At 36.4% G+C, this 57,671-nt stretch carries 54 protein-coding genes (2 of these 54 only partly in view); 36 read left to right on the top strand and 18 right to left on the bottom strand.

Features of this window, described 5'->3' with window-relative positions; translation table 11 throughout:
• On the top strand, positions 1-1,948 hold the 3' portion of the coding sequence (locus BUE84_RS07240) for a fibronectin type III domain-containing protein (RefSeq protein ID WP_079241050.1). 791 nt of this gene lie to the left of the window's left edge; the window shows 1,948 of its 2,739 coding nt (coding positions 792-2,739); the start codon falls outside the window, past its left edge; its stop codon occupies positions 1,946-1,948.
• Between the two features lie 171 nt (positions 1,949-2,119).
• Here BUE84_RS07240 and BUE84_RS07245 read toward each other — a convergent pair whose 3' ends face one another.
• Positions 2,120-3,658 carry a hypothetical protein gene (locus BUE84_RS07245; protein ID WP_079241051.1) on the bottom strand — a complete coding sequence of 513 codons (1,539 nt, stop codon included), beginning with the start codon at positions 3,656-3,658 and terminating at the stop codon, positions 2,120-2,122.
• 378 nt (positions 3,659-4,036) lie between these two features.
• Here BUE84_RS07245 and BUE84_RS07250 point away from each other — a divergent pair, with 378 nt between their 5' ends.
• Positions 4,037-4,738, top strand: coding sequence for a CoA transferase subunit A (locus tag BUE84_RS07250; RefSeq protein WP_034695351.1), 702 nt, complete (start codon positions 4,037-4,039; stop codon positions 4,736-4,738).
• A 49-nt stretch (positions 4,739-4,787) separates the two neighbouring features.
• Here BUE84_RS07250 and BUE84_RS07255 read toward each other — a convergent pair whose 3' ends face one another.
• Positions 4,788-6,590, bottom strand: coding sequence for an ABC transporter ATP-binding protein (locus tag BUE84_RS07255; protein ID WP_079241052.1), 1,803 nt, complete (start codon positions 6,588-6,590; stop codon positions 4,788-4,790).
• A 124-nt stretch (positions 6,591-6,714) separates the two neighbouring features.
• Between BUE84_RS07255 and BUE84_RS07260 the strand changes: the two genes are divergently transcribed.
• The gene (locus BUE84_RS07260; RefSeq protein ID WP_002980639.1) at positions 6,715-7,368 is read left to right on the top strand and encodes a CoA transferase subunit B; all 654 of its coding nucleotides are present in this window, start codon (positions 6,715-6,717) and stop codon (positions 7,366-7,368) included.
• Between the two features lie 411 nt (positions 7,369-7,779).
• Here BUE84_RS07260 and BUE84_RS07265 read toward each other — a convergent pair whose 3' ends face one another.
• On the bottom strand, positions 7,780-8,595 hold the full coding sequence (locus BUE84_RS07265) for a DUF4197 domain-containing protein (protein WP_079241053.1): 816 nt from the start codon (positions 8,593-8,595) through the stop codon (positions 7,780-7,782).
• A 237-nt stretch (positions 8,596-8,832) separates the two neighbouring features.
• On the opposite strand from BUE84_RS07265, the gene BUE84_RS07270 reads away from it, so the two are divergent.
• The 6 genes from BUE84_RS07270 (at position 8,833) to BUE84_RS07295 (ending at position 15,401) form a co-directional block, all read left to right on the top strand.
• Positions 8,833-11,097 carry a family 20 glycosylhydrolase gene (locus BUE84_RS07270; RefSeq protein WP_079241054.1) on the top strand — a complete coding sequence of 755 codons (2,265 nt, stop codon included), beginning with the start codon at positions 8,833-8,835 and terminating at the stop codon, positions 11,095-11,097.
• 8 nt (positions 11,098-11,105) lie between these two features.
• Complete coding sequence (locus tag BUE84_RS07275; protein WP_079241055.1) at positions 11,106-11,747, top strand: Crp/Fnr family transcriptional regulator; 642 nt, start codon at positions 11,106-11,108, stop codon at positions 11,745-11,747.
• Between the two features lie 264 nt (positions 11,748-12,011).
• Positions 12,012-12,806 carry a sulfite exporter TauE/SafE family protein gene (locus tag BUE84_RS07280; protein WP_079241056.1) on the top strand — a complete coding sequence of 265 codons (795 nt, stop codon included), beginning with the start codon at positions 12,012-12,014 and terminating at the stop codon, positions 12,804-12,806.
• An 82-nt stretch (positions 12,807-12,888) separates the two neighbouring features.
• Positions 12,889-14,295, top strand: a complete 1,407-nt coding sequence (locus BUE84_RS07285; protein WP_079241057.1) for an MBL fold metallo-hydrolase — start codon at positions 12,889-12,891, stop codon at positions 14,293-14,295.
• A 26-nt stretch (positions 14,296-14,321) separates the two neighbouring features.
• Positions 14,322-14,885 (top strand): YeeE/YedE family protein, encoded by a 564-nt coding sequence (locus tag BUE84_RS07290; RefSeq protein WP_079241058.1) that lies wholly within the window; start codon positions 14,322-14,324, stop codon positions 14,883-14,885.
• Positions 14,886-14,912: 27 nt separating this feature from the next.
• The gene (locus BUE84_RS07295) at positions 14,913-15,401 is read left to right on the top strand and encodes a DUF6691 family protein (protein ID WP_079241059.1); all 489 of its coding nucleotides are present in this window, start codon (positions 14,913-14,915) and stop codon (positions 15,399-15,401) included.
• Positions 15,402-15,454: 53 nt separating this feature from the next.
• Here BUE84_RS07295 and BUE84_RS07300 read toward each other — a convergent pair whose 3' ends face one another.
• From BUE84_RS07300 to BUE84_RS07315, 4 genes are all read right to left on the bottom strand, one after another.
• Positions 15,455-16,855 (bottom strand): TolC family protein, encoded by a 1,401-nt coding sequence (locus BUE84_RS07300; RefSeq protein WP_079241060.1) that lies wholly within the window; start codon positions 16,853-16,855, stop codon positions 15,455-15,457.
• Position 16,856: 1 nt separating this feature from the next.
• Complete coding sequence (locus tag BUE84_RS07305) at positions 16,857-18,014, bottom strand: HlyD family secretion protein (protein ID WP_079241061.1); 1,158 nt, start codon at positions 18,012-18,014, stop codon at positions 16,857-16,859.
• A 6-nt stretch (positions 18,015-18,020) separates the two neighbouring features.
• On the bottom strand, positions 18,021-18,386 hold the full coding sequence (locus tag BUE84_RS07310) for a DUF3302 domain-containing protein (RefSeq protein ID WP_079241062.1): 366 nt from the start codon (positions 18,384-18,386) through the stop codon (positions 18,021-18,023).
• 231 nt (positions 18,387-18,617) lie between these two features.
• A complete protein-coding gene (locus BUE84_RS07315; RefSeq protein ID WP_079241063.1) occupies positions 18,618-19,217 on the bottom strand; it encodes a Crp/Fnr family transcriptional regulator in 600 nt (199 codons plus the stop codon).
• 128 nt (positions 19,218-19,345) lie between these two features.
• Here BUE84_RS07315 and BUE84_RS07320 point away from each other — a divergent pair, with 128 nt between their 5' ends.
• The 8 genes from BUE84_RS07320 (at position 19,346) to BUE84_RS07355 (ending at position 31,801) form a co-directional block, all read left to right on the top strand.
• Positions 19,346-20,341, top strand: a complete 996-nt coding sequence (locus BUE84_RS07320; protein ID WP_079241064.1) for an isoaspartyl peptidase/L-asparaginase family protein — start codon at positions 19,346-19,348, stop codon at positions 20,339-20,341.
• A 111-nt stretch (positions 20,342-20,452) separates the two neighbouring features.
• Positions 20,453-20,995 (top strand): hypothetical protein, encoded by a 543-nt coding sequence (locus BUE84_RS07325; protein ID WP_079241065.1) that lies wholly within the window; start codon positions 20,453-20,455, stop codon positions 20,993-20,995.
• Between the two features lie 18 nt (positions 20,996-21,013).
• Positions 21,014-21,676 carry a copper homeostasis protein CutC gene (locus BUE84_RS07330; RefSeq protein WP_079241066.1) on the top strand — a complete coding sequence of 221 codons (663 nt, stop codon included), beginning with the start codon at positions 21,014-21,016 and terminating at the stop codon, positions 21,674-21,676.
• A 125-nt stretch (positions 21,677-21,801) separates the two neighbouring features.
• Positions 21,802-24,270, top strand: a complete 2,469-nt coding sequence (locus BUE84_RS07335; protein WP_079241067.1) for a beta-mannosidase — start codon at positions 21,802-21,804, stop codon at positions 24,268-24,270.
• A gap of 226 nt (positions 24,271-24,496) precedes the next feature.
• Positions 24,497-25,405, top strand: a complete 909-nt coding sequence (locus BUE84_RS07340) for an AEC family transporter (RefSeq protein WP_079241068.1) — start codon at positions 24,497-24,499, stop codon at positions 25,403-25,405.
• Positions 25,406-25,707: 302 nt separating this feature from the next.
• Positions 25,708-28,155 (top strand): primosomal protein N', encoded by a 2,448-nt coding sequence (gene priA / locus BUE84_RS07345; RefSeq protein WP_079241069.1) that lies wholly within the window; start codon positions 25,708-25,710, stop codon positions 28,153-28,155.
• 161 nt (positions 28,156-28,316) lie between these two features.
• Positions 28,317-29,786 (top strand): D-alanyl-D-alanine carboxypeptidase/D-alanyl-D-alanine-endopeptidase, encoded by a 1,470-nt coding sequence (gene dacB / locus BUE84_RS07350; protein ID WP_079241070.1) that lies wholly within the window; start codon positions 28,317-28,319, stop codon positions 29,784-29,786.
• 83 nt (positions 29,787-29,869) lie between these two features.
• Positions 29,870-31,801, top strand: coding sequence for a M1 family metallopeptidase (locus BUE84_RS07355; protein WP_079241071.1), 1,932 nt, complete (start codon positions 29,870-29,872; stop codon positions 31,799-31,801).
• Between the two features lie 68 nt (positions 31,802-31,869).
• Here BUE84_RS07355 and BUE84_RS07360 read toward each other — a convergent pair whose 3' ends face one another.
• Positions 31,870-32,748, bottom strand: a complete 879-nt coding sequence (locus BUE84_RS07360) for a cupin-like domain-containing protein (protein ID WP_079241072.1) — start codon at positions 32,746-32,748, stop codon at positions 31,870-31,872.
• 158 nt (positions 32,749-32,906) lie between these two features.
• On the opposite strand from BUE84_RS07360, the gene kbl reads away from it, so the two are divergent.
• The 5 genes from kbl to gldG all read left to right on the top strand — a co-directional run bounded on the left by kbl (position 32,907) and on the right by gldG (position 38,106).
• Positions 32,907-34,103 carry a glycine C-acetyltransferase gene (gene kbl, locus BUE84_RS07365; RefSeq protein ID WP_079241073.1) on the top strand — a complete coding sequence of 399 codons (1,197 nt, stop codon included), beginning with the start codon at positions 32,907-32,909 and terminating at the stop codon, positions 34,101-34,103.
• Between the two features lie 244 nt (positions 34,104-34,347).
• On the top strand, positions 34,348-34,998 hold the full coding sequence (locus tag BUE84_RS07370) for a hypothetical protein (protein ID WP_079241074.1): 651 nt from the start codon (positions 34,348-34,350) through the stop codon (positions 34,996-34,998).
• A 93-nt stretch (positions 34,999-35,091) separates the two neighbouring features.
• On the top strand, positions 35,092-35,643 hold the full coding sequence (locus BUE84_RS07375; RefSeq protein WP_079241075.1) for a CopD family protein: 552 nt from the start codon (positions 35,092-35,094) through the stop codon (positions 35,641-35,643).
• Positions 35,644-35,702: 59 nt separating this feature from the next.
• Positions 35,703-36,431, top strand: a complete 729-nt coding sequence (locus tag BUE84_RS07380; protein WP_034695387.1) for an ABC transporter permease — start codon at positions 35,703-35,705, stop codon at positions 36,429-36,431.
• Between the two features lie 4 nt (positions 36,432-36,435).
• Complete coding sequence (gldG, locus tag BUE84_RS07385) at positions 36,436-38,106, top strand: gliding motility-associated ABC transporter substrate-binding protein GldG (RefSeq protein ID WP_079241076.1); 1,671 nt, start codon at positions 36,436-36,438, stop codon at positions 38,104-38,106.
• Positions 38,107-38,331: 225 nt separating this feature from the next.
• Here the strand turns inward: gldG and BUE84_RS07390 are convergent, their stop codons facing one another.
• Both BUE84_RS07390 and BUE84_RS07395 read right to left on the bottom strand, forming a co-directional pair.
• Positions 38,332-38,970: a hypothetical protein gene (locus BUE84_RS07390; RefSeq protein ID WP_079241077.1), complete on the bottom strand. Its 639-nt coding sequence runs from the start codon at positions 38,968-38,970 to the stop codon at positions 38,332-38,334.
• A gap of 111 nt (positions 38,971-39,081) precedes the next feature.
• Positions 39,082-39,510, bottom strand: a complete 429-nt coding sequence (locus BUE84_RS07395; RefSeq protein WP_079241078.1) for a DUF4268 domain-containing protein — start codon at positions 39,508-39,510, stop codon at positions 39,082-39,084.
• Positions 39,511-39,661: 151 nt separating this feature from the next.
• On the opposite strand from BUE84_RS07395, the gene BUE84_RS07400 reads away from it, so the two are divergent.
• The 4 genes from BUE84_RS07400 to BUE84_RS07415 all read left to right on the top strand — a co-directional run bounded on the left by BUE84_RS07400 (position 39,662) and on the right by BUE84_RS07415 (position 41,615).
• Entirely contained in the window at positions 39,662-40,069 is a 408-nt protein-coding gene (locus BUE84_RS07400) for an RrF2 family transcriptional regulator (protein WP_047432274.1), read from the top strand.
• An 88-nt stretch (positions 40,070-40,157) separates the two neighbouring features.
• Positions 40,158-40,355: a hypothetical protein gene (locus BUE84_RS07405; RefSeq protein ID WP_079241079.1), complete on the top strand. Its 198-nt coding sequence runs from the start codon at positions 40,158-40,160 to the stop codon at positions 40,353-40,355.
• The gene (locus BUE84_RS07410) at positions 40,349-41,236 is read left to right on the top strand and encodes a sulfite exporter TauE/SafE family protein (protein ID WP_099049837.1); all 888 of its coding nucleotides are present in this window, start codon (positions 40,349-40,351) and stop codon (positions 41,234-41,236) included. The genes BUE84_RS07405 and BUE84_RS07410 overlap by 7 nt, the downstream gene beginning before the upstream one ends.
• Before the next feature lie 88 nt (positions 41,237-41,324).
• A complete protein-coding gene (locus BUE84_RS07415) occupies positions 41,325-41,615 on the top strand; it encodes a putative quinol monooxygenase (RefSeq protein WP_047376912.1) in 291 nt (96 codons plus the stop codon).
• A 126-nt stretch (positions 41,616-41,741) separates the two neighbouring features.
• Here the strand turns inward: BUE84_RS07415 and BUE84_RS07420 are convergent, their stop codons facing one another.
• Together BUE84_RS07420 and BUE84_RS07425 are read right to left on the bottom strand one after the other, a co-directional pair.
• Positions 41,742-43,034: a T9SS type A sorting domain-containing protein gene (locus BUE84_RS07420; RefSeq protein ID WP_079241080.1), complete on the bottom strand. Its 1,293-nt coding sequence runs from the start codon at positions 43,032-43,034 to the stop codon at positions 41,742-41,744.
• A 195-nt stretch (positions 43,035-43,229) separates the two neighbouring features.
• Complete coding sequence (locus BUE84_RS07425; RefSeq protein ID WP_079241081.1) at positions 43,230-44,036, bottom strand: T9SS-dependent choice-of-anchor J family protein; 807 nt, start codon at positions 44,034-44,036, stop codon at positions 43,230-43,232.
• 95 nt (positions 44,037-44,131) lie between these two features.
• On the opposite strand from BUE84_RS07425, the gene BUE84_RS07430 reads away from it, so the two are divergent.
• The 9 genes from BUE84_RS07430 (at position 44,132) to BUE84_RS07470 (ending at position 53,530) form a co-directional block, all read left to right on the top strand.
• Positions 44,132-46,237, top strand: coding sequence for a TonB-dependent receptor plug domain-containing protein (locus tag BUE84_RS07430; RefSeq protein ID WP_079241082.1), 2,106 nt, complete (start codon positions 44,132-44,134; stop codon positions 46,235-46,237).
• Between the two features lie 17 nt (positions 46,238-46,254).
• On the top strand, positions 46,255-47,370 hold the full coding sequence (locus BUE84_RS07435; protein WP_238594385.1) for an HmuY family protein: 1,116 nt from the start codon (positions 46,255-46,257) through the stop codon (positions 47,368-47,370).
• Positions 47,371-47,391: 21 nt separating this feature from the next.
• Complete coding sequence (locus BUE84_RS07440; protein WP_079241084.1) at positions 47,392-48,270, top strand: hemin ABC transporter substrate-binding protein; 879 nt, start codon at positions 47,392-47,394, stop codon at positions 48,268-48,270.
• Entirely contained in the window at positions 48,254-49,294 is a 1,041-nt protein-coding gene (locus BUE84_RS07445; RefSeq protein WP_079241085.1) for a FecCD family ABC transporter permease, read from the top strand. The genes BUE84_RS07440 and BUE84_RS07445 overlap by 17 nt, the downstream gene beginning before the upstream one ends.
• The gene (locus BUE84_RS07450) at positions 49,294-50,067 is read left to right on the top strand and encodes a heme ABC transporter ATP-binding protein (RefSeq protein WP_079241086.1); all 774 of its coding nucleotides are present in this window, start codon (positions 49,294-49,296) and stop codon (positions 50,065-50,067) included. The genes BUE84_RS07445 and BUE84_RS07450 overlap by 1 nt, the downstream gene beginning before the upstream one ends.
• A 2-nt stretch (positions 50,068-50,069) precedes the next feature.
• Positions 50,070-50,720, top strand: coding sequence for a class I SAM-dependent methyltransferase (locus BUE84_RS07455; RefSeq protein ID WP_079241087.1), 651 nt, complete (start codon positions 50,070-50,072; stop codon positions 50,718-50,720).
• A gap of 4 nt (positions 50,721-50,724) precedes the next feature.
• Positions 50,725-51,753, top strand: coding sequence for a hemin-degrading factor (locus tag BUE84_RS07460; protein ID WP_079241088.1), 1,029 nt, complete (start codon positions 50,725-50,727; stop codon positions 51,751-51,753).
• A 118-nt stretch (positions 51,754-51,871) separates the two neighbouring features.
• A complete protein-coding gene (locus tag BUE84_RS07465; RefSeq protein ID WP_079241089.1) occupies positions 51,872-52,744 on the top strand; it encodes a ChaN family lipoprotein in 873 nt (290 codons plus the stop codon).
• 150 nt (positions 52,745-52,894) lie between these two features.
• The gene (locus BUE84_RS07470; RefSeq protein ID WP_079241090.1) at positions 52,895-53,530 is read left to right on the top strand and encodes a peptide deformylase; all 636 of its coding nucleotides are present in this window, start codon (positions 52,895-52,897) and stop codon (positions 53,528-53,530) included.
• Positions 53,531-53,591: 61 nt separating this feature from the next.
• On the opposite strand, the gene BUE84_RS07475 is transcribed toward BUE84_RS07470, so the two are convergent.
• The 4 genes from BUE84_RS07475 to BUE84_RS07490 form a co-directional block, all read right to left on the bottom strand.
• The gene (locus tag BUE84_RS07475; RefSeq protein ID WP_079241091.1) at positions 53,592-54,026 is read right to left on the bottom strand and encodes a hypothetical protein; all 435 of its coding nucleotides are present in this window, start codon (positions 54,024-54,026) and stop codon (positions 53,592-53,594) included.
• A gap of 153 nt (positions 54,027-54,179) precedes the next feature.
• Positions 54,180-54,605, bottom strand: a complete 426-nt coding sequence (locus BUE84_RS07480) for an organic hydroperoxide resistance protein (RefSeq protein ID WP_079241092.1) — start codon at positions 54,603-54,605, stop codon at positions 54,180-54,182.
• On the bottom strand, positions 54,606-55,040 hold the full coding sequence (locus BUE84_RS07485) for a MarR family winged helix-turn-helix transcriptional regulator (protein ID WP_079241093.1): 435 nt from the start codon (positions 55,038-55,040) through the stop codon (positions 54,606-54,608).
• Positions 55,041-55,072: 32 nt separating this feature from the next.
• The gene (locus BUE84_RS07490) at positions 55,073-55,705 is read right to left on the bottom strand and encodes an NAD(P)H-dependent oxidoreductase (protein WP_079241094.1); all 633 of its coding nucleotides are present in this window, start codon (positions 55,703-55,705) and stop codon (positions 55,073-55,075) included.
• Between the two features lie 276 nt (positions 55,706-55,981).
• Between BUE84_RS07490 and BUE84_RS07495 the strand changes: the two genes are divergently transcribed.
• Positions 55,982-56,734 (top strand): SDR family oxidoreductase, encoded by a 753-nt coding sequence (locus tag BUE84_RS07495; RefSeq protein ID WP_079241095.1) that lies wholly within the window; start codon positions 55,982-55,984, stop codon positions 56,732-56,734.
• Positions 56,735-56,740: 6 nt separating this feature from the next.
• Here BUE84_RS07495 and BUE84_RS07500 read toward each other — a convergent pair whose 3' ends face one another.
• Entirely contained in the window at positions 56,741-57,052 is a 312-nt protein-coding gene (locus BUE84_RS07500; protein WP_145953223.1) for a hypothetical protein, read from the bottom strand.
• 69 nt (positions 57,053-57,121) lie between these two features.
• Positions 57,122-57,671, bottom strand: the 3' portion of a protein-coding gene (locus tag BUE84_RS07505) for a protein-glutamine glutaminase (protein ID WP_079241097.1). Its footprint extends 410 nt past the window's final position; 550 of the gene's 960 nt are visible here — the last part of the coding sequence; its start codon lies beyond the right edge, outside the window; it ends in the stop codon at positions 57,122-57,124.

The raw sequence follows: 57,671 nt of genomic DNA on the forward strand, positions 1-57,671 counted from the left end.
TCAGCAGATCTTAACGGCGGCCAACAATGATTCTACGGTAGACTGGATTATTTCTTTGAGTCACAGACCGTATCAGGCAGAGCAGTATGTAGGAGATATTTCTACATGGGTAAGAGAAAATGCCGTACCGCTTCTGGTGACTTCTGATAAATATTTAATGCACGTTGGAGCTCACCACCATTTATACCACAGAGGTCAGCTTAAAAATACGCCGAATTATCAGATTATTTCCGGAGGAACAGCCTGGGATCAATATTGGGGAATGTCCAATGAACAGGATTTTGATGATGTTCAGAAAACTTTAACAGATTGGACTTATCAGATTGTGGAAGTAGATATTCCAACCGGAAAAGTAGATATTGAATGCTATTCAATCGGTGGAGTTTACAACAAGAAAAACAATGTATTGGTAGATTCTTTCCACAGATATAAAAATCAGCCTAAACCGGCAAAACCATCCATTACAAATACTTTCTCAGGGCCAATTACTTTACCTTTGACATTGAATGGAAGTGCATTTTCTTCTTCCAATGGAGAGCTTTTAAATACAACACAGTTCCAGATCAGTAAAGCCTCGAATTTTTCTGTGGTTGAAAAGGAATTCTACCGCGATTTTGAAAACTGGTTCGGAAAAGACGGAAACGGAACTCCTGATAAAACGAAAAATCTGAATGATGGAGTAGACATCACAAAAGCAATATTGGCAGCGAATTCTATCCCCAACGGAATCTATTATGTGAAAACACGTTACAGAGACAGAAATCTTGAATGGAGTGAGTGGAGTGAGGTGAAGCAGTTCGAAATTACAGGAAGTGTGGTTTCAAACCCTACCTTCACTTTAAACAAAACAGAATATGCTCAGAATGAAGCTATCACAGCTACTTTCACAGGAGGTCCCGGAAATCAGCAGGATTGGGTAGGAATCTATAAAAAAGGACAAACTCCGGCTTCTACCACTTCACAAGGCTATATTTATACGAATGGGCAGACTGCTGGAACAGTAACTTTCAATAATGGTCTGGCTACTAAAGGTCAGTATTTTGCAGGATTCTTTGCCAATGGAGGGTATACAGAAATCACTCCAAGAAAAAATTTCTATGTAGGACCGAAAGTACAGCTGCAGACTACCGCTGATACATATCCGGTAGGAGGAACGGTTATTATCAATTTTACAGATGGACCGAACTTACAGAAAGACTGGATCGGAATTTATAAAATGGGACAGACTCCGGGAACTACAGCTTCTATCAAATGGAGCTATGTGACGGCTGCATCCGGAACATTGAATTTTACAGGGCTTCCAAAAGGATATTATTATGCTCAGTATTTGTTGGAAGATGGATATAACGGAATCGGGGAGAAGGTATTCTTTAAAGTAGGAGATATTGTTACTGATCTATGGATCAACAAACCTGTATACACTTTAGGAGAAAACATTACAGCTTCATGGACAGATTCTCCGGGAATCATTAAAGACTGGTTAGGAATTTATCCTCAAAGTGTTCAGACGCCGGATGATAATTTTGTTTCTTATACCTATTTTGATGGAGTAACTCAGGGAACAAAAACTATTCAGGGGACAGCTGTACCTGCAACACCAGGAAACTATTATATGGTAATGTTTACCAATGATTCCTATACAGAGGTTTCCAATAGAGTACAGTTCCAGGTAGCTTCACCTACTTTAGGAACAGAAGAAACCAGAAGTACAGAGAAAAATGTAGTGCTGTATCCAAACCCAACCAAACCGGGACAGCCTACTTTCATAAAGAGTGATTACCCGATTGAAAAAATTGAGTTGGTCTCAGCTTCGGGAGAATTACTGTATGTATCGAAAAATATCAATAACCAACGTTTCTCTTTGGTAAATGAAAACCTTCCGCCAGGCGTTTACTTTGTAAAAGTACACGGAAGAAAACTATTTACTTTAAAGCTGATTATTCAGTAAGGTAAACTAAACACAATTATAAGGGAGAGGCTGTCAGCAATGATAGCCTCTTTTATTGATGTAAATAATCGCCAAATCATCCCTAATCATCGGTGAAAATTGTATTATCTGTGGTTTAAAAAAAGCGACTCCAAAAAAATTGAAACCGCCTTTGATATAGAGACATGGTAATTAGTCAAATGGATAATACAGATCATCCTCATTAAGTAACGTCTGGTTTTCAGCAGAAGCATTTTCATCCTGAGTATCAGCAAGAGTCTTTGTTTCCTGAATAAGCTTTCCATCCATATTATAAAGCTTTAACAGAATCCATTTCCCGCTGCGTTCAAGTTCTTTGGCTCCATCAAATGTTTTCAGCCTGATTTTTCCGGATTGAATCACACCGGCTTTTACAGAAGATTTATTGGCAGGTTTGCCTTTTGCATACTGTGTGATTTGTGCTGTGAAATAATAATCTTCACCATCTTCACTGAAAGGTTGTGTAAAAGTATACAAAACAGTTCCTTTAGTGTCATAAACAATTGCTTCATAACCTGTTTGCTTAGCATTCAGCTTTTTTTCATAATTCAGTTTATTAAGCCCTTCATAATAGTTTTTTATATTTACAATAATACCATCTTTATAGAGGGTTTCATTAAAACCTTCATAAGTAGTCCCATTATATGGAATACCATCCTGGTACGTTAATGTAGATTTCAGCTTTCCATCCGGAGAATAATATTTGATTTCCTGTATGACATCATCTTTTAAAAACTTCTCAGACGATAATTTTTTGTCTTCATCAAAGTATTTGCTATTTACAATTGAGCCTTTTTCATAGCTATCGATGGATGAAACCTGTGTGTATTCATAGGACAGCTGATAGTCATCTCCATCCATTGGATTGTAAATATCGTTTTCTTTATCATATTGATATACCAGATGCCCTAATTTTTTACCCGACTCGTCATAAGTTGTTTTATAGCCATCTTTTTTGTTCATTTTCTGTTCCTGTAAGATCTTTCCGGTTTTGCTGTAGATAAAGCCTTCCTTTACACTGCCGTCCTTTCTGTATTTTTCTATCTTAGAAATCCTCATTGGACTGGAATAATAATCGACCATCATATTTTCACCCGAACCGGAAGTAGTACTGCTGCCAAGATATTTTCCTTTTTCACCGTAATATTTTGTTTCAGTGTTGCTATCCTTGTCAATGATGGTTTCATGTCTGATCCCTTTGATGTCATCATCATAAACGGTTGTTTTTACAGGCGTTGAGTTTTCGTAATCAACCAGAATGTTAAAATCCATTCCATCTTCAGCATCTTTGTAGGTGAACATCTTTCCTGAGAAGTTTCCATCTGCTTTATATACCAAATCTTCTGTCAGTCTACCTTTTGTATCATTAGTCTGAGCTGGTCCAACCTGCTGGCCGTTAGAATAAGTGGCAAAACTCAACACCTTTCCTTCAGGAGTATACCAGGTTACTTTTCCGTCATACACTTCGCTATTAGGAGTTGGATCTGAAGCGAGTCCTTCCATTTGAAGTTTTCCGTCCTTATAGAAATCTTTGATAAGGGTAAGTTTTCCTTTTGGAGTCGTTTCACGGTAATATTCCATGTTGTCCTGAGTAGTTTTTTCCCAGTTTTCATCGAAATAAGTTTTTTCCTGTGCGTATACATTGATGCTGAGTACCAGTGCAAGTAATGCTGAGGTAAATAATTTTTTCATGTTTTTTTGTAAGCTTTGATATTTATATATGATTAATGTGATGAAGGTTGTTGAAACAGATCTCAGTAGTGATCAAATGAAACGAAAAGGGCAGTATTTGTCCGGCATTGAAATAATTTCTACATAAAGTTGTGTTTAGATGACAACCGGAACTAATACAGTATTTCCGGCTTTGAGAGCGCAAATATAGATGAAATTGACGAGAAAAAAGATGAAAATGAACAGATCTGTTCGGTTTTTAATGTAATGGTTTGATTATGATATTTTTAAATGTTTTAGGGTGTTTTTTTTTAAAGGCATTGAATTCAGTACTGCTTCCACTCATAGGATATACAAGAAAATTTATTAAATTTAGCCAACAGAAAAATCTAATATTTCATGATAGATAAAAGAGTAAAAAATGCAAAGGAGGCCATTGAAGGAATTAATGATGGAATGACATTGATGCTTGGCGGATTCGGACTTTGCGGAATCCCTGAAAACTCAATCAATGCTTTGGTAGAAAGCGATGTGAAAGATCTTACTTGCATTTCAAACAATGCAGGAGTAGATGATTTCGGATTAGGATTACTGCTTCACAAAAGACAGATTAAGAAAATGATCTCTTCTTATGTAGGAGAAAATGCTGAATTTGAAAGACAGATGCTTTCAGGTGAATTGGATGTAGAACTAACTCCTCAGGGAACTTTAGCAGAAAAATGCAGAGCTGCTCAGGCGGGAATTCCGGCATTTTATACCCCTGCAGGGTATGGAACTGAAGTAGCAGAAGGGAAAGAAGTAAAAGATTTCAAAGGAAAACCTCATATTCTGGAGCACGCTTACGATGCAGACTTTTCTATCGTAAAAGCATGGAAAGGGGATCATGCAGGAAACCTTATCTTTAAAGGATCAGCAAGAAATTTCAACCATCCGATGGCGGGTGCGGCAAAAATTACCATTGCTGAAGTGGAAGAATTGGTAGAACCAGGACAATTAGATCCCAATGAAATTCATATTCCGGGAATCATGATTCAGAGAATTTTCCAGGGAGAAAAATTTGAAAAAAGAATTGAGCAGAGAACCGTAAGAACTAAAGAATAAGTTCAAAAAATAAAAATAAAAAGCGCTGAACATCCATTCAGCGCTTTTTTTATGCTTGAGGAGTAAGTGTTTTTCTTTCTCCGATCTGTTGTCTCCACATGGCGTAGTAAAGTCCTTTTTCGTCAATGAGATTCGCGTGGGAACCTGTTTCTACTACCTGACCACGTTCAAGAACATAAATTTTGTCTGCATGCATAATCGTACTTAAACGGTGTGCAATAAGAACGGTAATCTGTTCTCTTTCTTTTGAAATGTCCTTGATGGTAGTGGTAATTTCTTCTTCAGTAATGCTGTCCAGTGCAGAAGTAGCTTCATCAAAAATCAGCAAATGAGGTTTTCTTAAAAGGGCTCTGGCAATAGCAATCCTTTGTTTTTCACCGCCACTCAGTTTCAGGCCGCCTTCACCAATCACGGTTTCAATTCCTTTTTCAGCTCTTTCCAGTAATGCTGTGCAGCTTGATTTCTGTAAAGCAACGGCAAGTTCTTCCTCAGTAGCAGAAGGATTAACGAAAAGAAGGTTTTCCTTAATGGTTCCGGCAAATAACTGGGTATCTTGTGTTACAAAGCCAATCTGATTTCTTAGTTCATCAAAATCAAATTCTTTTCCATTAATGCCATTGTAAAAAATATTCCCTTCCTGAGGTCTGTACAATCCAACCAATAGTTTTACCAACGTACTTTTTCCGGAACCACTCGGCCCTACAAAGGCAATAGTCTCACCGTTTTTAAGATCAAAAGAAATGTTATTTAAAGCTTTGTACTGTGCAGACTGATGCTTGAAAGAAACATGTTTAAATTCCAGTTCCTCAATAGCTCCGATTTGTTTCGGATGAAGAGGTTTTTCTTCTACGTCTTTTTTCATCAAACGGTCAAAATTCTGAAGAGACGCTTCTGCCTCACGATAAGAAATAATAATGTTTCCAATTTCCTGCATAGGCCCGAAAATAAAGAAACCATAAAACATTAGAGACAGATATTGACCCGGAGTCACAATGTTTTTAAAAATTAAAAATAAAAGAGTCAGGGTAATTAACTGCTGAAGAAAATTGACCATTGTTCCCTGAATAAAGCTCAAAGAACGGATGCTTTTCACCTTTCTCAGCTCAAGCCCAAGAATCTTATACGTATTGTTATTTAAACGGATCACTTCCTGATTGGTTAATCCTAAACTTTTAACAATCTCAATGTTTCTAAGACTTTCAGTAGTACTTCCGGCTAAAGCGGTGGTTTCAGTGACGATATTTTTCTGGATCACTTTGATTCTCTTACTCAACAAATTGGTGACAATCGCAATAAAGAAAATTCCACAGATGTAAACCGGCATAATAGACCAGTGCAAACGGATAGCATACACAGAAACGAAAATAATACTCACCAGAATTCCGAAGAAAATATTGATGAAGTTCGTGATGAATTTGACTGTATCTTCTCTTACCTTCGTTAAAATCGACAGGGTTTCACCACTTCTCTGATCTTCAAACTCCTGATAGGGAAGTGCCATGGAGTGTTTTAAACCGTCTGTAAATATTTTCGCTCCAAACTTTTGAGTAATCACACTGACTACATAATCCTGAAAAGCTTTGGCAATTCTGCTCACCATTGCTGTTCCGATAAGCAGTCCCAAGAAGTAAAAAGCACCGTGATATATAGAGCTTCCGTATAAATATTCATTCAGGTTTCTGGGTAATAGCTTTTCTTTATCAAAAAAGTTAGGATGAGTAACCAATTGATCAAGGATATTTCCTGTGATGGCCGGGGCAAATAAAGAGAAAACCTGGTTGATCGTAGCCAAAAATAAAGAGATGATTATCAGCCACTGATAAGGTTTAAGATATCTAAAAAGTATTTTCATTCTATTAAAAAATAATGGAACAAAATTACAGATATTATTTTAACTAACAGTGTTAATTATTGAATACAACAAAGCTCTTTTGTATTCAAGTGAAAATAATTAAATTGCAGTCTAAGTTTTTATTATGCTTACAAAAGAACAAATTGCCAAAAGAATTTCAAAAGAACTGAAAGATCGTTATTATGTAAACCTGGGAATTGGGATTCCTACTTTGGTTGCCAACTATGTTCCGGAAGGTATTTCCGTAGAATTCCAGAGTGAAAATGGAGTTTTGGGGATGGGACCTTTCCCTTTCGAAGGAGAAGAAGATGCGGATATCATCAATGCCGGAAAACAGACCATTACTATTCTGGAAGGAGGTTCATTCTTTGATTCAGCCTTTAGTTTCGGGATGATTCGTGGTCAGAAAGTAGACCTTACCATCCTTGGAGCAATGGAAGTTTCAGAAAACGGAGATATTGCCAACTGGAAAATTCCTGGAAAAATGGTGAAAGGAATGGGAGGAGCAATGGATCTTGTAGCTTCTGCAGAAAATATTATCGTTGCAATGATGCATGTAAACAAAGCAGGAGAAAGTAAAATCCTTAAAAAATGTACACTTCCTTTAACAGGAGTAAACTGTGTTAAAAAAGTGGTTACTGAATTAGCTGTTCTGGATGTAACTCCGGCAGGGTTTAAACTGGTGGAAAGAGCACCGGGAGTTTCAGTAGAAGATATTATCAAAGCTACAGAAGCAGATCTGATCATTGAAGGAGAAATTCCTGAAATGCAATTCTAATCTGATGATAAATAAAAAGTTTCGGCCTCACTTTGTGAGGCCGAAACTTTTTACAATATAGGAAACTATCATTTAAAATTTGATCAATATTTCTATTGCTAGCCTAAAAGCGACATAGGAGATCGTAGCGTTAAAAAAATAATTCCTGTGAACGTTAAGAAAATTCTTCTGTCCGAAGCGCGAGACCAATTCAGAACTGATTAATAAATAATGATTTCGCGCAAGTTTAGAATTTTTAGAGAACAGGATTTATTTTTAGCGAAGAGCTCCCAGTCTTGAATTTTTGTTTCTTTTGTTTCAAGACAAAAGAAATTAAAAACAAAAAAAAGCTGTTTCATCATGAAACAGCTTAAATATCTTAACGGTTAGCATGTCAAACTAACTTCTAACCTCTAATATCTAACTTCTTATTTATTTCCCATCCTGAGCCCCAAAAACCTTTTGCAAAATACTCGTTGTTCTCATTGCAGGCGTATTTCTGATCCCGCTTTCTTTATCTGCTACCATTTTGAAAACACCATTAATGGTTTCTGTAGTAACATATTCGTTAAGATCTGTAGTGACAGCCTGTCCGGTAAATGTATTATATTTTGAAATGAGATTTTTCCAAAGCGTATCAGCGCCAACTTTTCCTAAAGAAGCTTTTACTTTAGGCTGAAAAGCATTGAAAAGCTGAGTCTGAGTCTTTCCCTGAAGGTAGCTTGTTGCAGCATTATTACTGCCTAATAAAATATTTTTGGCATCCGTAATCGTCATGGAAGTAATGGCATTTGTAAAAATAGGTGCAGCTTCAGTTACGGCATCTTCAGCAGCTCTGTTCAGTAATTTTACTCCTTCATCAGCAAGACTTCCCATTCCAATAGAACGTAAAGTAGTGTCGATTTTTCTTAATTTTTCAGGCATTAAAATCTTTACAGCTTCATTTTTGAAAAAACCATCCGTTACGGCCAGTTTTTTTACTCCATCTGTTACTCCCATACTTAAAGCCTCTTTTAATCCTGAGGAAATCTGGGTAGAAGTAAGGTTTCCAAGGCCGGCAGATGAATTGTTAGAACCGGATCCCGTAGTGGTAGTCTTAGGAGAAGTTGCAGTACCCGTATTTTTTACCGGAACATTAAGGTCTACTCCTGTTTTATCTTTAACGGCAGATTTTATGATATCAAAAATTTGTGCCTGTGTTGACATTGAGAATAATAATGCTGCTGCCAGAAAAATGTTTTTTTTCATCCTATTTTTTTACAAATTTAAACCTTTTAATTTTTTTTAAGTCGATTAAGTGGATCAAAAAACAAACCATAATGTACAGGATATAATAGAATAATTTCTATAGATATGGTTTAATAATTGTAAATTATTTATTTCACAAGAATATAAACGATTTAAAATGTTTACATTTTGTTTTTTAAAAAAGGTTCAAAGAGTTTTGAAAAATAATTATCTTAGCTCAAACCTTAACCACATCCAATGATACGGACTTTTTTAGTACTTTTTGTATTGATTTCAAACGTGATTTTTGCCCAAAATAAATTAAACCTAATCCCTTATCCTCAAAAAGTTCAACTTTTACAGGGAGAATTTGTAATCCCCAAAACGTTCGTTCTAAACGGTAACCTGCCAAAAGAGGAAACAGAATATTTCAAAAAAAGGATTGGTTCTCAGTTAGACTTTCAATATGCTCAGAAAGGTGGTGAGATTCATTTAACAAACTCTGTAATTCCTTCACCTTCGGAACCAGAGACTCAGCAGAAAAAAGAATATTATTCAATAGAAATTTCTCCAAAGCAAATTCATATTAAGTCCTATACGAAACAAGGGTATTTTCTGGCTCTTCAAACTTTGGTTCAGATTATTGAACAGTATAAAGAGGGAAAGAAAATTCCTGCTATGAAAATCGAAGATCAGCCGAAATTTGCATGGAGAGGAATGCATTTAGATGTATGCCGTCATTTTTTCACTGTTGATGAGGTGAAACAGTATATCGATTATCTGGCGATGTATAAACTGAACACTTTTCACTGGCATTTAACCGATGATCAGGGATGGAGAATTGAAATTAAAAAATATCCTAAGCTTACTCAGATCGGCTCAAAACGTAAAGAATCCATGATCGGGGCTTATGTTGATAATACATTTGACGGAAAACCTTACGGACCTTATTTTTATACCCAGGAACAAATAAAAGAAGTGGTAAAATACGCTCAGGACAGACACATTACTGTGGTCCCTGAAATTGAAATGCCTGGGCATGCATTGGCAGCTTTATCAGCATATCCTGAACTGGCATGTACCAAAGGTCCTTTTGAATCTGCTACGAAATGGGGTGTTTTTGATGATGTTTTCTGTCCGAAAGATGAAACATTTACTTTTCTGGAAAACGTTTTGGATGAGGTAATCAAATTATTCCCTTCCCAATACATTCACATTGGGGGTGATGAGTGCCCGAAAACACGATGGAAAGAATGTGCACACTGCCAGGAATTGATTAAGAAAAATAATTTAAAAGATGAACATGGTTTGCAAAGCTACTTTATTCATCGAATTGAAAAATATGTCAACAGCAAAGGACGAAAAATTATTGGCTGGGATGAAATTTTAGAAGGCGGGTTAGCTCCGAATGCAGCAGTAATGAGCTGGACAGGGGTGAACGGAGGCATTGAAGCTGCAAAATCAAAACACTTTGCCGTAATGACACCAGGAGCCTATTGCTATTTCGATCACTATCAGGGAGATCCGCAATCTGAACCTAATGCTTTTGGTGGTTTTACTCCTTTAGAAAAAGTATATTCTTATAATCCTATTCCGTCCGAACTGAATGCTGAACAGGCTAAATACATTATGGGAGTTCAGGCTAACTTGTGGACAGAGTATATTTTAGATTTCAAACAGGTACAGTACATGATTTTTCCAAGATTAATGGCGCTTTCTGAAGTAGGATGGGGAACTTCAGATCCTAAGAACTATAAAGAATTTGAAAACAGAGTGATCAATCAGTTTAAAGTTCTGGATGGTATGAAGGTTAACTATGCCAAAAGCATTTATAATATCACCGGAAAGGTAATTCCTTCCAATACGGGAATTGCCTACGAATTGTCAACCTCGCAAAACACAAACGGAATAAGATATACACTGGACGGAACAAATCCTTCCATCAATTCTAAAACGTATCAGAATGCAGTTCAGATTCCTAATTCTTTAACTATTAAATCAGCTTATTTTGAAGAGGGTCAGCTGAAAAGTGCCGTGTCTGTACAACCATTTACCATTTCAAAGACTACTGGGAAAAAGATAACTTTAGAACAGCAACCTAGCGAAAACTATTCTTTTGGAGGAGCTTTCACCTTAGTAGACGGTATTATCGGAAATGTAAAACAGCTGGGTAAAACATGGCTGGGCTTTCAGGGAAAAGATGTAGTGGCAACAATAGATTTGGGACAGAAAACAACTTTTTCAGAAGTGTATTTCAATACTCTTGAGAATAAAGGAAGCTGGATACATCTGGCTAAATCTGCAAAGATCTATGTTTCTGATGATAACAGTAATTTTAAACTGATCAAAGAAATCGGAACTGCAGAAATTAAAAATACTACTGGAAAAATCAAACTGAATGTAGGGGCGCAGAATGCGAAATACCTGAAAGTAACTATTGAAAATGCTGGCATTATTCCGGCAGGAAATCCCGGAGCAGATTCTAAAGCATGGTTGTTTGTCGATGAAATTGGCGTAAATTAGAATAAAAAATGCAGGACGACACCATACTTTCTTCAGAATTCTCATCATCACCAGAATTGGTAGAAAAGTTGTATCAATATGGTGTAACGAAAAGTTACCATCAAGGAGATATTATTCTAGATGAAAATGCTTCCATCCGTTCTATTCCTATCGTGATGAAAGGAATGCTGAAAGTAATCAGAACAGAAGAAGACGGGCGTGAAATTTTACTATACTATATCAAGGCTGGAGAAAGCTGTATCATGTCTTTTCTGGGCGGAATGCACAATGAAAAAAGCATTGTAAAAGCTGAAATTGAAGAAGATGCTGAAATTCTTTTTCTTCCGGTAGATAAGGTGTCTTTATTCATTAAAGAACATCCGGAATGGCTGGATTATATTTTCAGATTGTATCATAAAAGATTTGAAGAACTATTAGATATTATCAATGCCATTGCTTTCAAAAAAGTAGACGAAAGACTTCTCAACCTATTGCAGAAAAAATCTGAACTCACCGGCTCTGAAACCATTCACACGACCCATGAACAACTTGCTAATGAATTGGGAACTGCAAGGGTAGTGGTATCAAGACTCCTGAAACAGCTTGAAGAAGACGGAAAACTCCAGCTGGGAAGAAATAAAATCGTTCTCCTGAAAACCCTGAACTCATAACATTCACTTCACTTCAATCAAAGATACTCATATTCCTTTCCTACGGAGGGGTGGCAAAAATTTTTTAAATTTTTGACGGGGTGGTAAAAATCATTGCGAACCAAAGGTGAAGCAATCTCAAAGAAGAGGAATTACTCTAACTTCTTTGTATCCTTTGTGAAACTATTTGTTTTCATTTGTGTTAAAAAATCTCCTTATGTAACAAAAGTAACTGTAGACTTCTTTTTACATTCCCATTTTTGCATCAGAATTAGTTGAATAATAATGGAAATCATAGGATATGCAGCTGCAGTTTTAATAGGAGTTTCTCTTGGTTTAATAGGAGGTGGAGGAAGTATTCTCACTGTTCCCGTACTTGTTTATCTCTTTGGGATTGATACTTTTCTTGCAACAGAATATTCTCTCTTTGTAGTGGGAATCAGTAGTCTTGTAGGCTCTGTATCGTATTTTAAAAAAGGATTGATCAATTTTAAAATGGCTTTGGTATTCGGACTTCCTTCGGTAGTTTCCATCTTTCTGACCAGAATATATCTTCTTCCTTTAATTCCTGAAAAAGTCATAATAATACAGAACTTTACGGTTACCAAAAATATTTTTTTATTATTGATTTTTGCAGGCTTAATGATTCTGGCATCCTATAAAATGATCAAAAGTAATTCCTCAAAAGAATCTTTAGAAAGCATTACGAATAAGAATAGTGCTTTTCTGTCAGCAGGGCAAGGTTCAATAGTAGGTGTTTTAACGGGATTGGTAGGAGCAGGAGGTGGTTTTATGATTATCCCGGCATTAGTGAATCTTTTAAAAGTTCCAATGAAAACTGCAATAGGAACTTCATTAGTTATCATTTCTATCAATTCTCTGATCGGTTTTATCTCCTCTGTAAACCATGTAGCAATAGATTGGAAACTGCTGGTTTCTATCACGGCCATTGCTGTTGTCGGGATTATTATTGGCTCTCAATTATCAAAAAAGATAGACGGTAAGAGACTGAAACCTGCATTCGGATGGTTTATTCTGGTAATGGGTATTTATATCATCACGAAAGAAATCTTCCTTTAATTTTCTTATGTAACAAAAGTAGCTGTACAGGAAAAAGGAAAGATGGAAATTTGTATCAGATAATAAATCAAAATAAAATACAATGAAAATAGAACAGATTTATACAGGATGTCTTGCACAGGGCGCTTACTATATTACCTCAGCGGGAGAAGCCGCAATTATTGATCCTTTAAGAGAAACACAGCCTTATATCAATAGACTGAAAGAAGATAGAGTAGAATTGAAGTACATCTTTGAAACTCATTTTCATGCAGATTTTGTCAGCGGACATCTGGATTTAAGCCATAAAACCGGAGCTCCAATTGTTTATGGACCGACAGCCAATCCCCAGTTTGATGCTGTTATTGCAGAAGATGAACATATATTTGAACTAGGAGATATTAAAATTAAAGTTCTTCATACACCAGGACATACCCTTGAAAGTTCATGTTATGTGTTGATTGATGAAAATGGCATTGAAAAAGCTCTTTTTAGCGGTGACACCTTATTCCTTGGAGATGTAGGGCGTCCTGATCTGGCACAGAAAGGAGCAAATATGACTCAGGAAGAACTGGCAGGCCTTTTATATGATAGTTTGTATCATAAAATTCTGCCTTTACAAGATGATATTACGGTTTATCCAGCTCATGGAGCCGGTTCAGCCTGCGGTAAAAATATGCAGAAAGAAACAATAGATACATTGGGAAATCAAAAAAGAACCAATTATGCCTTGAATCAAAAGGATAAACAGAGTTTTATACAAGAAGTAACAGATGGGCTTTTACCTCCGCCAGCTTATTTCGGAATGAATGTGATGATGAATAAAAAAGGATATAGCAGTTTCGATGAGGTTCTTTCAAAAGGGTTGAATGCTCTTGCCTCTGAGCAGTTTGAAGAAATTGCTGAAGTTTCAGGAGCTTTGATTTTAGATGTAAGAAACAACCATGATTTTGCCATAGGTTTTATCCCACAGTCTGTCAATATAGGATTGAATGGTGATTTTGCTCCTTGGGTAGGGGCTTTAATTGCAGATGTCAACCAACCTATTCTTCTGGTAACCGAAAAAGGAACAGAAGAAGAGGCTGTAACCCGATTGAGTAGAGTAGGATTTGATCACATCTTAGGATTTTTGGATGGAGGTTTCGAAACCTGGAAAAAGAGCGGAAAAGAAATCGATGTTGTCAACCGTATTTCTGCTGAGCAGTTTGAATCCGAAATCAAAGAAAAAGAAGCAAAAATCATTGATATAAGAAAAGAAATCGAATACAATGCAGAACATATTCATGAAGCTTACAGTAAACCTCTGGCATACATCAATGAATGGATTCATAAGATAGAACCAATAGAACATTTCTACATGCATTGTGGTAGCGGTTACAGAAGTACAATGGCAGCAAGCATCCTTCAGGCAAGAGGATACAGAAACTTTTCAGAAATTGAAGGTGGCTTTAAAGCCATTATTTCCACAAGTGTTCCTAAAAGTGATTTTGTGTGTCAGACTAAAATTTAAATAAATTAGATTAAAAAATAAAAAAGATGTTGGAGATTATAAAAGAGCCCTGGCCGTGGTATGTTGCAGGCCCATTGATCGGACTTACCGTTCCTGCTTTATTGATTATGGGAAATAAATCCTTTGGAATAAGTTCTTCGCTGAGACATATCTGTGCAGCCTGTATTCCTGCCAATGTAAATTTTTTCAAATACAACTGGAAAAAAGAAGCCTGGAATCTATTTTTTGTACTGGGAATCTTCTTCGGAGGAATGATTACAGCCCATCTTCTGGTGAACTCCAATGAAATAACAGTGAATCCCTATCTGAAAACAGAACTGGCAGGCTATGGAATTACAGACTACAGCAATCTGGTTCCTTTACAGCTGATGAATTTTGAAAGCCTATTGACTCTCAAAGGATTTATCATTATGGTAATAGGTGGATTTTTGGTAGGGTTTGGAACAAGATACGCCGGAGGATGCACCAGCGGACATGCAATCATGGGGCTTTCCAATCTGCAGTGGCCTTCTTTGGTGGCAACAGTATGTTTTATGGTGGGTGGATTTTTAATGGTTAATCTTATTTTACCTATTATTCTTTCTCTATAAGTATAATTTAAAAAAGAGAATTACATCATGATCAAAGAAAAAGAACAGGATATATGTCATCAGGATACTACTTGTGTATACGAAAGTACCGCTACCCATCCATGGTATCTTAATCTGAAATACCTTGCCGCTGGAATTATTTTCGGGATTATTTTTGTGAAAGCAGAAGTGATCAGTTGGTTCAGAATACAGGAAATGTTCCGTCTGCAGTCTTTCCATATGTACGGAATCATTGGAAGTGCTGTTTTGGTAGGAATGATTTCAGTGTGGCTGATTAAAAAATTTAAAATAAAAACAATTGATGGGGAATCTATCACCCTGACACCTAAAAAGTTTAACAAAGGTCAGATCTATGGCGGATTGATATTTGGTTTTGGCTGGGCCATTACCGGAGCCTGCCCCGGACCTCTTTTTGCTCAGATTGGAACAGGAGCTTTAGCAGTATCCGTTACCTTGTTAAGTGCAATTGCTGGAACATGGGTATATGGATATTTCAGAGATAAGCTACCTCATTAATACCTTATAAAAAAAGACTGCAGAAAAAATCTGCAGTCTCTCCAAGTATAAAATTATGAATAAATGAAGTTCTCCGCACCTAAAGCCATATAAAGGTTTATGCGCTCTATTCTGTACTGAAGTTCCAGATTGATGAGGTTCATTTCATTTTTCAAAAGGTCTCTTTGTTTACGGATCAGTACAAAACTGTTGTTAGTACCTACCTTTATTTGTTTCTCAGTGAGTGTAATATTATTTTTCAGCTCATTGACCGCGTTAGTTGTATAAGTCATCTGCTTTTCAATAGAACGGAGATTGGCTAAAGAAGATTCCACTTCGTTCAATGCATTCAGAACAGCTTTAGAATATTCCTCAACAACCTGTTTCTGCTGGGAATTTTTTACTTCCACATTCTTTTTAAGCTTTCCACCATTGAATAGAGGAGAAACTAATCCTCCACCCACTTTTACCAAAGGATTAGAAAATAAAGAATTAATAGATTCCACATTACTTCCTGCACTCCCAAGTGATGAGCTTATATTTAGTGAAGGAAGTCTTGCTGCTTTAGCCTCCTGTACTTCATAAAAAGCCTTTTCAATCTGAAAATGACTGGCCTGTATGTCTGATCTGTTCTCCAGAAGTTCAAGAGGGAAAGACTCTGGAATATTACTTTTTACAGGGTTAAAAGAGTTTTGGGTCGTCAGTTTTCCCGCCGGATATTTTCCAGTGAGAAGTTCCAGAGATCTTCTGGACTGTGTATTGGCATTTTTAATCTTCTCAAGATAGCCTTGCAGGGAAATAATTTCTGCAGAGATATTGGAAATATCCAGAGCATTGGCCGTTCCTACTTTCTTTTGAATGATATAGAGCTTTTCAAGATCTTTAGACTTCTGAATATAGCCTTCAACCTTATCTTCCTGAATGTTTCCTGCAATATTCAGAAAATAAGCTTTGGCAATCATCCCTGCAATGGATTGATGCAGTAGTGTATTCTGATGTTTTGCAGAAAAATAGCTGCTGGTACTTGCCATCTGTGAAGATTTATTTTTACCCCAAAGATCAATTTCCCAATTGGCTTTTAGTGCAAGACGCTGAACCTGACTGCCGCTGACCAAATTATTGGAAGTATTGGCAACAGCACTTACAGTTGGATAAAGGTCGCTTCCTGCTATCTCCATCGCCAGCTCAATCTGGTTAAGCTTTTCTCTGGCAATAATCAGATCCGCATTATATGACATTCCTTCATTAATCAAGGCTTCCAGCTGTGAGGTTTTAAGATCATTGATCCAGTCATAGGAAATTGATTTTGAATTTGCTTTTCTGTCAAAAATCCAGTCATCAGGAATTTGTATATGAGAAGCAATTTCACTTTTTTCTTTCAGCTCATTTATATTTTCCTTTGTAGCTTCTTTATAACCGATGCATGAGCTTAAACTTACAGTGAGTACGCTCAATAAAACTAACTTTTTATACATGTTAATGAAGTTTAGGAATCAGGAAGTTGATTTTACTGTTGATACGCACCATTACTTTTCTGATAAGATGAAGAGGTTTAATATGATCAGAATAGATCACAGCTGTTCCTCTTGCTCCCACTGTAAGTTGTTTCTGGTTATCTTCCAGGACAAACTTGGCAATAAGTTTTCCATCAGTCTCTGGTAATTGTCTGGCTGTATCAGGTAGTCCCGCAGTAGAACCATTTCCACCCAGCATTCCTCCTGCATTATTCATGATTCCCTGGCTTGTAGCATCAATTACATATTCAAGTTTAGCCTTTACTACTTTTCCCGGTTCTGTTTTAAGAGCAAGCTCTACTTCATTTCCATTTTTTACTGATTCAAGCTCGTTCTGAGCAAAAAATCCAATGACCGACTGCTGTTTCTGAATCAGAACAAATGCAGATTTGAATGGGGCCATAATAGCTCCTTCATTCAGCTGAACATTAGGAATCACACCGTCTGTAGGTGCCAAAACAATAGTCTGGGAAAGATTCCATTTTGCCTGCTCCAGTTTAGCCTGAATCTCAGATACTGATGAATTTTCGCCACCATAAGAAGCATTGGACTTTGTTTCCAAAGACTGTTGTTGTGATTGTGCAGCACTGATTCTGGATTGTAGATCACGTACGTTGGTTATTGCCTGTTCAAGATCGAATTTGTTGGCTGCTCCTGCCTGTACAAGCTCCTGATATTGCGCTACTCTTTTGTTGGCAAGATCAAGCTGCGACTGTAATGCAGAAATATTTTTTCGGGAAGCCGAAATATCTGCATCATAGGAATGCACAGTGGCTTTCATGCTGCTAAGCTTAGCTTCCAGGGATTTAATTTCCTGTAAATAAGGCTCTCTGTCAAGCATAAATAAAGTATCTCCCTTTTTTACTTCCTGGTTGGTACTCACATATACTTTTTTCACCTTTCCCAAAACCTGTGTAGTAATATCCACACTTCTGTTTCCCACCTTTACATCAGAGGTAATAGGGCAATAATAATTTAAACTTAGTATCAAAGCGATAGATCCGAAGATAGGCAATGAATATACGATTACCTGTGTAGTGAATGTCCACGGGATCAGTTTTAATTTTTTAATAAGCAGCCAGCATATTCCGGCATATATTGCAACTAGTAATTCCAGCATTTTTTTTTAATTTTCGATGGGTTTGAATTCTTCTTCAGGTAAATCTTTGTTATCTGCTTCTTTTTCAGAAGGAGTCTGGTTTCCATAATCATAGTTGGCCCAGATTAAGGCAACTGGCCATAAAAGACCACCAAACACCAGAGAAAGAAGGCACATACTTTTGATAGCGTTCAGCTGGGGATGATTTTTCTTCTCAGCTACTTTTTCCGGGTAAATATGAACTTTCCAGAAGAGATAAATCCCTGCAATAGGCAATACAAGTAAGATTAGCCAGGATGCTCCATCGGCTATTTTGTCTTCAACATTGCCTGTAGAGGCCTGCACAAAATTGCATGCTAATAACAGGCAGAGAATGGTGGTTATTCTTTGCATAAATTGGTATAAAATGGTAATAAAATGTTGACTTAAGAAAATACAGATGAAGACCAGGATGAAAACCCGGACAATCACATACTACTCTGTTAAGATGTAAAGACTATTCTATAAGATGTAATGCTTTGAAGATGATTATATTTTTTTTCATTTGGTTTTTTTTATTGATGAGGAACTATTTTTTGACCGGACAAAATTATACTGAACGAAACAATTAAAAATATTCTTAAGTTATTTTTTTCTTTGATTCTTTTTTTTAACGTCACGGGCAGTAATACGGGAAAGAGAATTTGGGGTAATACCCAGAAAATTAGCAATATACTTTCTGTTTGCATTTTGACAGACAAACGGATGACTGTTCAGGAAATCTTCATAGCGGGAAAGCGGCGAACTCCTGCAAAACTGCTCTGTGCGTGCAGATAGAATACTGATAATCTGTTTTAAAGATTTTAAATATAAGTTGTAAATTCCTTTATGCTGAAATGCAATCTGTTCAAATTTCTCTTTATTAAAAAGAAAAATTTGTGAATCAATGACAGCCTGTATGGTATACTTTTTTGCGCCTTCTGGGGAATAAGATTCAGGGCTTTCCATAAAGGCAACCTCTTTTTCTGATGGCAGAAAAGTATTGATTTCAACTCCGTTTTCATCGTCAAAGTAAAATCTCAGAAGACCGCTGGTCAGTATAAATAAATGGTTAAATGGCTGACCAGGCTCTAACAGTTTTTCTTTTTTTCGAAGAAGTTTGGGAGTACTGATGCTTGCAAGGACCTGGATTTCTTCATCTGATAATTCCTTAAAGCAATCCATTCTTCTAAACGTTTTAAACATAAATACTAATTAAAATAACCATTATAAAAATAATAAAAAATAGCAAAGAAAAAATAGTGAAAAAGCCATAAGACTTTCAACGAATTTTTTTAAGATATTTGCTTTGTATTAAATAATTCTTACTTACAATGAACAATAACCGAAGAAGTTTTATTAAAAAATTGGGAATTGCCACAGCAGCACTTACCATTAATCCTTTAGATGTGATGGCCCAAAATCTGCCTGAAAATAAAAAAATCATCAATAAACCTATCGTACTCTCCACCTGGAATTTCGGATTCAAAGCCAATGAAGAAGCATGGACAATCCTTGGAAAAGGTGGAAAAGCTTTGGATGCAGTAGAAAAAGGAGTACGTCTTGTAGAATTAGATCCAAAGGAAAGGAGTGTAGGATACGGAGGCCGTCCGGATAGAGATGGAAGAGTAACGCTGGATGCCTGCATTATGGATGAAAATTATAATATTGGTTCTGTAGCCTGTCTGGAACATATTAAAAATCCTATTTCTGTTGCCAGAGCGGTAATGGAAAAAACACCTCACGTTATGTTGGTAGGAGATGGAGCATTACAGTTTGCCCTTTCACAAGGTTTTAAAAAAGAGAACCTTCTCACTCCTGAATCAGAAAAAGAATGGAAAGAATGGTTAAAAACCAGTCAATATAAACCTATTGCCAACATTGAAAACCATGATACAATAGGAATGATCGCTTTAGACGCTCAAGGGAATCTTTCCGGTGCCTGTACAACCAGTGGAATGGCTTTTAAAATGCATGGAAGAGTAGGAGATTCACCAATTATCGGAGCAGGTTTATTTGTAGATAATGAAGTAGGAGCTGCTACCGCAACAGGTCATGGTGAAGAGGTGATCAGAACGGTAGGAACACATCTTGTGGTTGAGTTGATGAGACAGGGCAGAAATCCACAGGAAGCCTGTAAGGAAGCGGTAGAAAGAATCGTGAAAATTGCTCAGCGAAGAAACAAAAATCTGAAAGATATTCAGGTGGGCTTTATTGCCATCAATAAGCAGGGAGAGTATGGTTCTTACTGTATTCAGGATGGATTCAACTTTGCTGTTTATGATCAGAAAGGAAACCGCCTTGAAACACCGGAATTTGCTTTAAAATAATAGTATAATAGAAGCAATAAATAGCCCAGAGTTATAGATGAATTTTATCAGAGATAAAATCCTTTTTAAACAAATCAATGATACCTATTGGCCTTAGCCAAAACATAAAATATGACAAGAACAATTATCGCTTCCTTATTTCTGATTATCGCCTGCAAGGAAGAAAAGAAGGAGATTAAAACACAGCAGATACAAGAAAAAGTAGTTTTGCATAATGAGCCCAATGAAGCTGATGAAGCCCAAAAATGGCTGAAAACAAGCATTGTTAACTACTTTAAAGCTGATATCGGAAATGAAGAAAAGAATATGCAGAAGATGACAACAAAAGATTATTTTGATTATAAAACTGATGCAACAAATGTTGATCTGGATGTTGATGGAAGCCTTACTGATAAGGAATTTCAGGATAAATGGAAGTCTAAGTTTGATACCAATAAAGCTGGGGTCGGCATAGGATTTCTTATCTCCGCCCAGGATTGGAACAATATTGAAGTGGAAAGTTGCGATTTAAAGTCGTCTTCAAAGAATGAATATATTTTCAATGTAGTATTGAGAGATGATGGCTTTAAAGCTCAATATCCTTCTGTGATAAAAGTAATAAAAGAAAACGGTTCTTTTTTGATTGCAGATGTACTGCAGGATGAACCAAAATAAAATTTAATAGATAATATAATGTCAAAAATAGAAATAGCTTGTTTTAATCCTGAATCAGCAATCATTGCTTTTGAAAATGGGGCAGACAGAATAGAATTATGTGATGGACTCAGTGAAGGCGGAACCACTCCGGATTTCGAAACCATGAAGAAGCTTCGTGAAAAAATTACGATCCCGATTTTTGTGATGATCCGTCCAAGAGGTGGAGAATTCACTTATTCAGATTCGGAATTTGAGCAGATGAAAAATGATTTGGTGCAATTAAAATCTTTACATGCAGATGGTTTTGTATTCGGTATTCTGGATGAAAATGATGAGATTAATATGGAACAGAATAAAGCTTTAGTCGAATTGGCAAAACCGCTTCCATGCACTTTTCACCGTGCTTTTGATCGTGCTGCAAGTCTGGAATATTCTCTGGAAAAAGTAATCGAATGTGGTTTTACAACCATCCTTACTTCCGGCCAGAAACCGAATGTATCTGAAGGAAAAGAAAATCTTAAGAAACTGGTTGAACTTTCCGATGGAAGAATAGAAATCCTTGTTGGAGGTGGACTTCGCTCATCCAATATCGAAGGGATAAGAGCTGTTACCCATGCTGGATACTTCCATTCTTCAGCCATTACTGATGGTGGGGCTTTTGCCAATGCGGATGAAGTGGTTGCGTTGAAGAGTAAATAAAACGAATAATATGCGCTCAGTTTGTTATTCAAAGCACAGCGGGAATCTAACCCAATAAGATGAAGATTCCTTCGTGCTTCGGAATGACAGAACTACTGATATTACGATACAAAACAAAATTATTGATGAATAGAACGATCCTTTTTGCTTTCCTTTTTACACAGAATATCATTTCAGCACAGTTTTCCCAAAGAAATTTATCTTCTGAAAACTGGCAGTTCAAAAACTCAAAAGATCACAACTGGCTTGCTGCGAAAGTGCCGGGAACCGTTCATCTTGATTTAATGAATAGCAAGGTGATTTCCGATCCTTATCAGGATGAAAATGAAAATAAAGTACAATGGATTGAAAATGAAGACTGGGATTATCAGACCGCATTTACTGTTTCCACCCTGGAATTAAAGAATGATAATATCAATCTTGTTTTTCACGGGTTGGATACATTCTCAGAAATTTATCTTAACGGAAAACTGTTAAAGAAAACCGACAATATGTTCCGTATATGGACTATTCCTGTGAAACAATATCTGAAAGCAGGCAGGAATACAGTTCAGATTAAGTTTAAATCTGCAGTAAATACCGGAAAGGAATTAGCGAAGAAAGTTCCATTTACCATGCCGGAATCACCAAGAAGTTTTGTGAGAAAAGCACAATATCAGTTTGGCTGGGATTGGGGACCAAGGCTTGTCACTGCAGGAATATGGAAAGATGTTCAATTGGAATTCTGGAATAATGCCAAAATTATTACGGTTAAAGACATTCAGAACAAAACTTCTAAAGCTATTAATGATTTACGTTTTGATGTAGAAATTTATGCTGAAAATGCTGGTGATTACATATTGGATCTTAATAAAATCCACCAAAAAATATCTTTAAAAAAAGGAATCAATACGATTTCGGTTCCTTATGAAACGAAAGGAATGAAGCTTTGGCAGCCTAACGGCCGTGGGGAAGCTAACCTCTATGATTTCGAAGTAAAACTTTCTAAGGATCAGAAAAATATTGATGGTAAAAATATCAGGATAGGCCTAAGAACGGTAGAATTGGTACAGGAAAAAGATGAAAAAGGAAAGTCATTCTACTTTAAAGTGAATGGACAGCCATTGTATATTAAAGGAACCAACTGGATTCCCGGAGATAGTTTTTCACCAAGAATGACCAGAGAAAAATATCAGAAACTGATCAAAGATACCAAAGCTGCCAATATGAATATGATCCGTATCTGGGGCGGAGGAATTTATGAAGATGATGAGTTTTACAAAGCTTGCGATGAAAACGGAATCCTGGTCTGGCAGGACTTTATGTTTGCGGGTAGCTTTTATCCGGCAGATGAAGCATTTCTGAACAATGTAAAAGAAGAAGTAAAAGATCAGGTGAACAGACTTCAGAATCATCCTTCTATTGCATTGTGGTGCGGAAATAATGAAATTGACGAAGCGATTGTTAACTGGGGCTATCAGAAACAGTTCAAATATTCAAAAAATGATTCACTTCAGGTATGGAAAGATTATAAAAAGCTATTTCATGAGGTAATTCCCAATGCATTGGCAGAAAACCTGAAGTCTGATAAAAATATATACTGGCCAAGCTCTCCGTCTATCGGTTGGGGACACAAAGAAAGTCTTACCGAAGGAGATTCCCATTACTGGGGTGTTTGGTGGGGTGAGCAGCCTTTTGAAATTTACAATGAAAAAGTGGGACGTTTCATGTCTGAATATGGCTTTCAGGGTACACCTAGCCTTGAAACGACAAAATCAATGTTTTCCGGAACTCCGGATTTAAGCCTTCAGAATTCAACCATCAAAGCTCATGAAAAACATGCCCGCGGCTGGGATATCATTAATGAATACCTGAAGCGTGATTATAATATTCCAACAGATTTTATACAATACAATTACGTTTCACAACTGTTACAGGCAAGAGGAATGCAGATTGCTATTGAAGCCCACCGTCGTGCAAAACCTTATAATATGGGAACCTTGTATTGGCAGCTCAATGATTGTTGGCCGGTAGTTTCATGGTCTTCTATTGATTATCTCGGAAACTGGAAAGCCTTCCATTATCAGGCGAAAAGAAGTTTTGAACCCGTGTTGATATCAATTGCTGAAACTGATAAAAGTTATAATATTTATCTGATAAGTGATCTTGTGAAAGAATTTAATTCAGATATTAAGTTTGAACTCATTGATTTTAAAGGAAAAACACTTTGGAAAAGCAATCAGTCAGAGGTTATCAATGCTGATGTGAGTAAGAAAATACGCAGTATCAGTAAATCAGAAATGGGTCAGTTTGATTTGTCTAAAGCTGTTTTAAAAATCAGTTCTGAAAAAGACACAAAATTTGAAAAACTGTTCTTTTTTAATAAGCCTAAAGATTTAAAACTTTCAACCCCTGAGATTACAATCAGAAAAGTTTCATCTACTGAAATTGAAATATCAACTGATATTTTAGCCAAAGATGTCTATCTGATTGGAGATACTCATTTCAGTGATAATTTCTTTGATCTCTTGCCGGGAGCTTCAAAAAGAATTACGCTTTCAAAACCTTTGGAAAAAATTGAAGTCATGAGTCTTTGGGATGTGATGAAGGATTAATATTTATTTTGAAAAATTATTTCAAGCAGTTAAACCCGTGTCAAGGTTCAAAGCCTTGACACGGGTTATAAATTTCCGGCAGGTAGATCTCTAAATCTTATAGGTTTCAAAAACCTATAAGGTTAAAGCAGAAAAGATTCATTAGAAATTCTACCGAAAAAAATATAAATTTTACCCTTCCAACTCAAAAATCAGCCGTAAATTTGCATTATATTTCTTTATAGTTATGGTAAATTTTGTTCTGATTGCAGTGTGTATCATTGCAGGAATGATATTCAAAGCAACAAAATCTATCCACCCCGATGCCCATAAAGGTATCAATACCTGGATTCTTTATCTTGCTCTTCCGGCAGTTTCGTTTAAATATCTGCCTAAAGTAAAATGGACAACAGAGATGCTGTTCCCTATTGCAGCCACATTTTTAGTTTCTGTGTTCTGCTTTTTCTTTATGATGTTTTACAGTAAGAGCAGGGGATATTCAAGGCGGTCCAGAAGTACTTTGGAATTAGCAAGCGGATACAGTAATACTTCATTCATCGGATTTCCCTTAATCAGTGCTTTTTATGGCGAAGGGCTTTTGAGTATTGCCATTATCTGTGACCAGACCATGTTTTTTGCGCTTTCTACCCTCGGAATTATTGCGGCAGTAAAAGGAGGAAGTAAATCAGGAAAAGTAAGTGCCATATTCATTTTAAAAAGATTGGTGACATTTCCTCCGTTAATAGGATGTATTTCCGCTTTGGTATTGTCGCGGTTCATCGACTTTACCGTTGCAGAACCTTTCTTTGATAAACTGGCCGCTACGGTAAGTCCGTTAGCTTTATTTTCAGTCGGATTACAGCTGAAATTCAACGGATGGAAAAAACTGATTCCTCAAATGTCTATGTCGATGCTTTATAAATTGATTCTGGCACCAGCAATTGTTCTGGGTATGGCTTTATTATTCGGAATAAAAGGAGATGTTGCTAAAATTACAGTATTTGAAGCAGCCATGCCAACATTGGTTACTTCAAGTATCATTGCAGAACAATTCAGACTGAATACAAAACTGACCAACCTGATCATCGGAGTCAGTATTATTGTAGGATTTTTTACCTCTGCATTCTGGTATGAGATCACTGAACTGCTTTTTTAATGATTAGTCATCGTTTATTAATATAGACATTCTTTGTTATTTTGTAAGAATACCTTTGCTGAGTAAAACGTCCTTGCGAACGAATTAAAATGATTCATCTAATCTTTTGCGGACATTGCGTTTAATCCAGGTTTTGGCTAAAGCCTATTGAAATTTTACTTCTATCAAACGGACTAAAGTCCGTTTCTATTGAATGTTTTTTCTAAATTGGATTTCAAGGTCTGTTAAAGAAGCTTGAAACCATCTCCATAAAGTTGCAGTTCTCTAAAGAAAAATCTAATTTTACACTTTAAATATTTCCCTTGCAATACGCTCAAATTGTTTTACCCCTAAACCTGAAAGGATCTTTTACCTATAAAGTTCCTGAAGAAATGATGCCTGAAATCCAACCAGGAATGCGGGTTCTCGTGCCGTTTGGCGGGAAAAAGATTTATACGGGAATTGTGTTTGAGCTTCATGATAATGCACCGGAAAACTTTGTAGCCAAGGAAGTCATCAGCATGCTGGATGATCAGCCGATTCTTCCTCAGGAGCAGATTGATTTCTGGAACTGGCTTTCAGAATACTATTTATGTAGTCTCGGAGAAATTTACAGGTTTTCGTTTCCTTCTTCTTTAAAACTGGAAAGTGAAACCTATTTAAAATTAAAGCCAGGAGTCATCATAGATTTTGAAAACCTGGATGTTAACGAAATGTATCTGGTTCAGGCCTTGGAAGTACGACAACTGATCAATCTGACGGATATTGAAGCTTTTATTCCTAAAAAAGATATTATTAAAACCATCAATTCACTTATTGATCTTCAGTATATTGAAATCGATGAGAAAATTGCTGAAAAATATAAAGCTAAAGAAGTAGCGTATGTAAGAATTAATGATGAGGTTTTGGCCAATCAGAATCTTACAGACATTCTTTTAAAATTAAACAGAGCACAAAAACAGAAAGATCTTTTTCTTCTTATTCTGGAAAAGCAGACAGAAAATCCGGATGTTCCTATTAAAAAATCGGAACTGTTTGAAGACGGTTATTTCGGAAGCTCTCACTTCAAACCTTTGGCAGATAAAGGGCTTGTAGAGGAATACTACATGCAGAAAGACAGAATAGAAAGCTATGAAGGAGAAATTGAGGAACTTGAAGAACTTTCCGAACAGCAAAAAATAGCAAAATCTGAAATTGATGAGGCTTTTGAAGATGGAAAGAATGTTCTGCTTCATGGCGTTACTTCATCGGGAAAAACTCATATTTATTTAGAGAAAATTGATGAATGCATCCGTGACGGAAAAAATGTTCTCTTTTTGCTTCCGGAAATTTCTCTTACCAAACAGATTACTCAAAGGTTAGAAAAAAAATATGGCAGACAGCTAGGCTTTTATCATCAGAAACTGACCGATTTTGAAAGGGTAGAAGTATGGAGAAGAATCAGGCAGAACGATATCCGTATTCTGATCGGAACGCGTAATGCATTGTTTTTACCTTATCAGAATCTGGGACTTATTGTGGTAGATGAAGAACACGATTCTGCGTACAGACCAAGAGAGGTTTCTCCTTATTTCAATGCTAAAGATGCCTCTTTGGTATTGGGTGGATTTTACCAGGCAGGAGTGATTTTAGGATCAGCAACGCCTTCTGTGGAGAGCTATTACAGAGCCCGAAAAGATAAAATGAAATACATTTTCCTGAATGAAAGATTCGGGAGTGTTAGTCTGCCGGAATATGAACTGATCAACTTTAAAGAAGCTCTGGAATCTAAAAAGGTCTCAGGAAATTTCTCTTTGAAACTTATTGAGGAAATTAAGAAAACGGTGGATGAAAAAAATCAGGCAATCGTTCTCCATAACCGTCGTGGCTATTCCAATGTCATAGAATGTGAAAGCTGTGGGTATGTGAACTACTGTTCCAATTGTGATGTGGTAATGACCTATCATAAAGCCGCCAATGAAATGAAATGCCACTACTGCGGACAAAGAGCTTCAAAACCTAGAACCTGTCCGAAATGTAATTCTGAAAAGCTGAACGAAAGAGGAGTAGGGGTAGAGCAGATTCATGAAGAGGTTACCAAGCTGTTCCCGGAAAATGAAGTAGATAGAATGGATGTAGATTCCATGCGTAAAAAATTCGCCTACGAAAAATTGTACGAGAAAATTGAAGATGGAGAAACTGACATTATTGTTGGAACACAGATGATTTCGAAAGGACTGGATTTTGATCATATCGAACTGGTGACGATTCCTAAAGCAGATTCTTTATTATATGTACAGGATTTCAGAGCGGAAGAAAGAGCGTACCAACTGATCACACAGGTTTCAGGAAGGGCCGGGAGAGTTTCCGGGAAAGGGAGAATCCTTATTCAGACCTTTAACCCTGATCATTCTGTATTTCAGCTGATCAAGATGAATAATCCTGCGAAGATCTATAAATATATCCTTACAGAGCGTCAGAAATTCCATTATCCGCCTTTCACTAAGCTGATCATGATTGAAATGAAACACAGAAAAGAAGATAAAGTAGACCGTGCTTCTCAGTTTCTGGGTTCTATCCTTAGAAAATATCTTCCGGAAGACTGTGTTTTAGGCCCTGAAAGAGCTCAGATTGCAAGGCTTAATAATCTCTATCAGTTCCAGATTATGCTGAAGCTTCCCCGTGGGAAAAACTATGAGAAATTCAAAAACATGGTTTTGATAAGTTTGAAAGAATTTGATGAAATCACTGCGTATCAAAGCATTAAAAAAGATGTTTTTGTTGATTTTTAACAATTTTTAACAAACTTTACACTCTTTTATAATGGGTCGGTGGTCTGTTATATGACAATAATTTCTACTTTTGGACGTTGATTAAGTGTTTGGCTCTTTTATTGGATGATTTAACCTGTCATTTTTTATAGAGTCAAAACTATAGAACAAAAAGAAGATAGATGGTAAATTTCAGAAAATATATTTCAAGTGCGGCGGTGTTAGCTTCTGGTCTTTTCCTGGCTCAATCTACCGTTTCTACCGTTCTTTATTCTCAGAATTATGACAATCAGAAAAGCAGCTTAAACCTGCCGTCACCCGTTAGTACGATGGTGGAGAAGACTGTTTTGTCAGCAAAAGAACTTGTAGACATTAATGTAAACACAATGATGGCGGATCCTGTGCTGAAAAATGCAACCTGGGGATTCGTAGTGTATGATCCGAAAACGAAGAAAGTAATCTCTTCGTATAACGAAAATACTCCTTTAGTACCTGCTTCTACTACCAAACTACTTACAACGGAAACGGCATTAAATATGCTGGGTGAAAACTACCGTTGGATGACTCAGTTGGAGTACTCAGGAACGATAGATGAAAATGGAGTGTTGAATGGAAATCTTTATGTGATAGGAAGTGGTGACCCTTCTTTGGGGACAAATAAAGCTGGTGCAACATCTTATCGAGATATTATTTCAGATTTCGTAGGCGGTATTTCAAGAGAGGGAATCAAAAAAGTAAATGGTGATATTATCATTCAGACAGCGCTTTTCAAAGGCAATATTTCAGTGCTTCCGGAAAATGTTGTATGGTTGGAAAATAATAATTACTATCTGCCTGCAGGAAGTACCCGCGATATCAACCCGGCCAACGAAAAACTGATTGTTAAAAAAGGAGGTTTCTCTACAGAAAAGAAATTCTTCTATGTTTCTCCTTATAATCATCAGATGGTATATGCTGATAAATACGAAGGAAACGGAGCTTTAACAACCAAACTTCCTGATGCACCGGCTTATCTTGCCAATTCTTTCAGAACAACATTGGTAAAAAGCGGAATTCCTGTTACCGGAAAAGTAACTCCGAAAATGACAGATGCAGCACCGGAAAACAGAAAAATGCTTTCAGCGTATAAATCACCTACTTTAAATGATATTATTTATTATACCAATCAGCACAGTGACAATTCATTGGCAGAAGCTTTGCTGAGAACGGTAGGATATCAGAAAATGGGTGACCAGACTTCAGAATCCGGAAGAATGGTGGTGACTAATCACCTGAAAGATGCCGGTTTTGATATGATTGGTCTTAACTATATAGATGGAAGCGGACTTTCAAGAAGTAATAATGTAACTCCAATTTCTCAGGTGAAGTTTCTTACTTCTTTGATGGATCAGAAATACTACAGATCTTATCTGACTTCTTTACCTATCGGAGGACAATCCGGAACTTTAAAAAGAATGTTCAATATTGGAGGAAACGGGCAGGTTTTCGCAAAAACAGGAACTTTGAATAAAGTAAAAACATTAGCCGGTTATCTGAAAACAAATTCAGGAAAAACATTGGTTTTCTCTTTAATGGTGAATAACTATTCCGGATCGGTAGACATGGTGAAGAAAAAAATGGAGAAAATTCTTGAACCTGCATTAGATCTTTAAAAATTTTTTATTTTATATATTATAACAGCCTTTTAATCATTGATTAAAAGGTTTTTTTTATATTTGATTAAATTTTTCTAAACATGACAAAATTGTACCTTTTGGTGTTGGGATTTCTATTTTCCCAACAGTTCTATAGCCAGAAGCAAGAACAAAACATTGATATGAAGGGACTCATCGAAAAAGAGAAAAAATCCTTCACTCAAAAAATGAACATCGGGAATACGAATCCCAATACGCTGAATTACGACTTGCAGTATCAGAGAATGGATGTGAACCTGGATCCTGCGGTATATAACATCGCCGGATCAGTGACTTCTCACTTTAAGCCTAACCAAAATATGGGAAGTATTTATTTTGATCTTTCCAATTCTTTAACGGTTTCTCAGGTGAAATATCATGGAACCAACATTACAAGCTTTCAGCAGCTTCCTTCAAAAGAACTGAAAATTGATTTTCCGGCTTCCATTCCTGCCAATACACTAGACTCTCTTACTATTTATTATGCAGGCGCACCATCTACAAGTAATGATGCATTCAAAACTGCTCTTCAAAGCGGAACTCCGGTACTTTCTACTTTGAATGAACCCTACGGAGCACAAGATTGGTTTCCTACCAAGCAGAGTTTAAATGATAAAATTGAAAGATTTGATTTTAAAATTACGACACCATCCAACTACAGTGTAGCCGCTAATGGAAAACTGATGTCTGAAACTTTTCCTACAGGAAGTACCAAACTTACTTTCTGGAGAACAATGTATCCTACACCAGCTTATCTGATCGCACTGTCGATTACAAATTTTGTTAAACTTACTGATACCATTGGAAATCCTCCGTTTCCTTTTGTGAACTATATCTATCCGTCAACGAATTCAAATCCAACAAGCATTGCGAATATTAACTGGACAAAGCAGGTAATGGATACTTTTGAAACCTATTTTGGAACTTATCCTTTTCGTAATGAAAAATACGGACATATGGAATTCATGTATGGTGGAGGAATGGAGCATCAGACGATGTCTTCCATGGGTGGATGGAGCAAGCAGTTGATTGCTCATGAGCTTACTCACCAGTGGTTTGGAGATAAAGTAACCTGTGGCGCATGGAATGATATCTGGCTGAACGAAGGTTTTGCAACTTTTGGAGAGCACCTTGCCAATGAAAAACTATTGATGACCAATACTGAATTTTTGAATTACTTACAAGGTCAGTCCAGCTACATTACCGCAAGTACAACAGGAACTGTGTATGTACCGGATAACGGACTTTCCAGCATCAACAGAATATTTGACAGCAGATTGTCTTACGCTAAAGGAGGATATGTATTGAGAATGCTGAAGTGGATTTTAGGTGACGCTGCATTTTATCAGGCACTTAAAGACTATCATGCAAGACCGAACCTTGCCTACAGCTATGCTCGTACTGCTGATTTTAATGCTTCTTTGCTTCAGTCTACGGGAACAGACTTTACAGAATTTTTCAATGACTGGGTTTATGGTGAAGGATATCCTACTTACACCATCAAGTGGATGCAGGGCGGAAATCAGGCTTTATTTAAAGTTACCCAGACGCAAAGCAGTGCTAACGTTAGCTTTTTTGAAATGCCTTTGCCAATAAAAGTGATAGGAACAGCAGGTCAGACTGCTTATTTTGTCCTTAATAATACATCCAATAATCAAAGCTTTTTACAATCAGTAACATTCCCGATTGCAAGTGTTCAGTTTAATTATGACTACCAGATTATTGAGAAAAATTCTACGGTGACTCAGGATAATACGTTAAGTGTTTCTTCTGTTGAGAAAGAAGGTTTTGGTTTGTATCCGAACCCTGCCAAAAATGAAATTAATCTGAAAGGTATTAACAAAGCTGTAGATTTTACGATTCATGCCATAGACGGAAAACTGGTTGGAAAAGGAACGTATCAGCCAGGTAAAGCGATTGGAATAGCAGAATTGGTTCCCGGAGCTTATTTCATTACGATTGATGAAAAGAATATTAAATTTATCAAACATTAAAAATGACAAACAGTAAAGTATGAATGAGTACTTTTACCAAAATCAATCATCATATAACAAAGAAGCTTTCAGATTTGAAAGCTTCTTTGTTTTCTTGCTGCTCTGGCTCCTCTTTTTCTTGCCGTTTTCACTTTATACTCAAACCATTTTTCTTTGAATACCTTTCGCATGAGATTATCAAAATGTCTGGTAATGACCAGGTTTTTAAATCCACGCCATTTTTCAAGAGGACTTGAGGGAAGTGCCCTTACCGATATGGAATAACCTTCCGTGTCATATTGAATATAATGCCACCAGCCGGAAGGAATATAGAGGGTTTCTCCGGGGTAGATAATGGCTTCATAACCATTTAAGTAAAGTAGAGCCGGATATTTTCTATAATCGGGATTTTTAATTTGAGCCAGGCTGTGGAAATTATAGGGCAGTTTATACATAAAATCAGACTGTTCCCACGGGAAGAGCCAGATTCTTTTGATTCCTTGGAACTGGCTGATAAAAACGTGTGACATATCGATATCAATATGATTTCTTGTGACAGAACCTTTACCACCAAAAAACATAAAGGGCAGCCATTTCAGTATTTTACCATTTGTAACATCATTGTAGATAATGTCGTTTTTAAGCTCAGGTTTTATTTTTAATAAATTAAATAAGAAGAGCCTGTGTTCTGTTGGGGTGGATTGAATCAGATCAAGATATTCTGCAAATGTAGATTGTGCAATAGGATCACTGGCCACTCTGTCCAGAGAATCAAGCTCGCTGCCGTAGATATTTACCCTATGATCTCCTGCGATTTCTTTGAAATACTCATAATTCCACTTTTTGAAAGCGGGACTTTCCGGATGCACAAAGTCTTCAATAATAATCGGAACTCTCGGCTTCATGTGGTTGTTGATAAAGGTTTCTGAACTGATTGTCTTTATTTTTTGTACCGGCTTTAATCTCATGCATTAAAAATTTAAACAAATATAAATATTATCCTACTAAATTTATAGACTAATAGTGTTAAAACTGATTCCTGAATTGATTTTTTAGAATTAAGCTTATAAAAGGTTTTATTTTACTGCCTTTTTAGTAAATTAGCACATCTAAAAAATTACTAAAAATGATCTCTGAAAAATACCTTCAACATTTACAGAACGAACTTCAGAATATTGAGAATGACGGACTTTACAAAAGAGAAAGAATCATCACGTCTCAGCAGAGTGCAGAAATAGAAGCGAACGGAAAAAAACTTTTGAACTTCTGTGCTAATAATTATCTGGGATTATCCAACCATCCGGAAGTGATGAAAGCTTCTCAGGAAATGATCCAATCTCACGGATACGGAATGTCTTCTGTACGTTTCATCTGCGGAACACAGGATATTCACAAGGATTTGGAGAAAAAAATTGCTGATTTCTTAGGTCTTGAAGATACGATCCTTTATGCAGCGGCATTTGATGCAAACGGAGGAGTTTTCGAACCATTATTTACAGAAGAAGATGCTATTATTTCAGATGAACTGAACCATGCATCAATCATTGATGGTGTTCGTTTATGTAAAGCAGCGAGATACAGATATAAAAATAATAATATGGCTGATCTGGAAGCTCAGTTGATTGCAGCTTCTGAAAAGAATCACCGTTTTAAAATCATCGTTACAGACGGAGTATTTTCAATGGACGGTATTGTAGCAGACTTAAAAGGAGTTTGTGACCTTGCCGATAAATATGATGCTTTGGTAATGGTAGATGATTCTCATGCAACAGGTTTCATCGGAAAAACAGGTCGTGGAACTCACGAAGCTAATGAAGTAATGGGTAGAGTAGATATCATCACTTCTACTTTAGGAAAAGCTTTAGGAGGAGCTTTAGGAGGATTTACTTCCGGTAAAAAAGAGATCATTGATATGTTGAGACAGCGTTCAAGACCTTATTTATTCTCCAACTCTCTGGCTCCTGGTATCGTAGGAGCTGCTTTGAAAGTATTGGATATGATTTCTGATGATACTTCTCTTCGTGATAAAGTAATGGAGAATGCAGAATATTTCAGAACGGAAATGAAAGCAAAAGGTTTCGATATTCCTGATGGAGATGCTGCCATTGTTCCGGTAATGCTTTATGATGCACCACTTTCACAGAAAATGGCTGAAAAGCTTATGGATGAAGGGATTTATGTAATCGGATTCTTCTATCCTGTAGTACCGAAAGGAAAAGCAAGAATCAGAGTACAATTATCAGCTGCTCACACTAAAGAACATTTGGATAAAGCCATTGCTGCTTTTGAAAAAGTTGGAAAAGAATTAGGAGTGATCTCTTAAGATAAAAAATCTACTTTTGTAGAATAAAAAACAGGATTTCTTATATTCAGAGAAATCCTGTTTTCTTATTCAGGGGGATTGGAAGTATTGACAATAAAAAAATTGAAATACATTAAAAACACACCAATTTTAAAATGATTGATCCTATTTCTTTTAATAATTAAATAATTGTAGTTAAAAAAATACTATTGCTGAATAAATGATAATATAATATATTTGAAACACTAATTCTAATAACCATTTTGTGAAAAAATATTTACTTCTTTTTGTTTTTTTTAGCTTTTTCAATACATTTTATGCTCAATCTGATGATTACAAATCAATACTTACCGTAAGTGCTTTTGCTCCTTTTCGCGACCAACGCTATAATGTAGGGTATATGCGGAAAATAAATGAAAGATGGTGGATTGGAAGCGAATTGGCCTATGGAACCGACAAAATAATTCCCGTAAATAATGGTAATTTTGAAGGGGAAAACAGGATTTTTGAGATAAGACCGGAAGTTTTTTACAGCTTGGCGCCTCAATCAAGATTAAAACACTTTGTATCAGCAGAAGTTTTCTATTTAAATCAAACAGGAAAAAATATTTCAGGAAAATATTATGACGAAAATGATGTTTATTATTCTTTTAGTTCAGCAGATTATAAAAGAACCAAATATGGAGTAAATATTAACTACAGCATTTTGCTTCATAAAGAGTCTTCATGGTTTGGCTTTATGCCTAAAATTGGCTTTGGTATCAGACAAAAAAATGTTTCTTATACTAATATAACAGGAAAAGAAGAAGAATATGCTCCTGTAGATGGTGTTCCTTTTGATTATCATTCCAATCGGCAAGGTTCTAATTTGGGTTTCAATTTTAATGTTGATATGAAAATTATTTTCAAATTCTAAAAAATATTGAATCTTTATTATTTTAAGCTAAAGATTTTAGATTAAATTCTCTTTTTTTCCGAAATAAACTATCTTTGCAAACAAATTTTTAGGATGCTGTATACCGTCATCAAAGCTTTACATATTATCTTCATGGTAAGCTACTTTGCGGGAATTTTTTATCTCGTGAGGATTTTCGTTTATTATAAAGATACCGATGAATTTCCGGAAGAAAAAAAGAAAATTCTGAGAGAGCAGTACACTTTTATGGCCAGAAGGCTGTGGAATATTATCACCGTTCCTGCGGGGATAATCATGGCAGTTTGCGGATTAGTCATGATCTTTTTAAATACCGGGCTGATGAAAATGCCGTGGTTTCATTTGAAACTGACCTTCCTGATCGGGCTTGCCGTTTACCATTACTGGTGCTGGAAAAAAGTCCTTCATTTAAAAGAATTACATGGAGATACACTGCCGATTGCCAATATCAAACTGAGACAGGCGAATGAAATTGCAACATTCATTCTGTTTCTGGTGGTATTTACCGTTATATTAAAATCAATGGTGATCGAATACTGGTGGCAATTAATTGCAGGATTTTTCGTTCTTGTATTGCTGATCATGATGACAGTGAAACTGGTTAATAAAAATAAAAAAAACAAATAATTGTAGAGTAGGGCGTATGTCTTAAAACATGCATCCTTTTTACATCTTACAAAAAAACTATGATTGCAATTTTAAAGAAAGAACTTTGGAGTTACTTTGGAAACTGGAGTGCATGGGTGATCATTGCCGCTTTCAGTTTGATAGCAACCCTTTTCCTGTTCTTTTTCGACAACGATTCTAATATTTTTGAGATCGGAATGGCCTCGCTTCAGAGCTATTTCGTATTGGTTCCATGGCTGTTGATGTTTATCATTCCGGCACTTTCCATGAAAACTTTTGCGGAAGAACAGCAAACCGGAACATTAAACTGGCTTTTCTCACAACCGTTAAAGGTTTCAGAACTGGTAGCGGGAAAATTTCTTTCCGTATGGATTGTTGGGATTTTATGCCTTATTCCATCATTAATTTATCTTTATACAGTTTATGTTTTGGGAGTTCCTGCAGGAAATATTGACTTGGGGATGACTTTCGGAAGTTATATTGGACTGATGATCTTAATTGCTGCTTTTTCAGCAGTAGGAATTCTGGCTTCATCATTATCACAGAATCAGATTATGGCTTATCTGCTGGGTGTTTTCATGTGCTTCATTATGTATTTTGGAATTGAACAACTGGCGAGCTATAAACTATTGGGAGGGGCGGACTTTATCCTTCAGAATATAGGTTTCTATCAGCATTTCTTAGGCTTTACAAGAGGGCTTATTGATTTTAAAGATGTAGCTTATTTTGTACTTGTTATCGGAGCTTCATTAGTATTGTCTAATCATTTTATTAACAAAAAGAAGTAGAATTATGAAGAAGTTCAATGCTAAATCTCCACTGGGAATTTTCTTAATTGTAATTGTTCCTTTAGTGATTATCCTGACCTATTCGGGAATCAGATTAGACTTAACAAAAGAAAAAAGATATACCCTTTCTGATAACACCATCAAAGTATTAGAGTCTGTTAAAAAGCCTCTGACGGTTGAAGTGTACCTGGAAGGAGACTTTCCTGCAAGTTTCAAACAGCTGCAAAGCGAAACGAAATTCATGCTGGAAGAATTCAGAAAAATTAATCCGAAGATTGATTTTAAATTCATCGATCCCATTAAAACAAAAATGTCTCAGGACACTCTGATGGCAATGGGAATGCAGCCGTCTATTCTTCCGGATGTAAAAGACGGGAAAATCTCACAAATCACCCTTTTCCCTTATGCGGTGATTAAACACGGAAATGATGGCGTTTCTATTCCTTTAGTGGTACAACAGGCCGGCATTGATGCCGATCAGCAGTTAACAAGATCTATTGAAGGACTGGAGTATAATCTTGTTTCCAATATTAAAAATATTGCAGCAGCCAAGAGAAAGAAAATCGGAATTCTGGTCAACCACGATGAATTGAATCCGGACGAGTTCCAGGGATTTGTACAGCTTGCCATGGAAAACTATGATGCAGGACCTATTATTCCTAAAAATCAGACAGAGCTTTCAGTGGAAGATATTCCGCTATTGAAACAGATGAGTGCTTTGGTGATTGCAAAACCGAGAAAAGCTTTTACAGATAATGAAAAAGTAATTCTGGACCAGTACATCATGAACGGAGGGAAAACCCTTTGGATGATAGATGCGGTAAATGCTGAAATGGATACGTTAACAAGATCCAAGAAAGTAATGCCTTTCCCGGTAGATATCAACATGACAGATTTCTTTTTCAATTACGGGATAAGAATCAATCCTGCTTTGGTAAAAGATGTGAAAAAGTTTGCTCTTTTAAGACTGGTTACAGGAGAAGTGAGTGGAAATCCTCAGTACACAAGCTTACCTTGGCCTTATTATCCGCTTGGAATTGCTGAAAATAATAATCCAATCACAAAAAATATCAATCCTGTAAAATTTGAATTCCCAACTTCTATCGATACACTAGGAGGGAGAAAGAATATCAAAACAAAAGTTCTTTTCGAATCCAGTGAAAGAACATTACTGAAACAGGTTCCGAACTATGTTGACCTGAAAGAAATTGCAAGTGTAGACAGTCTTGGACAAATGGAAAAACCAAGTACACCAAAGATCTTCGCTGTTGCGTTGGAAGGAAAGTTTAATTCTGCTTATGCATCGAGAATTGAAAGAAAATCATACCCTGGATTCAAAGCATCCAGTCCGCAAAACAAAATGATTGTGATTGCAGACGGAGATGTAGGGAGAAATAAAGTGATCAAAGGAAAACCACTTCCGCTAGGAGTTGATCTGTTGACGAATGAACAGTTTGGAAACGAACAATTCCTTAGAAATGCGCTGGATTATCTGTTAGATGACAGCAATCTGATGGAACTGAGAAACCGAAATATCGAAGAAAGACTTCTTGACAGACAAAGAATCACCGAAGAGAAATCCACCTGGCAGTGGATTAATTTACTGCTTCCATTGGCTATTATCGGCCTTATCGGAGGATTGTTCTTCTGGTTAAGGAAAAAGAAATTTGGATAAAAAATAAAAAAGAGAAATCGTAAGGTTTCTCTTTTTTATTTTATAGCTAGAAGATGTAATCACTTATAGGACTGATGATTGAAATTATGTAAATAAATTTCAGTATTATCAATCGGGATATCTAAGGATATTAGAGATATCGACCAGATTGGTATTTGTGCTTTTTGGTTAAAAAAAATGAAGTCTATTTCATTTCATAATTTTGAGGTAAAAGAAGAATCTAAATTATTGCTGATACGTTTCTTTTGGAAGTAGAGCCGCTGTCCTGTAATAACTGATGTCAGTGGAAATCTGTTCCTGAAGATCCTGGAAAGTATCATAATCATAATGGATCCAGTTTTCTTCATGATCGGGGTCCGGAGTTTTATCTACAGCCAGTTCCAGTTTTCCGTCTTCCTGATAGCTGCATTCTATGGCGGCGTATTTTTCACCGCTTTCGTCGTTGGTATACCAGCATTTTATGGTTCTTTCAAGCTGGGGTTGATGGGTTTCGTTATCGATAACCTGTGAACAGATAAAATTTTCAGGATCTTCTGTTTTGAAAACAGTTTTAGAAATTAAAGGCAGTTCGTCTACGGATAAGGAATACAATTTATTGGTAGAAATAATATAGCCGTCGGTGGTCTCTTTTTTTTCAATATCAAAAAAGTCAGACTTTTCTTTAAGATAATTGACTACCTGAGTTTCGTCTTCTTCGTCACTTAAAAAATAATTGATGTTATAAACACTGTCTTCGTTAATAAATTCAATTTCTTTCAGGAAATCGGAACCTTCCTCATAATAATACAGATGATATTCGCTCAGCTTCACAGCATTACTTTTGGAAATAATCTCTCCAAAAATGTTTTTGTACACTTTTCTCATTTTTAATCATGTTAGTTTGTTTCATCTATTAGTTTAAGTGGTAGGGCAAAGATAAGTTTTCTTTTTTTATCTTAACCTGAAGTGTAAAGTAGTATTTATTTCGTAAGTATTCTATATATCCTTTATAAAATCCTCATATTCGTAGTAAAACCGTTCGAAACCGTCCATTTTGTTCACAAAAAATTCAAAAATTTCTTGCCAGGTATTTTTATTAAAAATAGAAACATGATGTTTTTCAACCCATATCCTGCTGATTATCTTACCGTTTTCAAGAGTGAAATATTCTTCTTTCTGAAAATCTCCGATAAAATCTTTTAAAATATCTTCCAAAGACCAGATCTTCTCGTAGTACGCATTTCGGAAGATTTCATCTTTCATTTCGATATCCAGAGAAACTTCTGCTTTTTTGTTGTCGGCAGAAAATTTAAATGCCATGTCCTTAATTTTGGTGTCATAAAGAATCCATTTTCTGGGAAATGATCTTCCAAAAGCGGTCCAAAATTCCTTTTTTAGTTGCTGTGCTTCTTGTTTACTGAACATATGGCAAACATAATGATTTAATAGGAGAAAGGCAAAAGTGTGGTACCTAAAACCGTAAAATTACGGATAGATAAACTTGCCTTTTTTTCTTTTATGAATCTGCTTTTATGGTCTTTTTCAAATATTAAACAATTTTCGTATTTTTGCTTTAATGCTTTCAAAAAAATCTCAATATGCGTTTAAGGCGCTTTCATATCTTGTAGAAAAAAGAAATGAAGGCCCGATTCTTATTTCTGAAATTGCGGAACATAAAAAGATTCCTTTAAAGTTTTTGGAAAACATCCTTCTTGAACTGAAAAAAGCGGAAATCCTCGACAGTAAAAAAGGAAAGGGTGGTGGCTATTTCTTAAAAGAAAATCCGGAGAATGTGAAACTGGCGAAAATCATTCGTCTTGTCAATGGGCCTATTGCCATGCTTCCCTGTGTAAGTCTCAATTTTTATGAAAAATGTGATGACTGCAATGAAGATCACTGCGGGCTTCATGATGTACTGATAGAGGTTCGGGATGCTTCACTGAATATTCTGGAAAGTAAAACTTTAATGGATCTGGTAGATTAACCTGATCCTTTTTTTTGAATTAATAGTCTACTTGTTTTGTAGGATAAATATTTTATCAGATATTTGCACTACTTCAAATGAATAAACTATGATTTCAAAAGAAGAGGTAAACCAATTACAAAAGCTTACACCCTCTATTACCGCAGTACATTCCGTGGCTGCATGTATTATTTCCGGAAAGATTTCCTCGCACAGAACTACAGAAAACAGTTCTACTTTAAATGTCTCAATTGGCAATGATGCTGATAATGAAAGAGTATGGACTAAAACGGTTGTGACATGGTGATTTCAAGAAAAATTCAGGTAAGGATTAATGTCCTTTTGATGACTGCTGCTATTATATCCATTGCTGTTTTTTCCATGTATGAACTGGGATATCTGGAAGAACTGCAGACCATTCTGGCAAAAGATAATTATATTTTTTACTGGATGCTTCTGGTAGGTGTTTTTGCAGAAATTGTTGCAGGTTCCATGGGAATGGGATATGGAGTTATTTGTACCACAACCCTTATGCTGCTCAATATTCCACCGCATATTGTAAGTGCAAGTATTCATTCTGCGGAAAGTTTCACCACTGCTGCGGGAAGTCTCAGCCATATTAAATTGAAAAATGTAAGCAAAAGTCTGGTGAAAAAGCTCGCTATTCCGGCTGTGATCGGAGCAGTTATCGGAGCAGTCAGTCTTACTTATCTGGGAGAGTATTATGCGAAAATCACGAAAACACTCATTGCTTTTTACACTTTATACCTTGGATTCCAGATTTTATCAAATGCATTTAAAGAAAAACAAAGTAAAGCGCTGAAAAGGAAAACCAATCTAACCAGACTTGGCGTGATAGGAGGCTTTATAGATTCATTTGCAGGAGGAGGCTGGGGACCTTTGGTGACCGGAACATTGATTAAAAATGCATTCACCCCAAGATTTGCCGTAGGAAGCTCTACCGTAGCCAAGTTTATTCTTACGCTAACCGCTGCCATTACTTTTTTCTTTACCCTGGGAATCCAGCACTGGAACATTATTCTCGGGCTTTTAATCGGAGGAATTATTACCGCTCCTTTTTCAGCGATGCTCACTGCTAAGCTTCCTGTAAAGAAAATGTTTGTGATTATCGGAACATTGGTAATTGTGATGAGTTCTATAACTATTTATAAATCAGTTTTTAATTAAAAACTTTGCATTGTGTTGAAAAATAAAGGGCTTAAAAGGATATTCGGTTTTGAAAATATTTTACTTTTACATCACTAAATATTAGAACATGAATTTACATATCATTGCACTTTTTAAGTTTAATGAAAATTATCTGATGGATGCTGTAGAGCTGTTTCAGAACCTTGTGAAAGAAACAAGAAAAGAAGAAGGCTGTCTGCAGTACGATCTTATCGAAGATAAAGATAATAAAGGAACTTTCTTCCTGATCGAACTTTGGGAAAGTGTAGAACACCACAACAGACATAACGGTCAGGATCACCTTTTAGATTTCCGTAAAGATGCTTCCAAAATTATGGAAAGCTCAGCAGAGGTTTATAAAGGATTTAAGATATATTAATCTTTTAATATTTAAAGATTTAAGAATTTAAATATTTTTAGTTTCCTTAAAGAATAAAAGGCGGTTTCAATATTCTGAAACCGCCCTTTTTATTAGAAAAAATAGAAAGTATTAAAATAAAATATTTTATTTTACGATAAGCTTTTTCGTCTCAGAATGGCCACCGTAAGTAATTTTTACAAGATAATTTCCTGATGGAAGTGTAGAAAGATTCAGGTCCTGCTTGTAGAAACCTGCCTGGTTCGTAAGTTCATCTGAATATACCTTTTTCCCGGTAAGATCATAAACTTCTACATTTCCCTTGTTACCTGCTTTTTCTTTAACATCAAAAAGAACAGTTACTTTTTTATCTGCTGTTGTAGGGTTAGGATAAATACCAAAAGATGCTTTTTTTCCTACTTCAGTAATTCCCAACGTTTCCGTGATCTTTTTGTATTTGAAATACATATTTCCTGTACTAGCTCCACCATTGGTAGTGAAATACATTCTGTAGTAATCGTTTCCTTTTTTAACGTAGTATACAACATCACTTTTTACAGTCCCGATTCCTTTCCATGAATGTCCTACAGTAGTAATAGCTGATGAGAAACTTGTACTGGCAGGAATAGAATTAGCTGCTGTTTGCTGTGTTTCCGGCTGTACCATTGCTACTTTTACGTTTGGACTCTGGATCGCTCCGGAAAGTGGGTACATCTGTACTCCCATATAGAATGTATAATATTTTGTAAATACAAAATCCCATGCTGTTCTGGATGGTTCCAGACTTGGAACTTTTGCTCCGGTATCAAAAGAGAAATAGTTGAAATAAGAATCATCCGTACCGTTAGCCAGAGTTCTTGTTTCCGTAGCTCCCCATGATGTACCGTTCCATTTTGAATATCTGAAAGTATACCCTGCAAAAGCATCTTCAATAGCAAACTTGATATAAGTTCCAGAAGCATATTTTAAAACAAAAATAGCTTTCCCCTGAATATGGTGATTCACCGGGTTGTAAACTCCCCATCCTGTTGAAGGGATATTGGGGTTTGGAGAGGTTACTGGTCCTTGTTCAAAAGCTCCCTGGCTCCAGTCAGTGGTCTGATCCGGATTGTAAAGAGGCGCTCCCCATGAAGATTCATTGCTGATATTGATATTATCCCAATCGGCTAAATTGGTAGAAGCAGTGAATACTTCAATATCTTTAGCATCATTGACTCTTGATCCAAACGCGTAGTTTGAGTTTCTATAAAAAGCAATATCCCAAGTATTGGCTGGCTGAGAAACCATATTACCATCTGCAAGATCTACAAACACACGGTTTTGGTATCCGCTCCCCATTGTCATATTTACCTGTGAGTATCCCAACGCGTCAGTCTGCGCTAAAACAGTCTGCTGAACAGACAATGCCAGTACTGAAGCCAATAATAGTTTTGTTTTCATAATTTATTTTTTAAATCCTTATTTAGAATGATTCCACAAAAATATATAATTATTTTTAATCAGTCTAAATAAAAACATGATTTTTATCGTGTTTTTATTTTAATCGGCATCAGGAAGATAAAAAAATGGTCATGAAAAAGCCGGAAGGAGCGATCCTGCCGGCTTTAAAAAAGGCAAATAATAGTCTAATAAACCTTATTTTTTGATGAATTTTGATTGAATTGTTTTTCCTTCTGCAGTTTCAATATTCATAAAATATACTCCTGATTGAAGAGCGCTGATATCAAATCTTTGTCCGTTCAGTTTCCCTTCCGCTGCTTTTTGTCCTGCTGCAGAATAGATCTGAATGTTTTTAGGATCTTTTTTTACAATGAATTCTATTGCAGACTGATCAGAATTTAAGGCAAATCTGAAATTTTCTGTTGATTTATTGTTGTCTGATACGCCTAAAGAAGCAGTCGTGCTATACACTACATTATCTACCTGGATTGCTACGTGAGTAGCAGTAGGAGTGAACTTAAATACAATGTATGAACCTGTGGATGCCGGAATATTAACACTGATATTCTGTACTGTACCAATAACCGATACATTAATAGGGTTTCCTACAGGAACGAAGGTTGACATATCTGCAGGGTTGGATGCTACTCCTATCTGAATGCTTCCCGGACCAGGAGATGGAGATACCAATGTAGTATCAAAAGTCAAAGTTTTATTTCCTGTTGGAGTTTCAATCTGTGGAGTGATCAGATAAGAAGAACCTGTTGCATTGTTTCCTGCATACGACTGAACGAATCTATTAGAATCTCCTGCTACAATCATTCTTGGAGGTACAGGAGGAAACTCACCTGTTATCGGTGCAACGATGGCAGACCATCCAAATTGTGGGAAAGTTGTGTTCCCAGCGGTAAAGTTGTTGAAATTTTCATTGATGTTAGACACCTGAGCATTTGCCGTTAAGGCTGTAAACATCAGAGCTCCTAAAAGTAATTTTAATTTCATGAGATTATTTTTATTTAGAATTATTCCACAAAAATATGTAATTATTTTTAATGAGTCTAAATAAAGTTTTATATTTGTCGAAAATTTGTACCCTTATGAAGAAGAAAGTGCTTTCCGTTCTATCATTATCCGTAGCCTTATGGGTAAATGCACAAGAAAAGGATTCTCTTAATCAAAAGAAAATTGAAGAAGTTGTTATTACAGGACAATACATGCAACAGTCTGTAAACAAATCAATATATAAGGTTGAGGTAATTGATGCAGAACAGATTAAAAATATGGCGGCTACCAATGTTGCCGAGGTTTTAAATCAAAGTCTTAATATACAGATTACCCCGGATTCCCGTTCAGGAAATTCTACAGCCAAGATTATGGGACTTAATGGTGATTATGTAAAAATCCTTATAGACAATATTCCGGTAGTAGGGGATACAGGGCTTGGGAGTAATATTGACCTTACTAAAATTGCTTTAAGCAATATCGAAAGAATCGAAATTGTAAAAGGAAGTATGGGAGTTGAGTACGGAAACGGTGCTGTTGCCGGAGTCATCAACATTATTACCAAGAAATCCAGTACCAAAAAGATCAGTGTAAGGGGCTCATTGCAGGAAGAAACAGTGAGAGACAATTATGATCTTAAGAAAAGAGGAAACGGCAGACATATTCAGAATCTGAATGTAGATTATAATATCAATAATGAATGGTTTGCAAGCATCAATTTCAATCATAACCAGTTTATGGGATATGAAGGAGAAAGTAAAGGCTACAAGTATTTCGGACAGGATAACAAAAGAGGATATGAATGGAACCCGAAAGATCAGTACGATGCTTCTGCTTTGTTAAGATATACCAAAAACAAAACTACATTCTTCTACAAACTGTCTTATCTGAATGAAAAATTCAACTTCTACAATCCTGAGGTCAACAGAAATCCTCTTAATGACGGATTGGGTGGAGTTGCTTATGAAAGCAGAGACAAAAGATACAATACAGACCGTTGGGTTCACCAATTCAATATTCAAACCAACCTGGGGCATATCCGATATATGGGAGACTTCTCCTATCAGAACCAGGACAGAAAATATTATGACTATGTTTACGATATTCCCAACAGAACCATAAAAAGCCGTCAGGACGAAAAGTCTTATTATAAAACAGATGTTATCTACTCCAGAGGGATGTTCAGTAACTTCCTGGATAGTAAAGTTTTTGATTTTCAGTTAGGGTATGAGCTAGATTATACCAATGGTTACGCTTCTCAAATGGCCGGAGATTTCTTTGGTGAAGCCGTAAAAAGAAAAATCTTTACCTATTCCAATTTCCTTTCTGCGGAATGGAATGTTTCAGACAAATTCTCTTTGAGACCGGGAGTAAGATTATCTCTTAGTGAGAACTTCAGCAATCAATACAATTACTCTTTATCCTCAAGATATAAAACTTCTGAGAATTCAAACCTTAGAGCAGTGGTAGGATCGGCCAACCGCTACCCTAAATATGAAGAACTGTACACCTATTTTGTAAATATCAATCATGATGTGCAAGGAAATCCTGATTTGAACCCAGAAAAAGGATTCTCAGCAGGCCTTTTCTGGAACCAGAATTTTGCAGTAGACAATGGGTGGAAAATCGCTTATGGAGTAGATGCATTATATCTGGATGTACGTGACAGGATTGAATTGGTGATGATAAAGGAGCCTTCCACCTACAAATACATGAACATTAATAAATTTAAAAATCTATTGGTTTCAGCTAATGTAGATTTCAGAAAAGATCAGTTTGCTTTGTCTTTAAGAGGATCTGTAAGCGGAACATCAGTATCGATGATTGATTTGAAATCTTCTTCCCCTACAGACTTCCAGTATCTGGTACAGGCAGGCGCTTCAGCAACCTACAAACTGAAAAGTACCGATACCAATTTTGCCCTTTACTACAAATTCACAGGTCCGGACAGACTTTATGTATCTGATGGAGCCAACGACTTCCGTCTTGGAAAAGTAGATAGCTTTCATATGATGGATTTCATTGTGAGTCAGCCTTTCTGGAACAAGCATTTTGAAATTTCCGCAGGGGTGAAAAATATATTCGATGTAACAAGATTAAACTCTACAGCAGTGGCAGGCTCAGCCCATACTGCAGCGAATGGGTTTGTTAATTTATTCTATGGCAGAAGCTATTTTGCCCGATTAATGTTTCAATTTTAAATAATAAAGTTACTATTATGAAGTATCTAAAAATATTGTCTGTTCTTTCTATCATGGCTGCCACACAGTCTTGTTTATCTGCAGACGAAGATCCGGTTTCGGTTCCTCCTATGACAGGATCAGAAGTAAGTGTGCAAGTTGGCGGTCCTACAGAACCTAATCAGGTTTGGATCGATTTAAGTGATTATACCAATCCTGCGGTCAATAGCAGAACAGACTGGGACCTTGGTTTTTACACTGGCGATGCTTACAGAGTGATTATGAATGGGTCTCTTGCGATGACAGTGATCAAAATACCCAATGCTTCAGACATCAGTAAAGTAAAGGAAACTGATATTTCAAGTTTAAAAGATATTGCCCAGGTAGGAACATTTGATGCTGCCAACATGAAATACGTTGACAATCCGAACGGAGACTTCTTAAATCAAACTTCAGGAATTGATCCAATCAAAGAAAATGATGTTGATAATCCTGTCTATTTGATCAATCTGGGAAGAGAAATACCTTCTGCTGCCAATATCGGAGCTGGTTCTGTTTCATTGTCCGGTGATCCGAGAGGATGGAAAAAAATTCAGATCCTGAGAGCTCAGAATGGATATAAAATCCGTTATGCCGATGTGAATGCAACAGGAACAGATATCAAAGAATATCTTATTACGAAAGATACAGAATACAACTTCTCATTCTTCAACCTGAAAACAGGAACTCCTGTAAAAATTCAGCCTAAGAAGAAAAAATGGGATCTGGTCTTCACAACATTTACCAATGAAGTATTCATGGGACCTACTACCAGTGCCGGAAGTTATTTTTATGCTGACTTTGTAGCAACGAATACCCTGAATGGTGTGGGAGCTTATCAGGTAACGGTTACAGGAAGTCTTGATGCTGCTTACAATGCATTTAAACTGAAAGATGTAGAGGCTGCAAAATTTGTTTTCAATGACCAGAGAGCGATTGGTGATAAATGGAGAACCACTACCGGTACAGCATCCAATCCTGTTCCTTTTGTGTACGCAGACCGTTTCTTTGTTTTGAAAGATGCTGAAGGTTTTTATTTCAAGCTGAGATTCAATACCATGAAAAATACAAAAGGAGAAAGAGGATACACCAATTTTGAATTCGAACCTTTATAAATAATCAAATAATAGTATATCATGAAAAAATTCATCCTTGCAGCTTCTGTACTTGTAGCAGTATATTCTTGCAAAAAAGCAGAAGCAGGAGCAAAAGAAAATACTACAGAAACTACTTCTGAAGCACCAAAAACCAACAATAAAATAGTAACACTGAACGGAGGAATTACTGAAATCGTAGCTGCTTTAGGCCACGAAAAAGAAATCGTTGCAACAGATGTTACCAGTACTTATCCTGCCTCTTTAAAAGCAACAGCTAAAGATTTAGGACACATGAGATCAATGACGATTGAGCCGATCATGGCTGTAAACCCTACTTTGATTCTGGCTTCTGATAAAGATATCAACCCGGAACTAATGGGGAAAATCAAATCTTCAGGTATTAAAACAGAAGTTTTCAAACAGGAATACACCGTTGACGGAACTAAGAAACTGATTGAACAAGTAGCAAAAGCGATCGGAAATACAGATTATCAGAAATTAAACGATAAAATTGATGCTGATCTTAAACAGGTACAGCCTATTGCTAAAAAACCAAAAGTATTGTTCATCTATGCCAGAGGAAATATGCTGATGGTAAGCGGTAAAAATACCCCAATGGCTTCATTAATTACCCTTGCAGGAGGAGAAAATGCAGTCACTGATTTTGAAGATTTCAAACCATTAACACCGGAAGCCGTTGTAAAAGCTAATCCTGATGTATTGTTCTTCTTTGAAACTGGTTTACAGGGCGCAGGAGGAAATGAAGGTGCGCTAAAAATGCCGGGAGTATCTCAGACCAATGCAGGGAAAAACAAGAAAATCATTGCTATGGACGGAGGTTTAGTATCAGGTTTCGGACCAAGAGTAGGAGAAGCAGCAGTAGGATTAAACAAACTTTTAATTGAAAGCACAAAGTAAACTATACTTTTATCTTATTATAAGTGCGGTACTGCTTATCATTATAGCAGTACTGTCACTTAATACAGGGGTTTATGATTTTGGAGATAACTCTCCGTTCAGGGCACTCTGGCAATTTATAAAAGGAGATCCCCATTTATCATTGAGTGATAAATATGTGATTTGGGACGTAAGAGCAGCCAGAATTATCATGGCTATTTTAGTAGGAAGTATGTTGTCGGTTTCAGGGACGAGTCTTCAGGGACTTTTCAAGAATCCTCTGGCAACAGGAGATTTAATAGGACTTACATCAGGAGCAACGTTGCTGGCAGCTATTGCGATTGTTTTAGGAGGACATTTCAAAGAATATCTTCCTGAAGCTGTACAATTTTCACTGGTAGGAATAGCAGCTTTTATAGGTTCTTTTTTATCAATGATGTTGGTGTACAGAATTTCAACAAGCGGAGGAAAAACCAATGTGGTGATGATGTTGCTTACCGGAGTTGCGATAACAGCGATCGGCTTTTCGATAACAGGCTTTTTAATCTATATCTCAAAAGATGAACAGCTTAGAGATCTTACTTTTTGGAATTTAGGAAGTCTGGCAGCCGCTACATGGACGAAGAATATCATTCTGGCCATTGTTGCAATTATTGCTTACATTATTTTACTTCCAAAAGGAAAAGCATTGAACGCAATGATGCTGGGAGAGAAAGATGCACAACATTTGGGAATCAATGTGGAAAAACTGAAAAAGCAGATTATTATCATCGTGGCATTGATGGTTGGTAGCTGTGTGGCATTCTCAGGAACAATTGGTTTTGTAGGTCTTATTGTACCTTATATTTTAAGATTGTTATTCAAATCCAATTATGCTTTTATTTTGCCATTGTCAGCTATGTGTGGAAGTATTTTGTTATTGACGGCAGATACCTTCAGCAGAAGTATTGTAGCACCGTCAGAACTACCGATCGGGATTTTAACTGCCTTAATGGGAGGACCTATTTTTATCGCTATTTTGGTTAAATTTAAAAAATCACTGTAATGATCAAGGCACACCAGATTAATTATAAACATAAAGAATTTCGTATCCTGGACGGGGTAGATGTCTCTCTGGAATACGGTGAATTTCTGGCTATTGTAGGACCCAACGGAGCAGGGAAGTCAAGCCTTCTGAGCGTATTGGCAGATGAAGTGAAATCCGGCAATAACAAAGTTTTATTTAAAGATAAACCAATCAGAGAATGGAATATCAGAGAGCTTTCCAAACACAAAGCAAAGTTTTCACAACATAACAGCAACGATATTCCGCTTGAGGTGAAGGATGTAATCATGATGGGAAGATATCCGTATTTTGATGCCCAACCCGGAAAAGAAGACCTTGAAGCCATGAACAATATGATGTACGAAACTGATATTTTTCATCTTAAAGAAAGAGAATACAATACACTTTCAGGAGGAGAAAAACAACGTGTACACCTATCAAGAGTAATGGCACAGCTTGAAAATGAAATTGTGCATAAGCTGGTTTTTCTGGACGAGCCTTTGAATAATTTGGATATAAAACATCAGTACAAAGCATTGGAAATTATCAAAAATTTCACCAAAAAAGCCAACAGTGCTATTGTTGTTTTACATGATCTGAACCTTGCTGCACAGTTTGCAGATAAGATTTTATTAATGAAATCAGGACAGGTTTCCGCCTATGGAACACCAGAGGAAGTTTTTACTGAAGAAAATATCAGCAATGCTTATAACTTTCCCTGTACCATCTGCGGACATCCTATTACCAATAACCCAATGATCATTTTTGGATAACCATGGAAAAAGACGAACTCAAAATCCTCGCACAGAATCTTGCCAACCCTCAGGGGGAAAAAGGCATCGAGATTGGTGAAATGATGAATGCTACCAACATTAGCATGACGTTAGAAAGCATCAAAACACTTGTGATAGACGATGAGCAACAGATTCTTGAAATAGGACACGGAAATGCTGCCCATCTGAAAAGCTTAATGAGTCTTGCTAAAAACCTCAGATATACAGGAATTGATATTTCTGAGACCATGCACAATGAAGCTAAAAGGCTCAATAAAGAATTTGAAAGCGAAGCAGATTTTGTTCTGTATGAAGGCAAAAGGCTTCCTTTTCGGGATAAATCTTTTGATAAAATATTCACTGTAAACACGGTATATTTCTGGGAAAATCCGGTAGAATTTCTAAATGAGATCTACAGAGTTTTAAAAGATGACGGAACATTCGTTCTTACGTTTGGACAAAGAGTGTTCATGGAAAAGCTGCCGTTTACGGAATATGATTTTACCTTGTACAGCAATAACGAAATGGAAGAACTGGTCTCCAAAAGCCAATTTAAAAGAATGAAAACTTCTGAAAGAGAAGAAGAAATAAAAAGTAAAACAGGAAACGAAACAATACGAAGAATTTATACAATTTTAACCATAAAAAAGTAAAGTAATGAGCACATTAGTTAATGATTTAAAGGAAAAATGGGAAGCTCTGAAAGCAGAAAATCCACATATCAGAATAAGAAATGCAGCAGCACAGTTAGAAGTAAGTGAGGCAGAATTATTGGCAACAAGCATTGGAGAAGGCGTTACGGTCCTGAACCCGGATTTCCAGGGAATCCTTACAGAAGCTGAGCAATTAGGAAAAGTAATGGCTCTTACCCGTAATGATGAGTGTGTTCATGAAAGAAAAGGAACTTATCTGAACGGAGATTTCAGCAGCCCTCATGCACAGCTTTTTGTGGGTGAAGATATCGATCTTAGAATTTTCCTTAACCACTGGAAATTTGCTTTTGCAGTATTGGAAGGAGAGAAGAAAAGCCTTCAGTTTTTCGGAAAAGATGGTCTGGCACTTCACAAGATTTATCTGACGAAAGACAGTAATGAAGCTGCTTTCGATGCGATCGTAGAAAAATTCAGAGCAGAAGATCAGAATCAGACGCTGACTTTTGAAGCAGTAGCTCCAAAACAGGCTGAAAAAGCTGATTCAGACATTGATGTGGAAGGTTTCAAAAAAGCATGGACAGAATTGAAAGATACTCATGATTTCTTCATGATGACCAGAAAATATGGAGTAAGCAGAACGCAGGCATTAAGATTGGCTCCGGAAGGGTTTGCAAAGAAAATTGATAACGCTAAAGTAGTGAACATCCTTGAAGATGCTTCTGAAAAAAATACACCGATTATGGTTTTCGTTGGAAACAGAGGAATCATTCAGATCCATACAGGAAATGTGAAGAAAACACTTTGGCATCAACAATGGTTCAACGTGATGGATCCTGATTTCAACTTACACCTTGATGTAACAAAAATTGCTGAAGCATGGATCGTGAAAAAACCAACTGAAGACGGAGAAGTAACCGCTATCGAAGTATTTAACAATGAAGGAGACTTCATCGTTCAGTTCTTCGGAAAAAGAAAGCCTGGAATTCCTGAGCTTCAGGAGTGGAAGGACCTTGTAGCTGCATTAGAGAAATAATAATTAGATGATTTGAATGGGACCGTTTTGTTTGTAAAATTCAAAGCGGTCTTTTTTATGACAAGTAATCTGCAGCTACCAGAATATTTGTGTAATTTGGGATTAAATATAAAATATAATGAAGAATATTTTCATAGCGATACTTTTTGCCGGTTTCTGTTCATTAAAGGCACAGGACTTAAAAGCGTATCAATTTTATGATAAAAAAGGAAAAGAAGTAAAGACGGAAAAGCTGGTAAAAGAACTTTCAGATTATGATGTCGTCTTTTTTGGTGAGAATCATAATAGTTCTGTCAATCACTGGCTTCAGCTTAAAATTACAGAAGCATTGTTTGCCAAAAAGAACGGTCAGCTGATCTTAGGAGCAGAAATGTTTGAAAGAGATAATCAGAGTCAACTGGATCAATATTTAAATGGGAAATTTGATGCTAAAACTTTGAAAGATTCTGCCCGTTTATGGAACAATTATGCAACAGATTACAAGCCTCTGGTAGATTTTGCTAAGGATAAAAAGTTGAATTTTATTGCTACCAATATCCCAAGAAGATATGCCTCTCAAACGGCAAAAGAAGGCCTTGAATCCTTAAATAAATTAAGCGAAAAAGAGAAAACTTACATTGCTCAGCTGCCTATCAAAGTAACGTTAGATACTCCTGGATATCCGGAAATGAAAAAGATGATGGGAGATCATGCAGAAGGAACAAAAGTGATGAATTTCATTTCAGCGCAGGCTACAAAAGATGCTACAATGGCTGAATCTATCCTGAAAAACTTCCAGGCCGGAAAAACATTCATCCATTACAACGGAAACTATCACAGTAAAGAATTTGGGGGAATCTATTGGTACATCAAACAGAAAAATCCTAACCTGAAAATGGCGGTAATTTCTGTTTTTGAATCAGACGATCCTGAACTGAAAGTTCCAGCCAAAGACTATATCCCGACAGATTTCAATCTGATTATTCCGGGTGACATGACGAAGACTTTTTAAACTATTAAAAGACAAAAATATTCAATAGAAACGGGCTTTAGCCCGTTTATTTTTTTATCAACTTCTATTGGCTTTAGCCAAAACTTAAATTCATGGATTAATAATCATTTTTATTCTACAATATTTACCTTTGTTCTATATTCAAAAAATATGAAGAAATTACCCATCCTGCTGATCTTTTTTACCGGACTGTTCACTGCACAAAAACTGACTTCCCATGAGCTTTCCATCATAAATCAGGGAGATGTAAGTGCTGCATTACCCATCTATCAGACTACGGACAATAATCAGCATCAAACATTGCTGAATACTTCTTCAGAAGCAGATCCTCTTGATCCCAATACAGCTGTTCTGGTAAAAAGAATGAAAGAATCCCTTCTTTCAACAGATGGTGGAGTAGGAATTGCGGCTCCTCAGGTTGGAATTAACAGAAAGATCATCTGGGTACAGCGTTTTGATAAGGAAGGAACTCCGCTGGAATATTTTATCAATCCGGTAATTGTATGGCGTTCTGACTTGCAGAATCTTGGTCCTGAAGGTGATTTGTCTATTCCCGATTTCAGAGATCAGTTTTACAGAAGCAAAGTCATTCAGCTGGAATATGTTGATCTCAAAGGACAGAAATATTCAGAAATTGTAGAAGGTTTTACAGCAGTTATTTTTCAACATGAAATCGACCATCTTTTCGGAATTCTGATTTCCGATAAAAAAGAAAAAGAGAAAAATGATTCCTATAAAAAAGTAGATGCCTATCAGAAAAATGATGTAATGAAAGACAGAAGGTAATGATGAATTACAAGTGATGAATGATGATAAGTTGTTATAAGGTTAAGTACATTTCTGTTTCCTAACCATATTTTATAATAAAATCTTCTCCATCTTCATAATCTGCGGGATACACATAAGTAATTACCCCGATATCTGATTGTAAAACTTTTTTTAGCTTATTGAAGTACATATCCCTTTTCTCTACCGTCGTATCCACTGTTAAGCTCATGATAAGCCTGTCATCATCTGTAATATTAGCGCCCACCATTATTTTGTCCGGATTATCATGATATTTATTCCAGTAAAAAGTTTGGTCAAGGGCAGGGTTTTCGATGAAATAACCAACCATTTCGTCTTCTGTTTTAAAAATATATTTTTTATCATGCCTTGGGTAGGTATAATTAAGATTTAATTTTTCATAACCGGGAAGGAAGGTGTTCAGAACGAGATCTATTGTCTTTTTTGATTTTTGTCCTGCATATACCTGACAAACAATATCTATAATGATTTCCATCAGGTAAAATTACTCTATTTTATACAAAATTATTAGCTGAATAATCAATTACAATAATAATCATCTGAGAAATCTGTGGGAAAATAAAATAAAAAGGAGCTGTTTCCATGGAAACAGCTCCTTTCGTTATAACTATGCTTAAAAAAAATTGGATTAATCGTTGTTGGTTACTGCAAGCTTCACCTCCATATTATTTCGGGTAGCATTAGAGTAAGGGCAGATCTGGTGTGCCTTTTCTGTCAAAGCCTGTGCTTCTTCAAGAGAAACTCCGGGAATGTTAACATCTAATTCTGCAGCCAGTCCGAAACCTCCATTCTCAAGTTGGCCTATGCTTACCTGAGCAGTAACTGTTGTTTCTCCGGTTTTCACTTTAGAAAGACTGATGACCCTGTTCAGAGCACTGTCGAAACATGCAGAATATCCTGCTGCAAAAAGCATTTCAGGATTGGCAAAATCATCATTTGCTCCTCCCAGACCTTTTGGCAATCTTACATCAAGTTCCAAAACTCCGTTTTCACTTTTCACATGTCCGTTTCTGCCTCCTTTTGCAGTAACCTGAGTGGTATATAATGTTTTCATTTATTTTTCTATTTTGTTTAATATTTTTAGTACTGTGTCTTTAAGGTGCAGCAGCTCCTCCGGTTGTATCCCCAGTTTTTCCTGAATTTTTCCCGGAATTTCACAAGCCTTCTGCTGAAGCTGTTTTCCTGCTTCGTCTAAAAATACTTCAACCACTCTTTCGTCCTCTTTTTTTCTTTTTCTGTTAATAAATCCTTTAGATTCCAGCCTTTTAAGAAGAGGGGTTAACGTACCACTGTCCAGATACAGTTTTTCTCCGATATGGGTTACCGTAAGTCCGTCACCATCCCATAATATCATCATCACAAGATACTGCGGATACGTAATGCCCAGTTCATCAAGAAAAGGACGGTAAAGCCCTGTAATCTCTTTGGCAATTACATATAACGGGAAGCAAATCTGGTTTTCTAGTTTGGGTGTTTTCGGATTTTCCATAATTTTTGAGTACGAAAGATTCGATGAAGGTATTACTTTTTTATGATAAATTCATCCATTGGAATTCTGACTTTTTTCATAGAAGAAAGCCAGTCATTAGCTTCGTCACGGTATCCAAGATATAAAAGAGTTACACTTTTTAATCCTAGTTCTTTCAATCCCAATACTTCATCCACCACAGCATTGTTGAAACCTTCTGCAGGAGTACTGTCAATTTTAAGTTCTGCAGCCTGTGCAAGAGCAATTCCTAAGGCAATATAAGTCTGACGGGCAGTATGGGCAAAATGCTCTTCAGCAGTCTGTGCTCCGTACATTTTTTTGATGGTGTCAGTATAGCTGCCGAAACGTCCTCTCGGAAGGTCTCTTACATCGGTATGATAATCGTAAACTTTGTCAATTTTTTCATTAGAATAACTGTCCCATGCTGCAAAGACCAAAACGTGAGAAGAATCTCTCATTACTTCAGGGTTTAAAGCACCTGCTACCATTTTTTCTTTCAGTTCCTGGTTTTCCACTACAATGATTCGGAAAGGCTGCAATCCGGATGAAGTAGGAGCTAGTCTTGCTGATTCTAAAATAGTATTAAGGTCTTCCTGTGAAACTTTTTTGGTAGGATCATAAGCTTTTACAGCGTGTCTCCAGTTTAAATTTTCTATTAATGACATTTTTATTTTGTTTTTAAATTAAACTACTTTGTGTTTTATCACCTCTATTTTAATGTTGAAGTAAATTAACAGTACAAATGTACGTTCAATTTAATTGTGCGCAATTTAATTTTGAAAGATTTTATTGATGGCAATTATTGATAAACTTAAAAAGGTAATAAATGAAGATGATAATGAGAAATTTTTTAGTTTCAGTTTTAATCATTTCAACATGATTCGGATTTTTTCAAAGCCTTTGAATTCCAATCTTTGCCATAGAATTTTAAACTAAAAACAATGCAAAGATTTAAAAACAAAACGGCCTTAATTACGGGAGGAACCAATGGAATGGGTTTGGCTACCGCTCAGAAATTTATAGAAGATGGAGGAAGAGTGATTATTACAGGGAGAAGTGAAGAAACAGTGAATAATGCTTTGGAAAAGCTTGGAGAAGATGCTTTCGGGATTGTATCCAATGCAGGAAATATAAAAGATCTGATGAATCTTCAGCAGGAAGTCAGAAAATATTCAGTGCATATTGATATGGTCTTTGCCAATGCGGGATACGGAAGATTTGCTCCGCTGGAATATGTAGATGAAAACCAGTTTGATGAGCTTTTTAATATGCTGGTAAAAGGCCCTTTTTTTACAGTACAGCAGGTATTACCATTGATGAAAAGAGGAAGTTCCGTTATTTTCAATACTTCAGTAGCTACGGAAATTGCCATGCCTAATTTTTCAGTCTATTCTGCAGCCAAATCAGCAGTACAGTCGTTCATTAAAACTTTTGCAGTGGAACTTACAGAACGTGGCATCCGCGTCAACGGAGTGAGCCCAGGGCATATTAAAACCAATATTTTTAATAATACAGGCTTAACGGGAGAGCAGATTGAAAGTGCCATTGATGATATTATTCCTACTATCCCTTTTAAAAGGCAGGGCGAACCGTCAGAAATAGCCAATGTAGTTCTGTTTCTCGCTTCAGAAGAAGCTTCATACATTCACGGAGCAGAAGTGAAAGTGGATGCCGGGATTTCTGTGATCAGATAATCCGGATTATTTGACCTCTTTAATTTCTTTGATGATATTAGTTTTATTTTCAATGCCGATATTATAGGTCTTACCTTTTTTTAAGCTTTGGGTTGCTTTTTCCATTAGGCTTTTGTATTCCGGTGATTTTTTTGAAAGATAAAAAACCTGTGCACTAATTCCAATAGCGACACGCACCACTTCATTCGGTTTATCGGGATCTTCCATGATGTTGGAAATAGTGGCATTATTGTACCATGTCAAGTTCTGTGAACTGGAATTACCGGAACAGGATGTAATCATAATAAATAGTAATAGTAGATAGGACCAGGCTTTCATAATAAAAGAGATTAAGTAAAAAGCTCCTGCAATATATCAAAATACATGCAGGAGCTCTATATAAATTAGTTAAAATCCACAGCTTGCTACACTAGGTGCTGGGGAAGGAGAACATCCTGACAGGGATGAGAATATGTTTAATACACAGTTGGTATTTACATAATTGTTATCATATAATAAAGATCCTGATGGACTTCTGTAGTATACGTTTCCTGCTGTATTGGCATAAGAAGAAACAGAAGCAGATCCACAGCTTGTATTGGTACATGCAGCTCTCCATGCAGCGTCAGTTACAGGTCCGCTGGAGAATAATGATGGGTCAATGATTCTTTTTTCAACAATTCCTGAAGCATTTTTGAAGCTTACCAAAATGGCTACGTGATATACCCACGAAACGCAGCATGTTCCTGTAGATGCTCTAAGGTTACCATACACGAATTGTTTTTCACAGTCATAACCTGCATTCAAAAGGATTTGTCTCATTTTGTGTGCTCTTGCATAGCAGCCATCCACAGGATATCTGAATGTAATACATGGTGAAGATGCCGTAGAAGTTCCACAAGACTGGTTTTTAATCTGCGTAAATAAGCTGTTCAGTGTTGCCAGGTTAGGAATAACA

This window comes from Chryseobacterium indologenes, from assembly GCF_002025665.1.
Lineage (GTDB): Bacteria > Bacteroidota > Bacteroidia > Flavobacteriales > Weeksellaceae > Chryseobacterium > Chryseobacterium metallicongregator.

Bases quoted from the DNA above. Each gene is read 5' to 3' on its own strand.
- BUE84_RS07430 (WP_079241082.1), top strand. From the start codon at position 44,132: ATGAAGAAGAAAGTGCTTTCCGTTCTATCATTATCCGTAGCCTTATGG.
- dacB (WP_079241070.1), top strand. From the start codon at position 28,317: ATGGTAAATTTCAGAAAATATATTTCAAGTGCGGCGGTGTTAGCTTCT.
- BUE84_RS07460 (WP_079241088.1), top strand. From the start codon at position 50,725: ATGAGCACATTAGTTAATGATTTAAAGGAAAAATGGGAAGCTCTGAAA.
- gldG (WP_079241076.1), top strand. From the start codon at position 36,436: ATGAAGAAGTTCAATGCTAAATCTCCACTGGGAATTTTCTTAATTGTA.
- BUE84_RS07420 (WP_079241080.1), bottom strand. From the start codon at position 43,034: ATGAAAACAAAACTATTATTGGCTTCAGTACTGGCATTGTCTGTTCAG.
- BUE84_RS07360 (WP_079241072.1), bottom strand. From the start codon at position 32,748: ATGAGATTAAAGCCGGTACAAAAAATAAAGACAATCAGTTCAGAAACC.
- BUE84_RS07380 (WP_034695387.1), top strand. From the start codon at position 35,703: ATGATTGCAATTTTAAAGAAAGAACTTTGGAGTTACTTTGGAAACTGG.
- BUE84_RS07335 (WP_079241067.1), top strand. From the start codon at position 21,802: ATGAATAGAACGATCCTTTTTGCTTTCCTTTTTACACAGAATATCATT.
- BUE84_RS07395 (WP_079241078.1), bottom strand. From the start codon at position 39,510: ATGTTCAGTAAACAAGAAGCACAGCAACTAAAAAAGGAATTTTGGACC.
- BUE84_RS07305 (WP_079241061.1), bottom strand. From the start codon at position 18,014: ATGCTGGAATTACTAGTTGCAATATATGCCGGAATATGCTGGCTGCTT.
- BUE84_RS07315 (WP_079241063.1), bottom strand. From the start codon at position 19,217: ATGTTTAAAACGTTTAGAAGAATGGATTGCTTTAAGGAATTATCAGAT.
- BUE84_RS07470 (WP_079241090.1), top strand. From the start codon at position 52,895: ATGAAGAAATTACCCATCCTGCTGATCTTTTTTACCGGACTGTTCACT.
- BUE84_RS07310 (WP_079241062.1), bottom strand. From the start codon at position 18,386: ATGCAAAGAATAACCACCATTCTCTGCCTGTTATTAGCATGCAATTTT.
- BUE84_RS07405 (WP_079241079.1), top strand. From the start codon at position 40,158: ATGATTTCAAAAGAAGAGGTAAACCAATTACAAAAGCTTACACCCTCT.
- BUE84_RS07375 (WP_079241075.1), top strand. From the start codon at position 35,092: ATGCTGTATACCGTCATCAAAGCTTTACATATTATCTTCATGGTAAGC.
- BUE84_RS07440 (WP_079241084.1), top strand. From the start codon at position 47,392: ATGAAAAAATTCATCCTTGCAGCTTCTGTACTTGTAGCAGTATATTCT.
- BUE84_RS07465 (WP_079241089.1), top strand. From the start codon at position 51,872: ATGAAGAATATTTTCATAGCGATACTTTTTGCCGGTTTCTGTTCATTA.
- BUE84_RS07265 (WP_079241053.1), bottom strand. From the start codon at position 8,595: ATGAAAAAAAACATTTTTCTGGCAGCAGCATTATTATTCTCAATGTCA.
- BUE84_RS07355 (WP_079241071.1), top strand. From the start codon at position 29,870: ATGACAAAATTGTACCTTTTGGTGTTGGGATTTCTATTTTCCCAACAG.
- BUE84_RS07415 (WP_047376912.1), top strand. From the start codon at position 41,325: ATGAATTTACATATCATTGCACTTTTTAAGTTTAATGAAAATTATCTG.
- BUE84_RS07260 (WP_002980639.1), top strand. From the start codon at position 6,715: ATGCTTACAAAAGAACAAATTGCCAAAAGAATTTCAAAAGAACTGAAA.
- BUE84_RS07255 (WP_079241052.1), bottom strand. From the start codon at position 6,590: ATGAAAATACTTTTTAGATATCTTAAACCTTATCAGTGGCTGATAATC.
- BUE84_RS07285 (WP_079241057.1), top strand. From the start codon at position 12,889: ATGAAAATAGAACAGATTTATACAGGATGTCTTGCACAGGGCGCTTAC.
- BUE84_RS07300 (WP_079241060.1), bottom strand. From the start codon at position 16,855: ATGTATAAAAAGTTAGTTTTATTGAGCGTACTCACTGTAAGTTTAAGC.
- BUE84_RS07250 (WP_034695351.1), top strand. From the start codon at position 4,037: ATGATAGATAAAAGAGTAAAAAATGCAAAGGAGGCCATTGAAGGAATT.
- BUE84_RS07290 (WP_079241058.1), top strand. From the start codon at position 14,322: ATGTTGGAGATTATAAAAGAGCCCTGGCCGTGGTATGTTGCAGGCCCA.
- BUE84_RS07410 (WP_099049837.1), top strand. From the start codon at position 40,349: ATGGTGATTTCAAGAAAAATTCAGGTAAGGATTAATGTCCTTTTGATG.
- BUE84_RS07455 (WP_079241087.1), top strand. From the start codon at position 50,070: ATGGAAAAAGACGAACTCAAAATCCTCGCACAGAATCTTGCCAACCCT.
- BUE84_RS07295 (WP_079241059.1), top strand. From the start codon at position 14,913: ATGATCAAAGAAAAAGAACAGGATATATGTCATCAGGATACTACTTGT.
- BUE84_RS07390 (WP_079241077.1), bottom strand. From the start codon at position 38,970: ATGAGAAAAGTGTACAAAAACATTTTTGGAGAGATTATTTCCAAAAGT.
- BUE84_RS07330 (WP_079241066.1), top strand. From the start codon at position 21,014: ATGTCAAAAATAGAAATAGCTTGTTTTAATCCTGAATCAGCAATCATT.
- BUE84_RS07495 (WP_079241095.1), top strand. From the start codon at position 55,982: ATGCAAAGATTTAAAAACAAAACGGCCTTAATTACGGGAGGAACCAAT.
- BUE84_RS07485 (WP_079241093.1), bottom strand. From the start codon at position 55,040: ATGGAAAATCCGAAAACACCCAAACTAGAAAACCAGATTTGCTTCCCG.
- BUE84_RS07425 (WP_079241081.1), bottom strand. From the start codon at position 44,036: ATGAAATTAAAATTACTTTTAGGAGCTCTGATGTTTACAGCCTTAACG.
- BUE84_RS07400 (WP_047432274.1), top strand. From the start codon at position 39,662: ATGCTTTCAAAAAAATCTCAATATGCGTTTAAGGCGCTTTCATATCTT.
- BUE84_RS07245 (WP_079241051.1), bottom strand. From the start codon at position 3,658: ATGAAAAAATTATTTACCTCAGCATTACTTGCACTGGTACTCAGCATC.
- BUE84_RS07325 (WP_079241065.1), top strand. From the start codon at position 20,453: ATGACAAGAACAATTATCGCTTCCTTATTTCTGATTATCGCCTGCAAG.
- BUE84_RS07475 (WP_079241091.1), bottom strand. From the start codon at position 54,026: ATGGAAATCATTATAGATATTGTTTGTCAGGTATATGCAGGACAAAAA.
- BUE84_RS07500 (WP_145953223.1), bottom strand. From the start codon at position 57,052: ATGAAAGCCTGGTCCTATCTACTATTACTATTTATTATGATTACATCC.
- BUE84_RS07480 (WP_079241092.1), bottom strand. From the start codon at position 54,605: ATGAAAACATTATATACCACTCAGGTTACTGCAAAAGGAGGCAGAAAC.
- BUE84_RS07275 (WP_079241055.1), top strand. From the start codon at position 11,106: ATGCAGGACGACACCATACTTTCTTCAGAATTCTCATCATCACCAGAA.
- BUE84_RS07490 (WP_079241094.1), bottom strand. From the start codon at position 55,705: ATGTCATTAATAGAAAATTTAAACTGGAGACACGCTGTAAAAGCTTAT.
- BUE84_RS07435 (WP_238594385.1), top strand. From the start codon at position 46,255: ATGAAGTATCTAAAAATATTGTCTGTTCTTTCTATCATGGCTGCCACA.
- BUE84_RS07280 (WP_079241056.1), top strand. From the start codon at position 12,012: ATGGAAATCATAGGATATGCAGCTGCAGTTTTAATAGGAGTTTCTCTT.
- BUE84_RS07450 (WP_079241086.1), top strand. From the start codon at position 49,294: ATGATCAAGGCACACCAGATTAATTATAAACATAAAGAATTTCGTATC.
- BUE84_RS07340 (WP_079241068.1), top strand. From the start codon at position 24,497: ATGGTAAATTTTGTTCTGATTGCAGTGTGTATCATTGCAGGAATGATA.
- BUE84_RS07270 (WP_079241054.1), top strand. From the start codon at position 8,833: ATGATACGGACTTTTTTAGTACTTTTTGTATTGATTTCAAACGTGATT.
- kbl (WP_079241073.1), top strand. From the start codon at position 32,907: ATGATCTCTGAAAAATACCTTCAACATTTACAGAACGAACTTCAGAAT.
- BUE84_RS07320 (WP_079241064.1), top strand. From the start codon at position 19,346: ATGAACAATAACCGAAGAAGTTTTATTAAAAAATTGGGAATTGCCACA.